This is a genomic window from Paenibacillus sp. P13VS (genome assembly GCF_015143645.1).
In the GTDB taxonomy this organism is placed as follows: domain Bacteria; phylum Bacillota; class Bacilli; order Paenibacillales; family Paenibacillaceae; genus Paenibacillus; species Paenibacillus xylanilyticus_A.
Window position 1 is genome coordinate 1 of sequence record NZ_WYEV01000013.1, and the last position, 57,671, is coordinate 57,671.

A 57,671-nucleotide genomic window follows, 5' to 3' on the forward strand; every position below is an offset into this window, starting at 1 on the left:
CTTTCCGATTTGCTTTGATATCTAATAACTGCATCCATTTTTTGTTCGTTTGTAAATTTAGCCATAGAAAAACTGCACCTCCAATTGTTGATAATGTCTAACAATTGGGGTGCAGTTCATAAATGCTCGTGTTTTCGTATAAGAGAGTAGACTCTGCAACTCTGTTTGTGAATCAGATTTAAGGCAGGATGTTGCCAGCAGCACGATAGATTTCGTACCACTCCTGGCGTGTAAGATGAACATCTCCGGCTTTCACACAGTCCTTCAGGCGTTCAATATTCGTTGTGCCCGTTACAGGCTGCATTTGAGCTGGGTGACGCAGCAACCAGGCAATCGCGATGGTGGTGTTGCTCACATCATATTTGGCTGCAATCTCATCGATCTTGGCGTTCAGTTCCGGGAACTTGTCGCTGCCCAGGAATACGCCCTCGAAGAAGCCATACTGGAACGGAGACCAAGGCTGGATCGTGATATCGTGCAAACGGCAATAATCCAAAATACTGCCATCACGGTTCACGGCTGCATCGTTCTCCATGTTCACGTTGATCCCGCTGGAGATCATTGTTGTGTTGGTAATACTCAGCTGAAGCTGGTTGGCTACCAGCGGCTGCTTCACGTACTTTTTCAACAGTTCAATCTGGTTCGGGTTCTGGTTGGATACGCCGAAATGACGCACTTTGCCTTCGCGCTCGAGCAGATCAAATGCCTCTGCCACTTCTTCAGGCTCCACGAGAGCATCCGGACGGTGCAGCAGCAAGACATCAAGATACTCGGTTTTCAGACGCTGCAGAATGCCATCCACTGAATTCAGGATATGCTCTTTGGAGAAATCAAACATGCCCTTGCGGATACCGCATTTGGATTGCAAAATCATATTTTCACGAACCTGGGGATTCATCTGTACCGCCTCTGCAAAAATCTCTTCACATGCCCCGTTTCCATAAATATCAGCATGGTCGAAGAAGTTCGCACCGACTTCCATGGCGGAATGAACAAATTGTTCTGCCTCTTTGTTGCTGAGTGAATTGATGCGCATGCAGCCTACGGCCACAACTGGTACTTCAAGTGAGCTGCTGCCAAGTTTTATTGTTCTCAAGGTGATTTCCCTCCATATTCGGATAGATTGTATATACTTGTCTTCCAGCTATGATTGTGACACAGATCTGCAATCGGTTTCAATGGATTTTTAGATATCTTATATGGAAAAATGGTCGTTTTTTCTCCATTTCTCGGCGGGCTTACGTTTCTTGAGGCACAATCACTTCAATATGTTGAGGCAGGACGCTGATCTGGATAGGTAGTGCAGGCCCTTCCTCCCCGTCCACATTGGTGCGAACCGATTCAGTGCAGCTTACCCGGATCTCTTTTGCCGTAAAATAATCCACATCCTTATGGTCCTTCAGATGCCCAAAAAATAAGGAGGTTCCCAGTGTCAGGCTGTTGAACACACTAATATTGCGGATTACAAAACAATGAATCAGTCCATCGTCCACTACTGCATCCGGAGACAGCTTCTCAAATCCACCAACCGAATTGGTTAGCGCAGCAAGAAACAACGGGGATTCACCCTCCCACGTCAGCCCATCGTATTCAATCTTCAAAGGATAGGCGGGCGAGGACACGAGGTCCTTCAATCCTTCCTTCAAATAAGCCAGGGAGCCCAGCTTCGACTTGTCTTCTGATGAGACAGAAGATAACGCCTCGGCCAAAGAACCGGCTGCTACGACATTGGCGAAGAGACGATCATTAATTTTCCCCAGATCCACCTTGCGTACCTGTTCGGAGCCAAGCTGCTTAATGGCTTCATCCGGATCGAGAGACAGATGGAGTGCACGGGCAAAATCATTCACGGTACCCAGTGGCACGATACCCAGCCTGGGACGATGCTTCTGATCCATCATGCCATTAATGGTCTCATGCAGTGTGCCGTCTCCCCCAATGGATATGACCAGATCACAGCCGCCTTTGCAGGCATCCAGACAGTAACTGGTTGCATCACCCACCCCGGCTGTCTCATTAATCATTACTTGATACTGCTGCGATTCCAGAATCGCCTGAACTTCAGACACGTACTGCTGCGCCTCTTCTTTTCCCGATGACGGATTGCTAATGATCATGGCTTGACGCATAAACGCCTCTCCCCTCCACCTGCACATATTTACTTCTTCTATACCCTTTCTCGGGGGAGAATGAATAAGGCTCGCAGTCCAAAAGATTTTTTTGGTAAAGTTCACCTGTAGGAGTACAGATCAAGGCTTGTTTCATATAGAATAGAAGTAGAGTTGTTACCTGTCCCCTGAAATTAATGTTCCTTTTCTCGGCTGACGGGTTAATAACTAGAGAAATATGAAGAATTACTCCTGTTGATCTGACTTTAACTTTGGAGATGGACTACATAAAAGCAGAGAATTTCAAGAATATCGGAGGGAATGCATGCAATGAAAAGATTGGCACTACTATGTCTAATATTCATTCTAAGTATCGGTGCGTCGGGGCAAGCCATGGCCTACGCAACGATGGACTCAGGCAAAGGCATCATAGAAGATCCTGCACTGGAAAACGGACTTAAACTGATCTTGAACAAACCGGTAGATTCACCGTTAACTTCCTCCGACCTAGAACAGCTTACCGTTGTTGATCTGAGTAATGCAGGGATACAGAGCCTGTCGGGACTGGAGTATGCGACCAACCTGACACATCTCCGCCTATATGGCAATGAGATTGAGGATCTGACCCCGCTGAAGCATCTGGACCAGCTCCGGGAAATCGACGTAAGCAATAATTATATTACCTCCATTGATCCACTCGCTGAGCTGAAGCAACTGGGACGGCTGTACATCAGCAATAACTCTATCTCTTCTATAGAAGTGGTTCGTGGCTTCACCCGCTTACATACGTTTTACGCGAGTGGCAATCAAATTTACAGCCTATCTGCCTTGTCTGAACTAGATCATCTGAAATGGCTGGAGATTTCCAACAATGAGATTACGGATCTGGCTCCACTGGTTCATCAATCTCGGCTGCAGCAGCTGAACGTAGCAAATAATCGGCTTCAATCACTGGCTCCACTGGCCGAAATGGACAATACATTATTTAGACTAAACGTGGCAGGCAATGCCATCTCGGACCTGACACCCTTGCAGCATATGACGCGTCTTCAGGGGCTCGACATCTCGAGTAACCACATTCAGCATCTCAAGGCACTTGAAGGATTGGTGCGGTTAACCGAGCTTAATGCGGAATCCAATCAGATCTATGATCTGGAGCCACTACGACAGCTCACCAAGCTGGAGGTACTGAAGCTTGCAAACAATCGTGTATGGGATCTGACGCCGATTGCCGATTTTACGTTTACACAGGCTGTTCCCGTGAATATGGTTCAGGACATTGGAGCCTCCTCCTCTGTATCTCCTAACGTACTGACCCCGATGACGGAAGCGGAATCCGCCGGATTGACTGTGCAAAATAACTACCTGGACGTATCGAGTGGCAGCAGTACCATGAGTCTCCTTAACCAGATGAATGTGCGGGAACAGAAACGCACACCGCAAGGCCGTTTCCAGCGTCTGATCGAAGGATCGACCACAGCCTATGTGGGTGATCGCACATACACCCTGGAAGCTGCACCTTTTATCCATGAAGGGCGTACGTATGTGCCACTGCGATTTGTGTCCGAACAACTGAATGCCCAGGTGGGTTGGGATCGAAACAAGCAGGAGGCCGTTATCACACAGGGTGAACAAACCATTCGCTGGACTGCCGGTAACAAACAGGTGGTTGTAGACGATTCGCTCCTGATGAATGATGCCCCCTTGTTGATTGAAAACGGCACGGCTTTTGTGCCCGTTCGCTTTGTTTCGGAGCAGCTTAATACGACAGTCGGATATATCGGGAGAAGCAAAACGATTCTGATTTTTGAGAATAAACAGGTGGACAACAGTATTGACTCTTAAATGTTACGATAAATAAGCCTATCGCAAGTTCTTGTATGAACTACATGCGATAGGCTTATTATTTATACAATCGGTTTAATCCTGTGGCACATCCCAGCTAGCCAGCATACCCCTCGCCATCTCCATGGTCGACTCTTCCCCAGTGATTAGAGCAAACTTAGCAACCAGTACCGGGTAAGCAGCCCAATGCTCCCGAATATGCTCAAACATCCGGGGCCATGTTTTTCCCCCTGCCTTTTCGTACCGCTTCAGCAGATCGCGCAATCCAGCATCCTGGAAAAGCCCATACAAGATCACAAAATCCTTCCCCGGATCGGCGATCTCCGCTTCCGTCCAGTCGATAAGCCCGGTAACCCGCTGTGTAGGATCGACGATAATATGCGGTGGATGCAGATCACCATGATTGAATGTGACGTGCTCAGGCCAGAAATGGTCTGTAGACACCCATTTTCCCCACCGCTCGGCGAGTCCCTTTGGTACCGTAAAGCTCTGCTTAATCTGCTCCATATTGGCGGCAAAATCCTGGCGCACTTCCCTAGGCGTCTTTTGCCGCACTCCGCCTTGTACCGCTTCATTGGCATTAATGCCATGCAATTGTACGAGTGCAGCAGCCAGCGAATCAAAAAATACATCCGACAGGTCTTCCTGCGGAAAGCGCCATGCATACCCTCCCCCAGCAGGATCGACCACAGCAATCGGTTCACCGTCCAGCAAGGGATAAGCAATCAGCTCCGGTGTACAAATTCGCCAATCCGGCACCTTTATAGACAAGTTATCCTGTACGACCCCCAATACCTTGCGCTCATTCTCGGCACGCTCCCATACGTCTCCACGCCTTGGCTGGCGCAGAACCCACTTTTGCCCACTCTCATCCGTAGCAAAGGCCACCCTGAAGTCCATCCCGGACTCATTGATTTCCATCGAATCTTTGCGGATTCGAAGCCCATTCTGTTCAGCAAGCAGCCATATCTCCTGTTGAAGCTTTACCTGTTCATTCGAAATTGGTCCTGTCATACCCTTTCCTCCTCTTTTCCTCAGAAAAATAAAAAAACACAGACATTCACGCCTGTGCCTTGATCTCGGATTAAGGGATAAACCTAAATATGAGCAGCCCGATAGTAGTACATCAAAGAACCACTCCTAGGCAAGAGTGTCCACTATCGATTACGGCATACGTGTAAATAGGCAAACCTCTCCCGATTATCTGCACACAGGCAGCAAACAGCACGCGTAAACAAACGTTTCGCTGCTATCTCAATCGGAAAAAATGTGCCACACGTATCCCTCCGTTCAGTAAGTTACCCCTATGCTAACATATTCCAATTCCTGGTTCCAGCATGAATTTCCTGATTTGCCCATGTACCTAGGTCAATTCCTCCACTGGCCTTCCTGCATATAGAGTATAATGAACAGGTATACGATATAGGTATGGTGCAATGCTTATAGTAAGCATCCTGCACGTCTCTGGTATGAGCACTTAAAACTAATGCAAAAGAGGTTAACAATGAGCAAGCAACAATTCAAAGATTATAAGCTTGGCGAAGAGATCGTCCGGGCACTGGATAGTCTGGGTTATGAAACGCCAACCGAGGTTCAGACTGAAGTCATCCCGGTCGCTTTGGAAAATAAAGACCTCGTGGTCAAATCCCAGACTGGCAGTGGTAAAACAGCTGCCTATGGTATTCCGATTTGTGAGCTGGTGGAATGGAATGAAAATAAACCGCAGGCTTTAATTCTCACGCCAACCCGTGAACTGGCCCTGCAGGTCAATGAAGACATCACCAATATTGGACGCTATAAGCGAATTAAAGCTACGGCACTCTATGGACAATCTCCTTTTTATATTCAAAAAGCAGAGCTAAAACAAAGAACACATGTCGCCGTAGGTACGCCGGGACGTGTGCTGGACCATATCGAACGCGGTACACTGCCGCTCGAGCGGATTGCCTATCTCGTCATTGACGAGGCGGATGAAATGCTGAACATGGGCTTTATCGAGACGGTACAAGCTATCATTCAGGCCTTGCCTAGCGAGCGCGTAACGATGTTATTCTCCGCTACATTCCCTGAGGACGTTGCCCGTCTCTCACGCAAGTATATGGATCATCCGGTAGAGATCGAGATCAAAGCAAGTGGTCTCACAACAGCTACAATAGAACACGAGGTTGTTCGGGTATCCGAAGTCAACAAGACTGCTGTGCTGGAGGATCTGTTTATCGTGGAAAATCCGGACAGCTGCATTGTATTCTGCCGAACACAGGAGAACGTGGATAAACTGTTCCGGGTGATGGCTGACCTGGACTACCCAGCAGACCGAATCCACGGAGGCATGGAGCAGGACGAGCGGATCGAAGTCATGAATGCATTCAGAAGAGGCCAATTCCGTTATTTGGTTGCGACCGATGTTGCGGCACGTGGAATCGATATCACGAATATCACTCATGTCATCAACTATGATATTCCGCTGGAAAAAGAGAGCTATGTGCACCGTACAGGCCGTACCGGACGTGCTGGTAAGACAGGCAAGGCCATCACGCTGGTTACGCCGAAGGATGGCAGACGCCTGGCCGAGATTGAATCCTATATCGGATTCGAGATCCCGGTCGTTCCGGCGCCATCTGAAGAAGCTGTCGATCGCCGCAGGGAAGAATTCGAGAAACGCCTGAAGATTGTACCTGAGCGCAAAAAAGACAAGCGTGAGCAGCTGAACCAGCAGATCATGAAGCTGAACTTCAACGGCGGCAAAAAGAAAAAACTGCGTGCCGTGGACTTTGTAGGTACCATCGCCAAACTGGAGGGGGTCACCGCAGATGATATCGGGATTATCACCATTCTCGATAATGTAACCGATGTGGAGATTCTAAACGGCAAAGGCCCGCTTGTACTGGAAATGATGCAAAACACAACGGTCAAGGGCAAGCAGCTGAAGGTCCGCAAAGGGAAGCATGTGTAAGCACATGATACGAATTTAATATATCTTAGAAGAGGGAGTGTCTTGAGGCACTCCTTCTTTGATTTATACAGGTTTTCAGCAAGCAGAAGAACATATCTTATACAAAAACCCCCCGCTCTCGCCGCTTTATATCGAAAAGCACTTTTTTGTTCAGCAATGGATGAATTGTTCACTTGAAACGAATGGAAGTCCAGCTAGAATATATGTGAAAGCGCTACACTTTGCTCATACCTTGGGGAGGTGCATGTAATGAGAAGCAGGAAGTATGCATGGATTCTGGTTCTGACTCTGACACTGACGATGTTTGGCTTCCATCCGGAACGAACGGACGCGGCAAGTGTGACCATTAGCAACGGCTCCGATTGGCTGGATACCGCAGGTAACCCCATTCATGCGAACAGCGGCAATATTCTGAAAGTGGGAAGCACGTATTATTGGTATGGTGAGCATGCGGTAAGTGGCAAGTTTGACAGTGTTAACGTCTATACTTCAACCGATCTGAAAAACTGGACATTCAGCAATGCCATCCTCACCAAGGATTCCGCAACAGAGCTTGCCTCCAGCAAGATTGAGCGCCCCAAAGTGATCTACAATCCCGCTACGCAGCAGTATGTGCTCTGGGCACATTATGAGAACGGAACGGATTATAATCTGGGACGTGTCGCCGTAGCGACCAGCAATACACCAAGTGGCAAATTCACGTATGAGGGCAGCTTCCGGCCACTGGACTATGAGTCCCGCGATATGACAGTGTTCGTGGATACCGATGGTACGGGCTATCTCATCAGTGCGTCACGCAAGAATGGCGGAGCGAACGATACGATGGCTATTTTCAAAATGAACGCAAGCTATACAGGCGTAGAATCCTTTGTTGGCTGGTTATTTGAGAACAGCTACCGAGAGGCCCCTGCCGTTGTGAAAAAGGGAAACCGCTATTACCTCTTCACCTCCCAGGCTGCTGGCTGGTATCCGAATCAGGGGGCTTATGCGACAGCCACATCCATGACTGGACCATGGTCTGCACTGACCCCTTCTGGCAATCCCTCTGCCTTTGGATCGCAGATTCATGATATTGCCACGATTACAGGCAGCAGCACCACGTCCTATATTTATATGGGAGACCGCTGGAATCCAATGAATCTGGGCGAGCACAAGCATATCTGGCTCCCTCTGACCCTGAACGATACCAACGGAACGGCATCACTGGAGTGGTATAAGGATTGGAGTATCGATGCTGCTGCAGGTACGGTAGCGCCGTCCTCTCTCGTCAATCACGCTCAAGGCAAGACAGCTACGGCCATTTCGACAGCCTCCGGTTCTTCCGCTGCCAATGTAAATGACGGTAACTACCAGACTTCGTGGGCGGCCTCTTCCAATACATGGCCTGCTTGGTGGCAGGTTGACTTCGGAGTGCCGAAGACCATTACCGAGATCGATATCTCCTGGTTTATGTATAAAGGATCGGAGGGGTATTACAAATACAAGATTGAGATCAGCAACGATGGTGTCAACTATTCCACACTGGATCGGACCAATAACCTGACCTACGGGTTTACCACAGATACAGTGCACTTTACGGCCCGCTATGTACGTATCCATATGGTAAATGCCGTGCTGTGGAACAACCCGGGTAATTGGTACACTCCAACACTGCATGAGGTTAAAATGCTGGGACCTGCTGCCCCGGAAGCGACAGGCTACAGCCAGTTCAGCTCACATAACTATCCGGACCGTTCTATCCGGCATTCCAATTTCACAGCTCGTATTGACGCGAATGTCTCACCTGCACTTGACTCCCAGTTCCGCGTTGTTCCTGGTCTCGCCAGCTCAACGGGCATTTCGCTGGAGTCCATCAACTTCCCGGGATACTTCCTGAAGCGAAACAGCAGCAACAAAATTGTGCTTGAAGCCTATGTAGACACAGCCGCTTATAAGGGAGATGCAACCTTTCTGAGCAGCCCCGGCTGGGCAGACAGCTCCAAAATATCACTCCAATCATACAGCCAGCCCGGGTATTACATCCGGCACTATGACTACGTACTGCAGCTCGATACCATTAACGCATCCAGCAGCTCTACCGTGAAAAGCGACGCTACGTTCGGGCGAACCAATTTCTAGTTTGACGTTGTGATGCTTTATCTGATCCGTAAGATCCCACTATCAAAAAGGCTGCATCTTAGAATCTGATCTAAGTGTGCAGCCTTTTGTTATCTTGTTCGGTTCATATCACGCTACTCTTTTACCTCATAAGCGATATTTTGCAAATCTTTGATATTATAGGTGTCGTCCTGAATGCGCCATTCGCCTTGGTCCTGTAAAAAAGTGATATCACCTGATAGTGGAATGTTCTTTAACTGTTTGCCTTCGCGATCCGTAAAGACCAGATTCAGTCTATATTCTACAAGGATCCAATCGTTCTTGCTCTCTTTGATCTCCACGAGTATATTTCCGGGATGGAGTAGAGCCTTCTCCTTGTCTGCCACCATTAGAGGTAACGTTGCATACCGATTAGCCATGTAGGACTCATAGTTCTTCTCCGTCAAAAATGGTTTTATGGTCTCCCCTTTGGCCAATAGACCCTCTACGGTTAGAGTATCTTCGTAATCTGCATAATCAACAGTTAATTCTGTTTTCTTATATTCCATGGACATATCCAGAGCCTTCTGTTCATCCTGCGCATCAGCCTTTTCGCTCGTTGGTATATTCTGCTGGTTGGTTGGAGGTGTTGTCTCTTGAACAGGATCGGTCGTCTTCGATTCCGTACATCCCATAATCATTCCTGAAAGGAATAAAGCACTCATTAGGCAGACTAACTTTCGCATCATTGATTCATCCTTTCGCGTCATCATTACCTTCAATTATCACCTTTATTTGGCTAAATTGTCCAGTGATTAGACGCATTCGGCTGAATTACCTTAGCGTTCATACGTAAACAACCTCCATATTCAATTTAGAAATCCTGTTGTACAGGGTGATTATTCCATTGTATGTTCTTTCGCTATTTATGAAGGTGTAACGAACATGTAATAACGAATCTTTACACAAAAAAAACCACATTAGATTTCTCTAATGTGGCTCTTCACCCTTATTTTTTGGAATACACAATTTTCTTAATACTGTCGATGGACAGGAAAAAACGTTCCGTCAGCTCGTGTACAGTTACACCTGCAGCGAATAGGCGCCGGATCTGCTCATTACGCTCTTTCACAACCGCCCTGCTGCCCGATTTTTCGCCCCACTTTTTGTGAGCTTCCTTGGGTTTTGGAATGTAAACCAGCCCACCCGGGATGTGCCTCTGGATCTCTTTTAATAATTCTTCCGGCAAGATGGCATCTGCATTGATATAATTCATGCTGCTCCGCTCCTTAAAATTAGTCTTTAAGGCAGCAGAGTCATACGACGTACACTTCTGAGTTCTATGTGGCGGAAAGGAAAGTCATGGCTCTATGCAAACAACCGCCGTTGTTCATCGCATGGACTCTGCATAGAGCGGATCGTGAAACCTCTTATGAATTGAATCATGGTAGCCCCCCCATTCGGCACCCATATGTAGGCGCTGTTTGACCCTCACATGAATCCATTCGATCCACGCACGGTGATATCCTCCTGATCAGCACCATTCCATCGCCTCCACATTAAGAATACTGGCTCCAACTCTTCTCCAGCATCTCCCGAACAGCCTGCTGCAATGGTTCTGGCGAGACCACTTTTACTTCAGGACCGTAGGCAAGCAGCTTCCGTGCAGTGAATGGGAATTCCTCCAGGGGAACCAGCCCTCGCCATTCATTGCCTTGAATCGACTGGAACAGCACATCCGAATGTGCGAGCCTTGTACCAAACTCGGTGAAATGCAGCACCACTTCCACGCCTTCCCTGTCGTCTTCGGATTTAAACCATGCTTGCAGGCTGGGAATGGACTCATCTATGGAATCAAGCACTCTCAATTGCTGCATGCGGTCCACGCGATATAACAACACGTGCTCCTTATGACGTGCAGGCATGTACCAAAATCCATTTTCATAGTAAATACCAATGGGATAGGCCTGTGTTTCTTTCCTCCCTTTTCGGGAATGATACGTAAATTCAATCTCTCTTTTATCTACGGCAGCATGAAGAATTTCGGTCGTTAACATTTCTGCGTGCTCACCCGGATGCTGTACAAACGTCACATGTTCTCTCATGCGTACAATCAGGTCCTGCACATCCGCCGGCAAGGTGGAGAAATACTGTTCCGCCAAATGCTCTCGCATGGATCCATACGGAAAATCCGGGACCTGCTGCAAATATTCGATCATCAGAAACAGACCAAGTGCCTCGTTCTGTGTCAGCTGCAGGGGCGGCAGAATTCGATTAGGCAAAACCCTGTAACCCCCATTCACGCCGACCTCCGTGTACAAAGGAAACCCCATCTCCTGCAGCGCATCCAAGTCACGCTGAATGGTACGGACGGATACACCGAATCGTTCCGCCAGTTCACGGGCGGTAAACTTTTTTCTTGAATCCATCAGTCTCATTATGGCTAGTTTTCGACCATTCATGATTGCACCACCTAACTGCGTCAATATTTGTCATAGTTAGAGTGTATCATATGAAACAGAAGGGAGCGATCTATTATGTCCAATAAAGTAGTGCTGTACATTGCGATGAGTCTGGATGGTTATATTGCAAGAAAGGACGGTTCGGTAGATTGGCTGTTTGACGTGGAAGGGGATGGCGGAGATAACGGGTATGCTGCATTTTATCAAACGATTGGGACAGTAGTCATGGGCCGAACCACGTACGAAGACGTGCTTAAGCTATCCGAAGATTTCCTATATGCAGACCGACCCACATATGTACTCTCCCGTTCGGAGCAGCCGCCTGCCCCTCATGTGCAGTTTACAACTGAGCCCGTGGAGAGCCTGATTCCCCGTTTACAGCAGGCATCCGATGCCGATCTATGGATTGTTGGCGGCGGCCAGCTGGTTCAGGCCGTTATGGAAAAACGACTGCTTCATGAAATTGAAGTGGCCATCATTCCGAAAATTCTCGGAGAAGGCATCCCCTTATTTCCCCAGGGAATTGTACCGAGTAATCTGAAGATGATGAGAACACAGACACTCGGTCAGATCGTATCCATCCTTTATCAGGTTCAGATATAACCCAACCAATACGAGAAAAAGACCACGCTCCCCCAAGAAGAAGTGTGGTCTTTGTTTTATTCAGCCAGCCCTAGTACGGCATTCCTCTTTAAGCCAAAATTCCTTGCAGATATTCCGTTAACGTCTCTGCTGCCCGGCGGTGGGATAACTCACCCGGATGAGTCCGAGCCCCAATCGTCTCTTCGGTTGTATCCGGGAGCTGCAGGACGGATACCCTTCGGTCGCCTGTCCGCTTCGTATAACGATCCACTGCACGATAGATGGCAGGCATCATGGGAAAACCAAGCATGCCATAGGCCCAGACAAGCTGTGCCTTCGGATTATTCTTGCGGAGTTTGACCAGAAACCGGTCTACCGCATTCTCAAAAGCGGTCAAGTCCTCTTCATGATAGCTCTCGTCTTCATTTAAACGCTGCTTATGTACCTTTCCAGTTACGGGATCTCTCCATTCCGGTGTCTGGAAGGCACCTCCATCGTTGCTTCCCAGGTTGATCACAACCACGTCCGGCTGCCAGGAATCAAAATCATGCAGGTCCCCGGCTCCGATTGCCTGGTTATTCTCACCCGTCAGCAACCCGCAGACTTGTTCATAATAATCAGGAATGTTATTGTTCGGGTTATTGTCCCAGCTTGTAAGTACACCCCAACCGCTCTGGGATATCACTCTGTAGTCTGCGTTCATTGCCTCCGCTGTCATGTACGTATAGTTATGTATCGCGCTGAACCACATTGGAATCCAGTCTTCTTCCGCTCTGGCCCCTATTGCACCTTCTCCAGATGTGATGCTATCCCCAATAAACTCAATCTTGTACGGCTTCTCTTCCACAGGCAGGAATGCACCATCCGACTTCAGGGCATAGAACTGCAATAAGCAGCCCGGGTCTGAGCTCATGGCCTGCACATCCTTGACGATGCGTACGTTCTTCACTGTACCTTCGCTCATGCCCCGGAAGATACAGATCCAATACCGTCCTGCTGTAACCATCTGCCTGCTTACAGGAACTCCATTGATCAGGATACTGATCCACGGTTCATGGATATCATAGTCCGACTCCACTTCCACCCAGAGCTCAGATCCTGTGACTTGGAGTTCAATTGCGCTACCTGTCCAAAATAACGTTAGCGGTGCCCGCTGCTCTGTTGTCCTGCCATGTACCTTCAGATTCTGTATCTCAGACAGAACGTGCACCTGTAACTTGTCACTCTCTTTCACCCTGTATTCCTCCTCTACGAATAATAATTAATCCAAGCCATGCAGGATATGAAGCGCTTCCTCTTTTGTTTTTACGAAGAACATATGCTTGCCATTATTGCACTCATAAATGAAATCCTTCAGACTTTTGCTGCTGTAGCCGTCAAAATCACCAACGATGGCAAGCTTCACCTGGTAATTAACGTACTTTTGCAAAATCTCACCGGCCAGCTTCGTTTTCAGATCGAAGAATTCTTCCGTAATGTTGGATTTGTCGATGATCAGCTTGTATGCCTCGTTCAGATAATTTACCGACACCATCAGATCCAGTGCATCTTGCACTTCGCTGATGACGATGTCGTTACTCTCAATAATAGCAACCTTGGAGTTGCCCTGTTGATCGATTGTAATATCCATTTCACGTGCTCCTTCCATATCTCATTTCCCTATACTATCTCGCATTTCCTTCGCAAAAAGCAATGTATATTTCACAGCAAAATGGAACTTTTCGCTCCCCCAACATTCCAGGGTTTGCTTCTTATTTGTAATCACTCACTGGAATTCCTCTGCTATAATGGATTTATTTCCTATAAGAATTATATTTCGAGATTTACCTAAGAAAGAGGGATGCTACCATGGACATGAAGTGGCTCGATTGGGCTAAACAGATTCAGGCTATTGCTCAGACCGGTTTAACTTATGGCAATGATGTATACGATATCGAACGCTACGAGGAATTAAGAAAGATTAGTGTGGATATCTTGGCTAACTACACTTCTGTAAACAAGGAGAAGATAGCACTCACTTTCGCGAGTGATTCTGGATACGCAACGCCCAAAGTCGATATTCGGGGTGTTGTTTTCAAGGATAACAAAATCCTTTTGGTACAGGAAAAAATCGATGGTGCCTGGGCCTTGCCAGGGGGCTGGAGCGACATCGGTCTCTCTCCATCGGAAGTAGCCGTGAAGGAAATCAAGGAAGAATCCGGCTTCGATGTCGTGCCCTTGCGCCTATTGGCTGTATTGGATAAGAAATTCCATGGCCATCCGCCCGAACCTTACCATATCTACAAGATGTTTATTCGGTGCGAGATTACAGGTGGTACAGCTGAAACCGGTGTGGAAACCAGTGCAGTCCAGTTCTTCGACAGGCATGATCTGCCTGAGCTTTCGCTTGAAAGAAATACAGCAGAGCAGGTAAAGACCATGTTTGAGTTTCTGGATCATCCCGCCAAAGAAGTCATTTTGGATTAAAGTTGAACACGCCAAATAGCGACTTTCCCGTGAGTAGGGTACAGTCGCTATCTTTCTGTTTATCACAGATTTTGATCTGGACGGATCGTGTTCTCAAGTTCCGTTCCTTTAATCAGGTTCCTTTTGGGAATCGACACATCAAAGGCAGTTCCTTGTCCACTTTTCTCAGCAAATTTGACCGTGATATGCCCCTCCATGGACCGCACAATATCTCGGACATGGGACAGACCGATTCCTGTTGCGGCAATACCTGCCTGATTGAATTTCGTCGTATAGCCAGGCTCGAAAATAATATTTCGCTTGGCTTCAGGTATTCCTTTGCCCGAATCGATGACTGCAAAATGTACATCCTCATCCTGTTCATATACCTGTATCCGAATAGTCCCTTCGAGCTCAATCGCTTCCACAGCATTGGCGATCAGATTGTTCATCACCGTTAAGAGTGGAATGTAAAAAGGCGACTCGCAATCATACTGCTGCTCCATTTGAATTTGTATTCTTTTATCCAGCATCTCAGCGTATTTAAGATTGCCCTTCACGGCAAAATTCAGAACCTCCGACAGGCTCATGTTGACTGCCTTCTCACTGTCATATAGTTTCAGTAGTCCGGCCAGGATGCGCTGCGAGTCTTTCTTCACCTCATGGATCTGCTGAGCAATCCCCAGTGTCCGCTGACTGTATTGATTCATCTCCTGTTCCCTAAGATCCCGATATAGGTCGTAGCTATCCGCCGTTATGTCTTCGATTGTCTTCATGGCCTTTTTCAGATAGAAGACCTCGCCGTAGAGACCGGAGTTTACATTGAGCATTTGCTCCATCCGCTTCTCCTGCTCGGCATGCATGAGCCTCATCTGTCTTACCGCGATACTGTTATACAAACCGCTAATAAAATAACTTCGCAGCCCACCCACAACGAGCAGATACAGCCATTCTCTCATATCGAAGATGCTGGTCCCATTCAATACACCGCGAGTGAAAAGCTCAATGAGATTGGAGGAAAAATCAACACATGTAATTATGCCACCCAGGAGCAGTGGCTGAATCTCGTGGAACCTGTTCTTGAACTTGCTAAGACCATAAGAGAAGGCAATATAATAAATGCCCGCTCCGATGTTGTCATGCAAACTTTCCAGGACCGACATCGAATTCACATCGTACAGTAAATCAATGGATTGCACGATAAAGCTCACGATCCCCGTCAGAATCCCCGTCTTCACATAAGACAGATGCGGCATGATCATAAGCAGGAACAATAGGATACTTACGCCCAAGCCGATTCGAAAATAGTCTTCCTGAAAAGGATTGATCTTAAATTGCGCACCAATGGCTGTAGCCAGGGCAACCGCCGTCATTTGTACATTCTCATTTTTAAGCCAATTACGCATATCTTTCTCCTACATGCCCGATTAGCGCTTGCAAATACCGTTCGGGCTTCTAATGCTGTATATAGTAACATACGCATTCATCTTTAGAAAATGAACGATGTAGCATAGCAGCATCCGAGTCTTTTTTTACTACATTTCCAAAGCCCGTGAACCTGCCTAACAGCCGAAATATTACTTTCAAGTGCGTATATGACTTCAAGGTGCGTACTTCACACCTTTCTTTTGCTGGCTCACAATAATGTACAGGAAAAGAAAGGAGCATGCCCATTGAAACCCAATCAACCTATTACACGCCACACTGCTCTCGTTATTGGTGCGGGCGGAGTCATTGGAAGTAACCTTATTGATTATCTGACGACACTTCCCGAATGGAATGTCATTGGGGTATCACGCCGCGGAGGGCAAAACTCTCCGAGACTTCGTTATATATCGGTGGATTTATTGAATGAAGCCGATACTCAGGCCAAGCTGAGTCCATTGACGACAGTCACTCATATTTTTTATGCTGCTTATCAGGATCGCCCTACATGGGCCGAATTGATACAACCCAACCTGGCAATGCTCGTTAATGTGGTCAATGCCATCGAGCCCATCGCCTCCAACCTCCAGCATATCAGTCTAAAGCAAGGTTATAAGGTATACGGTGCTCATCTGGGCCCGTTCAAAACACCTGCACGGGAAACGGATGCACACCATATGCCACCTGAATTCAATGTGGATCAGCAGCAGTTTCTTGAGAGAAGGCAGCCCGGAAGCGGCTGGACCTGGTCGGCCCTGCGTCCGTCTGTTGTGTGTGGTTTCGCACTCGGCAATCCAATGAATCTCGCCATGGTTATTGGAATATATGCGTCCATCTCCAAGGAACTTGGGCTCCCACTTCGCTTCCCCGGTAAGCCAGGTGCTTACCACTCCCTACTCGAAATGACCGATGCTGCCCTGCTGGCTCGCGCTACCATTTGGGCGGCAACCGACCCCCGCTGCGTCAATCAGGCATTTAATATTACCAACGGTGATTTATTTCGGTGGAATGAACTCTGGCCCAAAATCGCTGCCTTTTTTGAACTGGAAACGGCACCTCCACTGCCGCTCTCGCTCGCCACGGTGATGGCAGACAAAGAAAGTCTGTGGAAATCCATGATTGAGAAGTATGGCTTGATGGAAACCTCCTATGATGACGTCTCTTCCTGGGCCTTCGGCGACTTTGTATTCTCATGGGATTATGATTTCTTCGCAGATGGTTCCAAAGCCCGCCGCTTTGGCTTTCATGATTTTGTTGAAACCGAATCGATGTTTATGGATATATTCGCGAATTTGCGTGAGCGCAGAATCATTCCGTAACGGAATTGGAATATAAAGTGCAAAACAAGCGGATTCCCGAACATCGGGTATCTGCTTGTTTTCTATTTCCCGGTTAACCATCCGAGGTGGGAGGCTTAAACAGGATTTTCGCTCGATTACCGTATACTTTCTCAACATGGGTATCTCCCCATCTGCACATCGAGTGAAGAATCTCCTTAAGAGTCCACCCATATTCCGTTAGCTCATATTCAACCTTCGGTGGAATTTGATGATGGGAAATACGGGATATGATTCCCGCCTCCATAAGTTCACCAAGCTGCTGGGTCAATACTTTCTGAGCAATGGCAGGCATGAGCTTCATCAATTCACCATTACGTTTTTTGCCAAAAGTAAGATGGAACAGAATAACGGGCTTCCATTTGCCGCCAATCACTTCAAGTAAAGCTTCGACCGCAGTATTATATACTTTGATCGGTTCCTGCATATCTCTCCTGCCTCCCTCTATACCCATTTTCCCTTCTAGTCTACAATACAATCCTCTCTGCAATTTAATTATAGACCATGGTACATCGTTATCAGCCAATAAAAAAAGCAGCCCTCGGGGCCGCTGGATATTCTTCATTTCAAGCTCTGCAGAATGTTTTTCATTTTGTTGTAATGCCCGCTTACCCGGTCAACCATGTAGTTATACATGAGCTGGTTCTCCGACAGGTTCGCCATTTCGGCATCAATGTCCACATTATTGCCGTTGTTGTTCATCGTTGTTTCGTTGTTCTCCACAATCCGGTATGGAACGACAGAAGAATTGAGGTCTTTGGCAGGCAGATGCTTCGGATGTGTCCGGTGCATGTCCAGCTCTCTGGTTGTACCATTTTCAACGATACGTCTCAGCGCTTCTTCAAACTCCACCGATTTCTTTTTGTAATTGGGTGTGTCTGCATTGGCAATATTGTCAGTGGTGACCTTGTGCTGCACGTTCAGCACTTGCAAAAGAGATTCATTGCGTCTTGACGTGTTGGATTCAATCACGGCTCAGTCTCCTTCAGAGCATAATGGTGCAGTCCCACTTATCATAAGAAAAAAAGTTGCCCTATGTCAACATCCACTCAATTCTTACATATAAAACTTAACACAACATTACCGATTCAGCTTTTCAAAAATCTCCGCTAGTTTCTCCCGGTCCTGTGCTGTTAGCTTTTCAAATAACGCTCTGCGCAGCTTTTGCCCCTCCATGGATGCTCTGCTAAGAACTTCGGAGCCATCCTCGGTGATATCCAGGTAACTATTGCGGCGATCGGATTCATCAATGACTCTGACAGCCAGTTTCTTTCCGACGAGCTTGTCCGATAAATAACTGAGAGTTGGCGGGGTAAGCCCCAGTACTTTCGCAATATCCGAAGGTCGACTTTTTCCGTTTTGCTTCAAATGGGAAAGCACAAGCACATGAGATACGCCCAGGTCCTCATTAAATGATTTGTTCCACTGTATAATCAACTTGTTGGTGAAGGTATCCATATTGTGTATGATTTCAAAAATTGTTTTCTCTTCCATAACTGCCTCCTCATAAAAAAGACAGCCCCTAATGAAAATTAAGAGCTGTCATTATTCTACACACTATTGTGCGGAGTATCCACCATCAATAACCAGCTCGGAGCCGGTAATATAGGAGGAATCATCAGAAGCCAGGAACAGTGCCGCTTTGGCAATATCCATAGCTTGACCCAGACGCTGTAGAGGCGTTGCCTGAATCAGCCGACCAAGCAGTTCTTGGGACGTGCTAAGGGATTGGGTCATAGGCGTTTCGATAATCCCTGGGAAAAGAGCATTGACACGAATGCCCTGACGTCCGAATGTCGTAGCCGCTGCTTTGGACAACGCACGTACCGCGCCCTTCGACGCCGAGTAGTGATTGAACCCCTGTCCAATCATTGCAGTATACGAAGAAATATTAACGATGGAACCTTTCTTCTGAGCGGCCATATATGGAGTCACATGCTTCATACCCGCAAACGGGCCAAATCCGTTAATGGAAAGCATCTTCTCCCAGTCCTGTGCGTTGATCTCCTCAAATGGTTTTTCGGATGAGATACCTGCATTGTTGACCAAGATATCTATTTTACCAAATCGCTCGTTGACGACCTTCGCCAGTGCCTCCCAGTTCTCGTCTGACGCCACGTTTAATTTCATTCCATATACATTCTGCTTCTGGCTAGCTGTCTCCAGCGCTGCCTCATTAATATCTGCTGCAATCACGATGGCACCTTCCTGTGCAAAAAGATCCACCATGCACTCGCCAATGCCTGAAGCTCCGCCTGTAATAATAGCTACTTTACCTTCCAATTTTCCCATGTCAGTTGCTCCTCACTTTGTTTTGAATGTTTGTTTATAGGAATAAAGCCAGCAATGAAGGCTTATACGCTTTGCATAAATTGCTCAAAATCAGGAACCGTTGGATTAGCGATATAATGCCCGCCTTCCACCTGAATCGTCTGGCCGGTAATAAATTTGGATTCGTCGGAAGCCAGGAATAGGACGGTATGTCCAATATCATCCGGTTCTCCGTGATAAGGCAGTGCATTATATTTTGCAAACATATTCAACACGTCTTGTGGCATGTTATCCTGCGCTGCCGGTGTCAAAATCAGACCGGGTGCAACAGCATTACAACGAATGTTGTGTTTCCCGTATTGGGCTGCAATATACTTGGTAAGATTGACCACACCTGCTTTGGAAGCACCATAAGCCACACGAACGGCATCACCGGTAAAGCCTGCCATGGATGCTGTATTGATGATGGAACCCCCGCCAGCACGGATCATATGAGGAATGGCAAATCTGCAGCCCAGAAGTACACTCTTGAGGTTAACATTCATCAGTCGATCCCACTCATCCAGGTCTACATGGACCACATCCAAATCCTTCTTGAGGTTCGTCAAGCCCACATTGTTAAACAAGCATGTGAGTTTACCGTACCGCTGTGCCGTAAATTCAACCGCTTCTTGAATTGAGGTTTCTTTTGCAGCATCAACAAATATGCCTACGGCATCGCCTCCTCGGAGTTGAATGTTTTTGGCAGCTTCTATAGCCCCATTGACATTAAAATCGGCAATGACGACTTTAGCACCTTCCGCAGCCATCAAGTTGGCTGCGGATAAGCCGATGCCAGAAGCTCCTCCGGTAACTAGCACAACCTTGTCCTTCATTCTGTCCATATTCACCACGCTCCTTATATTTAAGAAACCTGTAATGGTTCTAAGATGATATTATTTAGATATATAACTATTAGATGTCTAAATAATAGCACCAGACTATCCAATATGCAATGGCATGGATACATTTAACTTATTTTGATTATCGCGAGAACTAAAATACCCTGTCCAACGCCCTCATTTGGAATGAAAGGGTCAAACAGGGTATGGATGTACTAACTTAAATAGAATCAGAAAGGTCAGGACGGCGGTTGTCTTCATTGATTAGACTACGGACAAAGGTATCAAAGTCGGGAGCAATCCAGGTGATCTTGTAGTTGTTCCCCTTATCCACATGAACAACCTCAGGCTCACCCGCATTATCCGATGCACGGTAATCCAGCATAATGATCTCAGCGTCCGATGGGCACTTACATAGAACCACACCAATCTCCGGATAGCCATTTTGCTCAATGATCCATCTGCTGCCTTCTTCACCGCACAGGGAATGCTTCTTCTCCTGGCCGATGCCCAGCATTCCCGAAATCTCAATGAGTCTCTTCTCTGCATCTCCCGCCTCGCTGACTGGAACATATCGATAACGAGGGATCCCACCATTATGTAATTTCATCATGTCGACATAAGCTCTAGGCAATTTGAAAACGAGCCGCTCCTCTACCGACTCAACCTGGTCGTCCGTAGGTGAAGGCAGAATCCAGTTCTGCAAAGCTTCGGCATTGTCATCCCAGAAATCCGTGGAATTCGGATCACTAACACTGGGCTGCTCCATGGAGATTGCCGCAACCGAGTGATCTGTCTCCTGAGCTGTCACTTGAGTTATTTCCTCAGCAGGCTTCTCGGCTGTCTTACTGCGAATCCATTCGAGAAACTCCTGTGTATCTTCATCTCCCGGATCCAGTCGGTCTGCTGTTTCAAAGGCCTCACGTGCCTTCTCATATTGCTCCAGGTAATAATATGCCAGACCAATGCGATAATGCCACAAGGGGTCGTCCTGACCCTCTTCGGCAACCGTCAGAAATTGTTCAACTGCCTCTTCGTAACGCTCCAGGTTGTTCAGCGCTCTACCCAAATGACCGATCAGCTCATAGTCGCGCTCTTCCACATCAATGGCTGTAATCGCATCCACAATCTCTTCGAATTCATCCTGTTCATGCCACTCTTCCAGCTGCTCCAATAACTCTTCTCTCATCCTTCGTACCTCCCTGATCATTCGCTCGATATCCCTTGCTGAAAATTATACCATTTATCAGATGGCCTTCTCCAGCAATGCCATTCCTGACCAGTATTCAAGTTGGCTTCATGCCATATTCAGCACGAGCGAATAGGTTGTGAAGATCCAGGAGTTTGCCAGATCGGCTGCTGCATCTCTACTAACCCGCACAGAGGGTTTTAGCTCCTGCACATCATCCGTTGAAGGCCCGCGCTCCGCGATAAGGAAAGCTGATTCCTTCGTTTTTTATAAAAAACCAGAGATCTTATCATCCAATTTCATCGTTATGGAGTATACAAAATGGGGGTGGTATTGGAGCTTTTCCTGTCCTGTAAAGACCTTTGAATTCCTCTGGTGTTACCAGAAACTTAAGCTTATAAAATCCACTGTGTTTCAAGCGATCCATGGTTACCACCCCCTAGTGTGATGTCATACTAATGAATGAATGTAATTCTTCCAGTGTTTATGAAACAGGTCGGTTACCCTTTCCACGCATCCGGCCTATTCTCCTGCTTCATCTTAGGAATACTAAACGTTGCTTCAGCTCTTCCGGATCGGAATCCATATCTCGCTTCTGTACTGCGGCAAGGTGACATCCTTGTGCTCATTCCACAGCATTTCCGGTCCTTCGCTAAGTTCATAATCGGACGAAGGAAACCACTCGGCGTAGATTCGTCCCCACACATCCTGAAGCGTACTCGGAAAGGGGCCAACTGCAGTAAACACAGCCCATGTCGATGCGGGTACTTCCAAGCATGCCAGGCCCTCGGGGGCCACTTGGGTCGTTGCTGCACCGATATAATGATCCAGTTCGCCCTTCTCCTCCATCCGCTCTTCGCTAAAATGAGCCGAAGCACTGATGATCCCCAGCGGCTGAACATTCGACACCCCTTTGATCGTCTCGATCAATTCCGGGGTGAGCTGCTGATACATCGCAGCAATATCGGGGTTTACCCCGTTGAACACGATCGGCACCCTTTTACTGATTCCCACAATCCGAAAGGCTTCCTTCTCTTCAATACGATAGTTCATTTCACTTCCTCCTTGAATGGTCAATTGAAATGTCATCCGGGGGAAGGCCTTGAGCGAAGAGCCATGATTCCTCGCTTCCGAGGGTGTGACCCCATGCATGCTCTGAAATGCCCTGGCGAAGGAATCAGGTGAGGTATATCCATATTTGAGCGCAACATCGATGACTTTGCTGTCATGACTGCTGAGCTCCATTGCTGCGAGCGTCAAGCGCCGGCGACGGATGTACTCCGATAAGGTAATACCACTAAGAAAGGAGAACATTCGTGTAAAATGGTATTCCGAGCAGCAAGCGATTCGCGCGACCTCTTTCATATCCAATGTCTCCGTCAGATTCTCCTCAATATAGGCCAAACCTTCGTTGAGCCTTGCCAGTGTATTTATCATCATTCCCTCCCCCATTGATCCAAGCATAACAAAGCTCTTCTTCCGGCATCCGACATTCCCTGCACCATTCTGCAGGCTGCAATTGATCAGCAGACGGCCAGCATAGACGGCGAATTCTCCATTTTATATCAAGGCCGTTCCTCTTACTTGTCATGTACATATTTTATAGAAAGATCGTTTTGAACCTCACGGATAAGGAGCGCGATCGAATGGGAGCCAGCCCCGGTACAGTCAAGACCAAACAAGGCGTGTCCATCATTGCCTGCACCAAGCGCCAGCATTATATCCATAATCTATTTAAAAATTACAGCCGACAGAAGCACTCCAGGAAAGAGTTGATCGTTATCGTCAATAACGATAATATCCCTCTTGCTCCTTATCAAAGCTTAGCCAAAAAGCTTCGGAACGTACACGTTTTTCGTCTGCCGGAACGTACCTCTCTCGGTGCTTGCCTCAATTATGCGGTCAAGAAAACAAAATACGGCTATATTGCCAAGTTTGATGATGACGATTACTATGCCCCCTACTATTTGACGGAAAGCCTGCAGACCTTCAAGAGAACGAATGCCGATGTCATTGGCAAGCGGGCACATTATCTATATTTAAGAGGATCCAGGAAGCTGCTCCTTCGTTTTCCCCAGGATGAACATCGCCCTGTAACCCTCCTCCCGGGTGCTACGCTTGTCTTTAAACGACATGTATTCAGCCATGTGCAGTTTCCGAATCGAAGCGTCGGTGAAGATGATCTGTTTTGCATAAGAAGTAAACGGAAGGGATACAAGGTATACTCGGGAGGCAGGCATAACTTTGTCGCGATCCGCAGGAAAAACTCTTCCGGCCACACTTGGATCATCAGTGATCGCGAGCTCCTCTCGCAGAGCAAGAAGATCCGAACAGCGAAGCATTATAAGCGATATGTACAGAAAAAACCGAAGGGCCAATTCTGATGGCAGCTGATCTACGCGCTTAATTTAAATTTTTCTTCCACATAGTTAAATTATTTGAAGCATAAGTGAGTCATCAGCTTATTATTTCATAACTCTGTACCGAGTCTACATCCACAAAAAAAGAAGAGCAGCGGAGCTGCCCTTCTTTTTTCGTAAATCATAATCGCTAATTTCAAGCCAGATACTCAGCCATAATCTGCTCGATGTCAAAAGGAGTAACCCCTTGCTCCACCGAATAGACTGTATCTGCCTGATCCAGCGTCTCTACCAGTTCGCCCCGGGCCTTTGCATGAAGCTTGAACAGATCGTACAGATCTGGCTTGCGCAATCCGGTCATGGCTTTGCCCATCAAGACCATTCCCTTTTCATTGCCCTCTACATTGTTGTAATAGTTTGGGTGGCTGGTTAGGGCAAGATCGGTCCAGATCACCGTGCGATCTACCAGATCAAGTATGACAGGAATCGTAATCTGTGTATCGGCTGTAATATCAATTTTGTTAGCCACCGTAGACGGTTCAAAAATCTCACCCGACCCTGGCTTCTTGCGCATCATCCACCCCACGAAGCATTCCGGAAGATCGCAATACGGATGACTCGTGAACGACAGCAATGAAGCAACGACATACCGCCCTCCATAATTAACGATCGACGGAATATGCAGGTCTATGAACTCGCATGCACCCTGCGGAGCCGATACGATATCTCCGCTGTGAACAGCCTTATACTTGGTGGAACGCAGATTCGTATAGGAGATGTGCTCGACATAATTCCAGTTCTCGTCATACATCACCGCAGACAGGTCAATATCAACGCGTCCTGTGTCCTGCCCGTTGACCATGCCTTCCTTCCACCAGTTGAAGAAACGAATCGTATCTCCTTCACCCATGGGTACCCGGCTGCCTCTCACGAGGGTACGCAGGGCCTTGCTCGCGGAACGTTGGGAAAACGGCACGAGATAGTCATGGAGCTGTTCATCGATATACGTCTTACCCAGCGGAGGAAGAGCAGCGAATCGTTCAATCAGAGCCTGCTCGCACAATTGCACAACTTCCCGGCACGTCGCCTCATCCAGCTCTGGCAGCTGATTCGGAACGCCGAATGCCTTTGCCACGTTGCCTTTTGGGAAAAAGACACGAAGATCCTGGGGTTCATTACGCTGGGCAAAATGTTGTCTCACCTGCAGCAGCACCGGCGTCGATACCTGTGCAGTTACCTCACTAAATGCCAACAGTACATAGGCTTCATCCTCGGTGATTCGCAGTAGATGATCCAGTCTTCTGGCAAACTCACCCGGACGCTGTGACAGCAGATCGATCAGGCTCCAGGTGTTGTGATACTGGAACGCCAGCTCCACGCTTCTATTAAAGGTCGCAAACGGCTTGTTATTGCGCAGAATATCAAAGGCTTCTTCGCAGCGAGGATACCGAAGCTTATATTCGGAGGGATGCAGAATCTCCCCCAGACGAACCCAGCGATCCTTATACCGGAGCATATCCTCGGTGATCTGTCCGCATTGCTCCAATAAACCTAGCAATAAACGTCTCTCACGGCGTTTGAAATTGCGGAAGCGTACAGGCGCAGCAAGACTAACATCACCGTTCGACCAGGCAGCAGCCAGACGCAGGACGTCGGTTGCTGTTTTGAAGTATGGGCCGATTCGTTCTAACCTCGCCATTTCATGTTTCAACAGCGAAGCCACCACGAAGCCCACATTCTCCTTGAACGGAATTTCAATAGGCAGTATCGCATCTACCTCATCCGGTTCCGCATGTTCCAGTACGGTATCGATGTCATTCTTGTCCGTCTCCGAAATCGAGCCCTTTGCTTCAATCAGCTGGCGGATGAGTGTTCTGAACCCTTCCTCACTTCCCAAGTGGATCACTTTCAGTTCTGTCTTGTCGGACAAAGGCTGTCTATCAACAGGTTCACGATCAGGATATACCAAGGTTAGGTAGTGAATGATGGCATTGAGATACAGCTCCGCTTCGTCTTCCTGCATGACCTGCATGGGAAATCCCGGATACATCGGTTTGTACTTCACATGTGCCCCGACCATCACTCTCAGATCCGCTACCAACTGAACAACCAAAGCTTCAAACTGTTCCTTGGATAGTCTTCGTACGGCTCGCATCAGTTCATCAGAGAACGTGTATCCCAGCGTTTCAATATTTTTAAGGGCAGTAGCCAGATAAGACTTGGGCAGTTGTTTCTCCCCTTGATGTTCGATAATCAGTTTGTTTGCTCGTCTTAAATAAATGGTGTTATGGTTCATGATAAAAGAGTCCAGGAAAGCTATATCCCTATATAACATGAAAGGTTAGCTTGAGAAGGAAGGAATATAATAGCCTGGACGCCTCCTCTCTTGAATAGAAATCCTTCAGGAGAGCTGCGACCCTATTCATCCAATTGAGTTAGAAGGAAGGATCGCAATAGCCTGAAGGCCAGAGGTCCGAAGTTCGTGACCCGAACCTTTGGTAGACCCATCATCTCAGATTCCACGATCTCCCAACAGGGTGAAAGTATTACGACTGCATCGATCATTTTCCAATATCACCCGTAATCCATACAGCTCGCTTGATGGAAGGCCGAATAGGAACAACCCCATTGGCGTCGAATACCACTATGTAAGACTTAGAATAGAACTACGCATGAATCGAGGTTAGGATAGATGGAGCTTCAATCGATATATAACGAGTATCTGAATATCAAATTCAAACGCGGATTACCGCCTGTACAGACGAATTCGTTCGAATATGGCCTGTATGAAGATGACAGTGCTGATCTGTTTCTACCAAATCACCAAGAGGTGACCTTTACGAATTGGATGTACGACTTGCAACCAAGGGATCCCCATTATGTATCCGAGCCAAACTGGCAGCCCGTTCTCGCAGATGTTTTTCAACAGATGGATATATATGATGAACAGGTCCTGTATCATCTTCTGTTCACCATAAACACCACACTGTCCGTTAACTCGCATAACGCGTATAGCACCATGAATGATTTCATGAAAAATTACAGCTTCCTACAGCTGTCTCACTTGAGCGAGATCACCCGTTTAAACGAGGAGCAGAAGCAGCAGCTACGAGACTTTTTCTTCTTTTTCTACCTCTATTCGCATCCGGTTAACGAGGAAACGCTCTATGCGTGTTCATTTGAAGGCCAGAACTTGGTACATACCAATACCGATATTTCATTGGAGCATTACTTCACGGCATTTCATGATTACTATAGTTCAAATATGAATGAGTACAGCGAGCGGATTGCCATTGCTCCACACGACATTCAGGCCTGCAAACACCTTACGTTGAAGCTTTTGCGGTGTATTGAAGGGAAATCGGTCAAGCTGAACATGCCCGAGGAGGAAGGGTTAGAAGCAGTGCTGCGGCTCATCAATGACGTGGATCAGATGCTGCAAATGCATGATGAAAATAAAAGCGCGTTGTTTGATATCATGAAAAATTTCCTGACGGATGCTCGTTCCACTCCCTATCGGGACCACTGTTTCACGACGCTCCTTCAGAACTATGCTTCATTTATCCTGTTTTTCAGGTTTGATGAGATTCATGCATTGGTGGAATTTTTCAAAGACACCCCTGTGTGGTGCAGAACGATTATCAATAAAATCTTTATGGACACCATCTTCATGGAGCGAATATTGCGACAGAAGCGCATCGATATAACGGCGTACCCGAATGTAACTCAGTTCTTTGAGGACGAGACAAAACGGATCTATCTGTAGCTCCGGAAGGAGTGCCGTGCACTAATCCAACATAGAACCTCAAAAAGCCTTCACCGACGTTAATGTCAGCAAAGGCTTTTTGACGTACTTTATTCTTATCCATTGTCATAATTAAAGTCAAAATGATGCAATGTTGTTCTATCTCTTTTACCTCTTTACACCGAAGCAGCCTTCTTCTCATCCGTCAGCCCAAGTGCCTTGGCTGTCGTTGTGTGCACCTTGCGAAGAAGCTCTGGATTCTCCACCAGCGACTCGCCGTAAGAAGGAATCATTTCCTTAATCTTCGGCTCCCATGAATCCATATGCTGCGGGAAGCATCGCTGCAGAATCTCCAGCATGACTTGCACCGCAGTGGAAGCCCCTGGTGATGCTCCGAGCAATGCGGCTACAGAGCCGTCGGCAGCAGTAACGACTTCTGTACCAAATTGAAGTGTGCCTTTGCCGCCTTGCACCGTATCCTTAATGACCTGCACGCGCTGACCTGCCAGAACCATATCCCAATCTTCGCTTTTGGCACTTGGAACAAAATCACGTAGCTCCTGCATACGCTGCTCTTTGGACAACATCAGCTGTTGAATTAGATATTTGGTCAGTGAGATCTCTTTGACCCCTGCAGCAAGCATGGTCAAGAGGTTATGTGTTTTGACAGACGTGATGAGGTCGGTATTCGAACCGGTCTTCAGGAATTTGGGTGAGAATCCGGCAAACGGGCCAAACAGCAGCGACTTCTGATTATCAATATAGCGGGTATCCAGATGCGGAACAGACATCGGCGGAGCACCCACCGAAGCTTTACCATACACCTTGGCATGATGCTGCTCCACAACCTCCTGATTTTTACACACCATGAAGAGTCCGCTGACCGGGAATCCGCCGATATGTTTACCTTCCGGAATACCGGTTTTTTGCAGCAAATGAAGGCTTCCGCCACCCGCACCGATAAAGACAAACTTGGCTGTATGGCGCTCTACTGCACCGCTGCTCAGATTCTTCACCGTTAATTCCCAAGCTCCGTCTTGCTTGCGTTTAATATTTTTCACACTATGTTGGTAGTGGATATCCACGTTTTGCTTCTTCAGGTGATCGAGCAGCATGCGCGTTAAAGCACCAAAGTTAACATCCGTACCGGAGTCGATTTTGGTAGCTGCGATCGGTTCTTTCCCCTTGCGGCCTTTCATCATCAGAGGAATCCATTTCCGCAATTTTGCCGGGTCGTCCGAGAATTCCATACCTTCAAATAAAGGGTGGTTCGATAAGGCTTCAAAACGTCTTTTCAAAAACAGGACATTGCTCTCTCCATGCACATAACTCAAATGAGGGAGCGGCATAATGAAGTCCCGCGGATTACGAATCAGATTGCTATTAACGAGATAGGACCAAAATTGTCTGGAGACTTGAAAATGCTCATTCACTTTTATGGCTTTGCTGATATCTACGGTTCCGTCCGGTCGTTCAACGGTATAGTTCAATTCGCAAAGTGCAGAGTGGCCCGTTCCGGCATTGTTCCATTCGTTGGAGCTTTCCTCTCCTGCACTGGCGAGCTTCTCATAAACCTTAATATTCCAATCTGGTGCCAATTCCTTCAGCAAGGTTCCCAATGTTGCACTCATAATTCCGGCACCAATCAAGATAACATCTGTACTCGTTTGTCCCTGGCTCATGTCTACCGTCCTTATATCCTATATTTGCCAAAAGGATGTAAGCGTTATCGATTTGGCATTTGCAGCGAGCCCGTTCTTGAACTGGCCCAAACCTCTTCTGAACGAAATTAAACCTTGGTCATAGTGTATCAATATTACGGTTAGATTGAAATATGCAATTTTAAGTTACTTGGTTTACCTGTTAGTATACTTTAGTTTCAACTTTACCGCTAACCCGCTTATAGGGGTGAAAGATTTATTTTTTCAAGATAATAGAAAACATGGCAAGCATAACGCCATTCTAGGTCAGGTTTCTATCAAAAAGCCACAATCAATTTTCATTGAAAGTGGCTTATTGTTAGGTATAACTTTATCCCCTACGTCTCGGGTTTACTCAGAAGATTGAGATGAGCTCCTTCGTATACGGATGACGTTCTTCTGCAAACAGTGCATCCGCAGCAAATCGATCGACAATTTGTCCTTCTCGCATGACGATAATACGCTGGCTCATACGGTGTACTGCGGCCAGATCATGAGAGATAAACAAATAGGAAAGCCCCAGTGAAATCCGTAGGTCGGTTAGCAATTGGAGAACAGCGCCTTGTGATATCACATCCAGGCTCGCTGTTGGTTCGTCCAGAACGATAACGTCTGGTTCGATGCCAATGGCACGTGCGATGGTTACACGCTGACGCTGCCCGCCGCTTAACTCATGCGGATAACGTCCAGCCAAATCACTTGGAAGCTCAACAGCTTCAAGCAGCTGCTTCACATAAGTGTCCTTCGATGTATAGGCAAAATGAGACAGCTTAACGTCTCTCCCAAACTGCTCATACGGATCAATCAGTGAATCAGCAATCTTCAGCTTAGGATTCAGCGCTGCAGCCGGATTCTGAAATACAATCTGGATCTTCCTACGGTGTGGACGCAGGCGTCGGCCGCTAAGCCGCGCAATGTCCTCACCACCAAGCAGGATCGAGCCGGAATCTGCATCTTCAATCCGCAGCAGACAGCGAGCGAGCGTACTCTTGCCACAGCCGCTCTCGCCAACCAGTCCGAGACACTCGCCTCGGTTTAAGGTGAAGGAGACGCCGTTAACAGCTGGACGCTCAGCGCCAGCATAGGTGCGGCTGAGATGTTCCACGCCCAGCACGGGTTGGGCAGACAGCTCGGATTGCTCCTTGTCCTGTTGGACAGATGGCTCAACCGGCAATGATTCCTTGTGGTACTCCATTTCGCTTGTCTTCATTGCGTTTCCGCCTCCTTCAGACCCGATTTCAACGAGCGGCTCAGGACAGGAGCTGCTTCAATCAGTTGACGTGTATACTCATGCTGCGGATGGTCAAGAATACGGTGTTTCCCACCCGATTCGACGATCTGTCCTTCCTTCATAACTGCTAGCCGATTGGCGTAGCGGCGCACATGACGCCAGTCGTGTGTAATGAACAGAATGGCGCAGCCCGTCTCTGCCTGCTTGCGCGCCAGCAGCTCCAGCACGCGGTGACCCGAGACGCTGTCGAGTGCCGTAGTTGCCTCATCGGCAATCAGCAGCCTTGGCGATAGCATCAGCGATGTCGCGATGGAAGCACGCTGAAGCTGGCCACCGCTCAACTGGAACGGATAGCGCCGAAGCAGCTCTGCGCCAAGTCCAACGGACTCCAGCGCCTCGATGGCGCGTTTATGCCGGACAGCAGAAGACTTTTCTCCATGGATTTTCTGGTATTCATCGAAATGTCCGCCAATACTTCGAAACGGCGTGAACGCTCCCTGATAATCCTGAAAAATATATGAGATGCGGCTTCCCCGCAGGGCGCGTATCTCCTTCGGTTTACGTTCGAGCAGGTTAATGCCTTCAAACATGATTCGCCCCGATGCGTGCAGGTTGGATGGAAGCAGTTGACCGATCGACTGTGAAAGAAGACTTTTGCCGCTGCCGCTCTGCCCGACCAGCGCCATGAATTCGCCTTCCCGAACGGCGAGAGAGACGCTGTCGACAATGGTACGCTCACGGCTGAAGATGCTTAATTTCTCAATGGAGAGAATCACGGCTGCACCTCCTTTTTCACGTCAAAACGGTCTCTCAGATAGTCGCCGAGCATATTCGCAAGCAGTACTACCACTACGATGGCTAGACCCGGATAGATCATAAGCTCTGGCCGTGACTGGAAGTATGGTCTGGAGTCATTCAGCATTGCTCCCCATTCAGGCGTTGGTGGCTGAGCCCCAAGTCCGATGTAGGATAACGAGGAAATGAGCAGGATGATTTTACCCAAATCGAGGCTTGCCAGTACGAGCACATGCCCGGCAATATGCGGGAGCAGATGCTTGGTCATAATGCGTGCATCTGACAATCCATTGGTACGTGCGATACGAATGTAGTCCTTTTGCGACTCGGACAGGACGGTACTGCGGACAAGGCGTGCATAGCTAACCCATTTGACGATTACGATCGCCAGCACCAGATTACCGATACCTGCCCCAAGCAGCCCACTCAGCACGATAGCAACAATCGTGTCAGGAAAGGCAAGGAAGCCATCAGCGATTCGCATAAAGAGCTTATCCACCCAACCACGCTTGTATCCCGCAATCAGGCCAAACGGAATTCCAATGAGCAGTGCCGCTCCGAGCGCCAGCAGACTGTAACCGAGCGTCTGGCCGCCTCCAAGCAGCAGCCTTGTCAGAACGTCTCGACCCAGATGGTCGGTGCCAAATGGATGGAGAGCACTTGCACCCTGCAGCCGTCCACGCAGGTCAGTTAGTGTAGGGTCATGCTTGAGATAAACAAAGGCATATATGGAAGCCCCGATGATCAGCAGCACAAATAGCAAGGCGATAATCGCCTGTAGGCTGTGTTTTTTCGATTTTTTAGCGGCCAGTGGACGCAGAAGCATCGTTTTCATCGGTGGGCCTCCCTTTCCTTGAGTTTCATTTCCGGATTCAAATATCGATAGGACAGATCAACTGTCGTATTTACGAAGAATACAACGACCGCCATGATCAGAATGTAACCCTGAATCAATGGATAGTCACGCTGGCGGATGGCATCAACGACGAGCTTGCCAATGCCCGGATAGGCAAACAGCACCTCAATGACGACAACCCCACCAATGAGGCTGCCTAGACTGACACCAAAGACCGTTATGACGGGTGGCAGACTGTGGCGGAAGGCATGCAAAAAGAAGATGCGGCCTTCAGATAACCCCCTCGCCCGAGCAGACCGAACGAACTCCTGACTCAAGGAATCCAGCAGGCTGGAACGCAAAAGACGCACATAAACGCTGGATATGGCAAGTCCCAGCGTCAGAGATGGCAAAATGAGTGATGCGAATCCGTCCCGCCCCATGGTCGGCAGACTGCCGAAGCGCACACCGAACAAGTCGATCAGAATCAGGCCCAGCCAGAAGCTGGGCACCGCCGCACCGACAATGGACAACAACCGGCTGCCCCGGTCAATCCAGCTGCCACGATGCAGTGCTGACAGTGATCCTAGTGGGATGGCCACAGCCAGCATGACCAGCAGAGCGCCAATCGTAAGTTCCGCTGTAGCCGGAAGCGCCCGCATGAGCGTCTGCATAACTGGCTGTCCTGTCGAGTACGATACACCGAAGTCCAGGCGGATGAAGTCCAGCAGCCAATTGCCAAATTGAACAGGCAGGGAATCATTGAAGCCCATTTCTTCACGCATAGCCTCAACCTGTTCCTGACTGACAGATAGCTCGTCCACATTTAGAATCGTGAGCACCGGGTCCCCTGGAGCCAGACGGATGAACAGGAAGCTCACAAACATAATGAATAATAGAAAAATAAAAACCTCGAGAAACTTGCGAAGCAAAATGCGAAACATTACATCACGTCCAGCTTATTGGTAATCATGTAATACTCACTGCGTGTGGTAACCCAGTTCTTAATCTTCTTGCCGTTGTAGGCAACGATCGTACCCGGATGCAGGACAAATGAATTCAGTACGTTGTCGTGCACGTAATTGGCTGCCTTTTCCGCAAGCTCTGCGCGTTTCTCCGGATCGACTGTGAGATTCAGCTCATCGATGATCGCCGTCAGCTCCGGATCCTCTGATCCACTGAAGTTGAGTGCGCCCTTCGGATGATACGTTGCATTCAGATAGTAACCCGCGTCACCTCGCGGTGCAGTCAGATTACTATAGGTTGCGATATCCCAATCCCGATTGGAAGCCATATAATCTTCCGGCGTGTCGATCTGGCGAATCTGCACATCGATGCCAATCTTCTTGGCGTCAGACTGGAAGACCTGAGCAATCAGTGGCAGGTCTGCACGTGCCGAGTATGTAAGCAGCGTCAGTTGCAGTGGCTTGCCATCTTTGGTCATAACGCCGTTTTGCAGCGTGTAGCCAGCTTCCTTCAGGTAATGAACCGCAGCTTCTTCATCTGATTGTGATGCTGCCTTGTCATATTTAGGTGCGAACGGCAGGGACGGCAGGAACGGCCCGATAGCCGACTCACCGTAGCCAAGCAGGATGGTATCAACGATCCCCTGGCGGTCAATTAACGCATCTAGTGCACGGCGCACGTTCAGGTCCTTGATGCTTTCACGCTGCATGTTCATCGTCATCTGGTGAACGCGGAACGTGGAGGTGGACTCCACAGTCATGCCATCGATTGCTTTAAGGGATTCCAGACTTTCTACTTCTGGACGGTATACGATATCGACTTGTCCGGATTGAAGTGCAAGTGTACGAGCATTGGCATCCTCGTTAAACGAGAACGTTATCGTGTCGAGCGGTGAAGCTCCATCCCAATATTCATCGTAGCGATCCAGTTCAAGCTTGCTGCCCGGAGTAAATGAAGTCAGCTTGAACGGCCCGGTGCCGATCGGCTTGTTTACGATGTCCGGCTCGCTCACGTCAATAATGGCCGTATTCGGGTTAACCAGTTCGGATGCGAATTCCGGGAACGGCTGTGTTGTTGTGATCTCCAGTTTGTCGCCCTCGGCTTCAATTGTGTCGATCTTAAGTGCGTTCTGAATGGCGGCACTTTCGGTCAATGCGCGCTCAAGCGATGCCTTAACGGATTCACCGGTCATCGGCTTGCCGTTCTGGAACGTTACATCATCGCGCAGGTCAATGGTCCAATGCTGGCCGTCTTCGCTTTCCCAGCTCTCAGCAAGCCATGGAGCAACGGTCAGATTGTCTTCGTCGAGACGAACCAGCGTTTCTGTAATGCCTGCACGAAGCGGAACGTAGCTGGAGTCGACATGGGGGTCAAGCGAGTTTGTGGAAAAGTTATATAGGAAGTGAACGTTTTTGTCGGTGGAAGGCTGCGCAGCGGGACTCGTTTCGGAAGATCCACAGGCGCTCAACAGTCCGGCGCTCAGGACCAGGGAGGTCAGCACCAGCAGCGGCGTCTTTTTATTCAAGGTAATGCCCCTCTCTCTTAATCGTAATTATTATCATTTAAACAATGAGTATTATCATATCGTAATGATTACGTTTTGACAAGAGATATATCATGTTGAAACACAAAAGAAACCCGATTCTCGGATGAGAGCGGGTTTCTAGTTAGATTGCTTATAGTTTTTTCATCTTAGATTACTTAAAGAAACTATCTGTCTACAGCAGGCAGAATACCCTATGGCTCTATCGTTGTAAATCTAGGCACTTAAATTAACCTAGTAATTGGGATCTAAAGAAAAAGACTAATATGATCGATGATGATCAGAGCATTCCATGCGAGTAATTATCCATTATCCTTCGTATCTACACGCTCTAAAGCAATATCGCTGATATCCTGTATAGGAATGTCTAAATCTCTCCAATACGTTAGTGGATATGCAGAACTACCTACTAGAAGCTCACCTTGTCTTATTGTGAAGCTCCCGCCCCTTTCCAAGAACTTTATTATCGGTTCGTAGAGATCAACATACCTTGTTGCGCTACTTACTCCCCGATCTGCTAATTCGGAAATTTCTAAATAGCAGTAGCAAATAGCCTTCATGTATGGATTTTGAATAAAATTAACTTTAGGACAAGCTTTATACACTTCTTCGTTTACTGATTCCCCGATGACTTTAGCGAAACTGAATATGGGATATCGATCTATAGAAACACCCATCTCGTTTAAAAATTGATTGGTTCGTCTAAAATACTCTCTTAGTAGAACATGAGATGACTCTCGTGAGTCTGTCCCTAGATCCTCGAATGGAATAGAAGATAAACGTTCAACGGCTTTATTCAATAATGGTCCCATATTATCCCCCGCTTATTTAAACATTTTATTAAAGAAGTATTCTTCGTAGCCCGGAAACGCAGTATTAGGTTGTTTCGGAGCATTCTCATGAGCACCCGGTGGAAAACCATCATATGTGCCCTTTTCGTGATTCCAAGATTCTAATGTCCTATACTTTTGTCCCTGAGACATAAATTTCCGTTCGGCCAGTTCATGCTCAGCCAATTGTTTGAACCACGCTTTTTGCTCGATGGTTAACTCACCCTTCTGTGCAGTTTTCCAAGCATAAGCGATTTCGTCATCAGCAATGAAACGTTCCATTTTATATTCTGTACCTCCAGGCTGAGGCACTTGATGTTTACCAAAGAATAAGTGCTTTTTCATTGTTCTAATCTCATCAGTACTCAACCCTGTGTTGGCTGCAACATCTTCTACATCTTTCATTTTCAATTGTCTTATCGATTCGTACTCTGCTTCTGCTGCCTTGTCGTAATCCCTCAATCCTGATCCTGTGAAACCATGACTGTTCTTTGTTCTTTCTATACTATCTCCACGGTTGTTTCCAGATTTATCTCTAGCAGCCTCAATATGCTTCTTTATCTTCGCCACAGCTGGGTTGGATGATGGCAAACGGAATGGACCTTTGCTACCCGGCATACTCCCTTTAACCATCGAAACGGCCATAAAAATCTGACTAAGCTTAAGCGACGTAACCATTGTTTGAGCATATTTATCTGAGACAGGCTCGCCTGTAAACGGATGTATCCCATTCTCAAATGCCCTGATCTGGAGTGCGAAGATATCCTCCCCTGGCGGGTCCATGTTCATAGGGCCTTGCATGCCTTTTACATCCAAATTCCCTTTATCCTTCTCATAAGCCTGGAGAGCCGCCTGATCTGTAACGCCTTTCTCATTCACAGGAAGCCATATTCCAAATGCTGAGTTATACGCCATCCGATAACCCTTATCTTCCAGGTTTCCATTACCCGTCAATCTTGTCGTCATCGCCATCGCACCAACAGCTCCAGTTGTACCTGCCAAACTGACCTGCTCAGCATCTGCTTCCTGAAAGCGGGTAGCGATATCCTTCAGATCCTTGGACGTGTTAACCATACTCTCTAATGCTTTCTCCAGTATAGGCTTGGATCGCTCAAACTCATAGTAAAAACGTTCCTGCGTTGCACCCATCCACATCGCCTGGATGAACATAATCTGCCTGGTCAGATCACTCCGGATGCCCTCCAATTGTTGTCTGGCCTGATCTACCTGATTGGATACGTGATGCAGTTGTTCAGGGGTAACTTTAATTGTACTCATATGTATCTCCGCTCATTTAATAAGATTAACCTATGTTAGCAGAAGTTTTGCACACATACATCCGGCTAACATCCTGATTTTCCCTATTTCATAATATTAGCTCCTGATACTATCAGTCCTATGGTCCTATATGCATATACCCAAGCTAAAGGCTAAAAAAACAAATGACACCAATCGGCTTGGTGTCATTTGTAAGACATATTATAGAAGTGATTCTCACCTCTTCAAGAAACGCCCCGCTCTAACTCCGCAAACTCAATCCGGTTCCGCCCATTCTGCTTCGCCTGATACAGTGCCTTGTCTACGGCTGCAAACAGCTGCGTCAGATACCCTTCCGCATTATCCGGTGCATCATCACATTCAAAATCCTCAATCGATAGAATCCCAATGCTGATCGTAATGGACACCTGCCCAACCTCATGATCTACTGCCATAAGGTTGGACTCCACGGACAGCCTCACGCGTTCCGCAATCTTTTGAGCTAACTGGCGTTCCGTATGCGGAAGGTAGATCATAAACTCTTCCCCGCCGTAGCGCGTTAAAATATCGGTCTCCCGGATGGACTGTTTCACAGCCTGAGCTGTACGATACAACACTTCATCCCCAATGACATGTCCATAGCGATCATTGATTGCCTTGAAGTAGTCGATATCCAGGAGAAGGAGTGAAAACGGCGTCTTATAGTGAACATTCGTAATGACCTCATGCGTCAGCTGCTGGGTCAGATAACGGCGATTGTAGCAGTGAGTCAGACTATCCGTAAGTGCCAGCTCCTCCAGCTTGAGATTAGCCTCGGATAACTCCTGCCGAATGCGGTCCAGGGCATGATTGCGTTCCTGAAGCATCTCATTCTGCCGATTCATTTCTTTCACATAGTAGCGCTCTTGCGACACATCCTGAAACGTCAGGAGATAACCAAGAGGCATCTGATAATGATCAATGATTGGAGAGGTTTGGAGGATAAAATGACGCTCTATGTCACTCTCCTCCACAATGACCTCAATCTGAGACAGCGTATTTTCCTTTTGCCGATACTGATCCAGAAATGACCCACTGTTGCCCTCTACACGAACTGATCCCAGAAATGCCTCCATATCAAAACAATCCCCAACATGCAGATCCATGAAGGATCTGGATGCCTTGTTTGCTTCAATAATCGTCTCATTCTCATCCAAAACCAGGATGCCATAGGGAATTGTATTAATCACATCCTCATGGGCGATGGAAACCAGATCGAAGACATTGTACCGCTTGATGACATAGACAAAAAATAAATCCGACAGAAAAATCCCCAGCGACGTCAGTCCGGGAATGATGAACGGTATCCATGCTCGCAAAACCACATTCAGAAGGGCATCGATGGCTGCAAATACAGCCAGGACGAATATGCCCCACAGCGTAATTTTCACCTGTTTTTTAATCGTTGGTGACTTATCGGAGGCGCGAAGTGCCCCGAACAAAATAAACAGGGAAGCTACAAAGTAGCTCACCAAAACAATCATGACCACCCAGAACCATGGGCCATAGGCCCGTTCGATATACCCACCCTCCAGCGGGGTTACAAACCAATGAGCCGGGTTGATAACCACACCTATGGCTGCAATAACAGCTGGTACGAACAGCAGCATAACTCTTTTTGTCCCTAATCGATCCGCATAACCGGTAATGAAGATGGTCAACAGCAGCCAGCCACTTCCAAGCAGTGAGACGGCGACGAATGACAGGGTCACATACCATAACTGCCAGCCCGGGTCATCCGACAACACAACCGCGAATTGACAGAAGGGCCAGAGCATCATCAACCCATGAAATAGAAAATACACCTTATGTAAGTTCGTGATTCTAGCGGTAACAAAAACATAAACGTATACACCTAACAACAGGACGAATAAAAAGAGATCATACCATACCAATGGGCTCACAAATCTTCTCCTTCTTGGTTGCGACTACTACGATATCATTGAGCTAGGCTATTTTCGTAAATCTAATCTAATTAATGCTATTGAAACTATAAAATGCTTTCCCTGACTAAAGTTTTGGTTAAATTAACCATATCTTATCACACACCCCTATGGGTGAGTAGGCCATACACTGGAAATACAGCCAAGCACTGTTTTATTTATGTATCTATTTTGCTGATTTGTGAGTGTTTTTGAACGTTTAGCTATTGAGAAAAAAGAACCATCTCCCGCCCGTTGCCGAGCGGTCTTCTGGTATGTCTACTCCTACTTCCTCGCCAGCGGCAGGTTATCCGAGAATAGATCCGGATTCGCCCTTAGCATCTCTGTGATAATCTCCTCCACCACGGCCGCATTACATACTCGTACAACAGCGTCGCCAAGCTTTCCTAGACGCATTGCGCCTTTGCGCTGTAACACCTCATCCACTTTCCAGAAATGCTCCGACCACGACAACCCGCAATGTCTACGCGAAGGTACTGAAATCTCTGTTCCATCTGGCAATACCGTGTAGAGCTGCTCATGCCCATCTGTTAAACGCCCCGGAATGTCCACCCATTCCTCTACGCCATGGATGAACGTGTTTCGTTTCAGGTCAACGCCAACAAGGAGAATGGTCGCTTTCCGATCAAGCAGCTTGCCCCATGCTGATCCCCTTGCACAAGGTGTGTCATATAGGTGATCGTCCTTCGTGAATGCCACCGCATCCTGACCGATTGCTGCAACCGAGTGAGTCGGGTGCCATGAACGTACTACACCTGGCCGTTTACGAAATAGCTCAGGTAGAATCCCGACGCAGCATGGTGATGATTCCACGTGGAACATTGGATCACTCGCATTGATGGTGGACCAGGTGTGAGTTGGCAGCACCAGCAGTCCATCCTTCATATAGTCTGTAAGTGCATCCAGCACAGTATCCGCCCCACCTTCGACCTCACCCATACTTTTCATGGAAGAGTGAACAAGCAGTGTACCTCGTCCGTCAATACCAAGCTCGTGGAGCTGATTAAGCAAGCTTTGTTGCGTATGCATAATGAATCGATAACCTCCTTTGGGCTATTATAGCAAAATGAAAAGAACTCTATGGTGCGTAAGGGCTCGCACTTCAGAAGACTGCACTACAGATTGTGACTGTGACTGTCTTGTCACTGCATCACCGCACGACAAAGGGCCGAGGGAATCCCTCGGCCGCCAGGCAATTATGGATATGAGTCCAATTACGATAAAAATATCTTATGTTTATTTAATAACGACATACTCCAGGTTAACCAGCTTCGCATACGTTACGATCTGATCTGTTGTCAGGTTCAAGGAAACCACGGTGTGGTGACCTCCGCCATTTTCGATCCAGGCTTTGACCCCATCCTGGAAGTTTGGCTTCACGTTCCACAATACACGTGCTACAGGCAGATTCGGTGCTGGTACCGTTGGCTCGAATGCAGACACTTCATTAATTAGCAGTTTGTAATGTGTGCCGAAGTCAGCCATGGATACAACAACGCCCTCGCCTGCTTTGCCATCGAATACCAGACGTGCAGGATCTTCACGATCGCCAATACCCAGTGGAGACACGATGATTCTCGGTTTGGTGCTGGCGAGAGTAGGATCTACTTCAAGCATGTGAGATTGAAGGATCGCTTCCTGTCCGGCAGCCATTTCATAGGTGTAATCTTCCATGAAGCCTGTGTTCTCGTTGTGGCTCATGATTTTCAGCAAACGATCAAGTGCAGCTGTTTTCCAGTCACCTTCGCCAGCAAATCCATACCCTTGGGCCATCAGGCGCTGAACAGCCAAACCTGGAAGCTGCTTCATGCCATGCAGATCTTCGAAGTTAGTGGTGAATGCAGTGTATCCGCCCTCGTCGAGGAAGCGTTTGATCGCAATTTCATAACTGGCTTGCACACGCACACTGGCTTCCCAAGCTTCCTTGCTGTTTGTACCATAATCGAATTCATACAGCTCTGCGTATTGGCCAATCAGGTCATCGATTTCCTGCTCCGTCACCGCATTCACAACCTGTACGAGGTCACCAATGCCAAAGTAGTCGACCGTCCAACCGAATTGGATTTGTGCCTCCACTTTATCCCCTTCAGTTACACCCACGTTGCGCATGTTGTCGCCAAAACGGGCCACTTTGATGTTGAAGCTCTCGTTATAGGCAACCGCCACGTCCATCCAATCGGCAACCTGCTGCTGCACTTCTGGGCGCTCCCAGTAACCAACGACAATTTTGTTTTGTTTTCTCAGACGAGCATTGATGAATCCATATTCACGGTCACCGTGTGCTGCCTGGTTCAAGTTCATAAAGTCCATATCGATGGTTGCCCAAGGAATGCTCTCATTGTATTGCGTAGCCAGATGAAGCAGCGGTTTTTGCAGCAATTTAGTACCCCGAATCCACATTTTCGCTGGAGAGAAGGTATGCATCCAAGTAATAACACCCGCTACTTCGTCGCGGTAGTTGACTTCTTTCATGATGCTTGTGATCTTATCCGCGCTTACCGCCAGATCCTGCAATACGAGTGGGTAGGGCAGAACGCCGCTTGCATTCAGGGCATCCGTAATCTTCTGTGCATTGGCTTTGACCTCGCCCAGTGCTTCTTCACCATAGAGATGCTGCGAACCAACGACAAACCAAAATTCTTTTGCTGCTGTTGCTGACATGTAATCATCCTCATTTCATTTTTATAGTTGAACATATGGATTTACACTTATCACTCCAATTGCAGTACCATCTTCCGATCGCTGGTTATCCCCGGATTTCTTTGATCAATTTTAATAAGGATGATATCCGGTTATAAAGGCGAGCGCTTCGCTTCTACAGATTGGTACTGCACTCTCCGTTATCGTGTAAAAGTTTGATACAACTTCATTGGTAGTAGTAACAAACAACTTATTCGCTTGAATTATTATCAACCGATCGCTACATAACCACATTACTTCTGTCCGTAATACGCGTCTTTCCCGTGTTTTCGCTGATAATGTTTATCAAGAATGCCTTGCGGCAGTTCTTTGGCAAAGTTGTTTAGCTGCCGCGCATACAGGTTCATTTTGCATACTTCCTCCAGCACAACACTGTTCACCACAGCCGCCTTCGCATCTTTTCCCCAGGTAAACGGTGCATGACCATGGAGCAGCACGGCCGGAACGGCCATAACATCAATCCCGCGCTCTTCAAACGTTTCAATAATGACGCGTCCTGTCTCCGCTTCGTATCCGCGATCAACCTCGTTCTGGTTCAGGAAACGCGCACAAGGTACCGCACCATAGAACGTATCCGCATGTGTCGTTCCCATAACAGGTACATCCAGTCCAGCTTGCGCCCAGATGGTTGCCCATGTGGAGTGCGTATGCACAATCCCGCCTATTTCAGAGTAATGCTTATATAAAACGGCGTGCGTTGCTGTATCCGAGGATGGTCTCATCTCGCCCTCCACCACGTTGCCATCCAGATCGACAACGACCATGTCGCTTGGCTTCATGGCATCGTAACTGACGCCGCTTGGTTTGATTACAAACAATCCGCTATCCCGATCAATGGCGCTGACGTTGCCCCAAGTGAACTTCACAAGACCATGCTTCGGCAGCTCCAGATTCGCCTCATAAACCTCTTGCTTCAATTGCTCTAACATCTTAGTCCCTCCCGTTCTCTACCAGATGATCAACAGCCGCCTGCTCAATGGCCAGACCTTTCCGGTAGCGTTCGATAAATGATTCAAATCCTTTGACATCCGATGGGTCCGGTGCTACTTCCTCTCCAGCGACATCGCTGAATACCTTTTGCTCCAGGAACACATCCAGACTCTCCTGCTCACCCTTATTGATCATGTACGAAGCGAGAAGCGCCATGCCCCAAGCCCCGCCTTCCCCCGCCGTGGACATGACCGATACAGGCACATTCATCGAGGCTGCAACAATCCGCTGTCCAACGACTGGCGTTTTGAACAATCCACCATGAGCCAAGATGCTGTCGATAGCGACGTTTTCTTTTTCCGTCAAAATATCCATCCCGATCTTCAATGCACCGAAGGCTGTGAACAGATGGGTACGCATGAAGTTGGCCAGATTAAACCGGCTTTCAGGTGAACGAACGAACAACGGACGGCCCTTGTCGATCCCCGTAATATTCTCGCCGGAATAGTATCCGTAGCTCAGCAGGCCGCCACCATCCGGGTCTGCTTCGAGTGCTTTGTTAAACAAGACGCTGAATAGCTTGCCGCTATCGGCTTCGTATCCCATGGCCTCAGAGAATTCACGGAACAATCCGATCCATGCATTGATGTCGCTGGAGCAGTTGTTGGCATGTACCATACCCACCGGGCTACCGTCTGGCGTTGTGACCATATCGATCTCGGGATACACTTTGGACAGTTCATTTTCCAGGACGATCATGGCAAAGACGGATGTGCCGACAGAGATATTGCCCGTGCGTTTTCTTACGCTGTTCGTCGCGACCATGCCTGTTCCCGCATCACCCTCCGGCGGACATAACGGAATGCCTGCTTGCAAGTCTCCAGCGGGATCGAGCAGCTTGGCTCCGGCATCCGTTAACGTTCCTGCATCCTCGCCCGCGAGATATACCTTGGGAAGAAGCTCTTCCAATGTCCATGGATAACCTCGGCCTGCGATCAGTTCGTCGAACTGCTTGATCATGGTTGGATGATAATTATGTGTGGACTCATCGATTGGGAAAATGCCTGAAGCATCACCAATTCCGATCGCTTTATTGCCGGTTAACAACCAGTGGATGTATCCAGCCAACGTAGTCAGGGCATCAATACGAGGAAGATGTTCCTCCTCGTTCAATATGGCCTGATACAAGTGTGCGATGCTCCAGCGTTCCGGGATGTTGAACTGAAGAAGATCCGTTAACTCCTTCGCTGCCACTCCAGTCGTTGCATTACGCCACGTCCGGAACGGTACCAGCAGTCCACCCGTACGATCCAGTGCAACATATCCGTGCATCATGGCGGAAAATCCGATGGAACCAATGGTTTGCAGCGTGATGCCATACTTCTGTTCCACATCCTGCTTCATCTCGCGGTACGCGGTTTGCATGCCCGTGATGATATCCTCCTGGTTATACGTCCAATATCCGTCTTTCAGGAGATTCTCCCATTCGTAACTTCCGGATGCGATGGTGTCGAAACGTTCGTTAATCAATACGGCCTTGATCCGCGTTGAACCGAACTCGATGCCAAGTGAAGTAGCTCCCTTCGCAATCGCCTCTTTCGTCTGCTCATGACTCATAACCATGGTTGTCCCCTCTCTGATCGCCGTTTTAATCGCTAGGATGGTATTTGCGTTAAAGGAGCAAAGCTGCTACGGCTTAGGATGAATTTATGAATTCGTATAAAATGTGTACTGCTGTTGCGAACACTTCTGGTGAATAAACAGCAGCAATCCTTATTTAAGAATGCGCTTTCCTTTTCTGACAGCCTTAGTATAATTTTTGTACGTACATCTGTCAATAATATATAACATTTATACTTACAAAGGACCCGTTATTACTGTTTATCATGTCTTTTTTTGCTTGCTTAAGGGTATGCTGTAGTGTACAGTTTCATGTAATTGAACCTGAATTGTACGGTTTATTTCGGGAAATATGCTGTTTTATTTTCATTAGACTAGAATCATGCTAAAATATGTACGTACAACTATTTGAACCATAACGTTTCTATAGATGAGTAATCATGAAAGAAGTGGATTGCGTGAAGCCAAAATACCAAGTCATTATTGATGATATAAAGAGCCATATCCTTTCGGGGACATATAACGTGGGCGAACAGATCCCAACCGAGTCTGCTCTGCAGGAGAGCTACAATGTGAGCCGCCAGACGGTGAGAAAGGCCATTTTGGAGCTGTCGAACGAAGGTTTTTTGCGAAGCGAGAAGGGCTCTGGAACCTATGTCAGCAACCAATACCGATCCAGATCCGGCGGAGCAACGATGAAGAAAACGATTGGTGTCATCACGACGTACATCTCTGATTACATCTTCCCCTCCATCATTCGCGGTATTGAAAGCCGATTGAACGAGGATAATTATTCATTGCTGTTAGCCAGCACCAATAATGATGTCGCCCAAGAGAAAAAAGCGCTGGAGATGATGCTCTCCTACGGAGTCGATGGCCTGATTGTGGAGCCGACCAAGAGCAATCTGTACAATCCCAACATTGCGTACTACCTTTCATTTAAGGAGCAGGATGTACCGTTTACGATGATCAATGCCTTTTACGAGGAGCTGGAGGTTCCCTTCTTCTGTCTGGATGACGTACAGTCCAGCTATCTGGCCACCCGGGAATTGATCGCCAACGGGCATACCCAGATTGGGCTTATTTCGAAAATGGATGATTTGCAAGGAAAGTACCGGATGAAGGGGTATATCAAAGCATTAGGCGAAGCCAAATTACGTTTCCATCCCGAGCAGGTGCTTTCGTTCGATACGGCCTCAAAACCGGATCTGTCCGCTAATCTGGAAACGTTTCTGAACGATAACAGGGAAGCTCTGACCGCCATCGTATGTTACAACGACGAGGTGGGGCTGGAAGTGGTGCATGCCTGCAGAAGGCTGGGCATATCCATTCCGGATGAGTTATCCATTATTGGACAGGACAATTCGTACATCGCCAAGAATGCCAATATTAAACTCACCACGCTAACCCATCCCCAGGAGCAAATGGGACGCGACGCTGCCGATTGGGTCATTAAGAAGCTGCAAGGCAAAAAGGATCTGCCCACCAACACCTATTACCAGCCTGTCCTGGTGGAGGGTGAGACAGTGAAGGAGATTGAAGTAGAATAAGATACTATCCATAGAAAAAGGCTGCCATCAGGGCAGCCTTTAACGTTTTTATGTTTTACCTATCTACTATCACTGGAAGAACCCTATCCAAGGAAAATCCTCGGGAGCCTTCTTCCCATTATCTTGTTATGCCGTTCCAAAATGTCATCTCTTCAATCGGAAGACGTGTGGTTGGATGTCCCGGTTGTGATGCTTTACCGATGGCTATGAGTATAGTGGGTACATAATGATTGGGAATATCAAATGCCTGGGTGAATTTCTCCTTGTCATACCCAGCCATGGCAACGGTATCGTAACCGCGCGCTCGTGCGGCTAGCATGAGCTGCATCGATACAAGACCACAATCGAATATTACACCCTCCTTAATATATTGAGGATCCATGGATGCCAGCATTCCCTTCATATTGGTAACCAGTGTTTCCTTGACTTCTTGGGTCATGTAACCAGCTTCTACGGAAGCGTCATAAACAGAGTCCACCTGTCTAATGTACTCCAGGTCACCAAGCACCGCGATGACGGCCGAGGCATTCACCACTTGCTGTTGGTTATTCGCAATGGGAAGCAGCTGTTCCTTCAAAGCCTGATCATTGAAGACAACGAATTTCCATGGCTGCATATTTGCACCTGACGGAGCAAGAGTAGCTTCAGTCAAAATATCTTTCAGTTCCTGCTCGGAAATATTGAAGGCAGGATCGTAATTCCGTACTGAACGTCTTTCTTTGACAACACCCATAAAACTTTGCTCTTGCTTTGTGCTCTCCATTCCGTTTAGCCTCCCATATTTATACTGTGTGTTATTTAGCACAGTTAAAAGCAAAAAAATAAACCACTTAACTGTGCTAATATAAGCACAGTATATATGCGGAATAGATCGTTGTCAATTATTCCGTTACAGGGTTCATTTTATTGGCCATATCGGCAATGGTGTATTTTTGTAAAATATTCAGAACGCTATTGTTAATTTCATCCGATATATCGCTGAACATATCATGCATCTGTAAGCCGAATGCGTGCTCACCTGTAGATTCAAGCATACCTTCACATAGAGATACATCGGTCTGGAGTGCTTGATATATATCAGCCAGTGTGACTGACTCCGGCGCTGCCTTCATCCAGTATCCCCCATCGCGACCTTCCCGGACTTCAAGAATATTTTCCTGAGCCAGCTTCGCCAATATCCGGCGGATCAACGTCGCTTCCGAACACAAGTGATCAGCAATATTGGTGCTTGGATAGCGATTTGGACTATCTGACATGAACACAAGAGCCTGCAGAGCCAACCCGAATGCCTTGCTGTTGGATGGACAGGTATGTTTGGCCTTTTTCATTATACAGTGCTCCCTTCTTCGTGATGTAATGTGTGCATTATAGCAAACCCTTAAGTCTCATTCAACAAGAGGAAAAGGAACCGTTCTACGCTGGCTGTTTACTTCTCATTTACAGCTAAGAAGCGAACAGTAACCGTGGTTCCATGTCCTTTCACACTATGATAATGAATTTCTCCACCATACTTTTCGACAATATTAAAGCAAATCATTAACCCTAGCCCTGTCCCATTACTTTTTAACGAATAAAAAGGAGTGCCTAGTGACTTCACCTCATCTTCTGACATTCCGCTTCCTTGATCGATAATTCTTATCTCAATATCATGACGACTTCTCCTTGCCGTGACAGAGACTGACATGCCCGCCTCCGACGCTTCCACTGCATTTTTGATTAAATTCATAAGCAGCTGCTTGAACTCAATCGTATTAATGAGAATCGTACAGTCTTCCTCAACGTCTATATCAATATGATTATCCGATAGCATGGCATATGAACTTAGCAGACTTGTAACACTATGAAGGACATCCTTCACATCGACTCTCTCCGGTTTCAGATCTCCGTTGGGCTTGGAGAGGGTTAGGAATTGAGAAGTGATGTGTTCCACCGTATTCAGTTCGTCGATCATTAATTTAAACTTGCTCTTGTCCGAAACGTCAAAAGTGGGGTCTTGCTGATATAACTGCAAAAAACCTCGAACAACAGTAACCGGGTTCCTAATTTCATGCGCTACAGCAGCGGTCAAATTAGCGATCATCTTCAAACGTTCTGCTTGTTGTACCTGCTCATAATAGAGCTGCTGCTTTTTCATCCGACTAAAGGATAAATGAAATATGAGAAACAGCATCACTTGGCTGGCTATGATATTGATTAAATTGCCTACAAGATCGTAATGGAAGTATGTATACACCTGTCCCTGGTCAATTAAAGTAATGTAAACGAAAGTCATCAGAATAAGTATTCCATTTAAAACCATGGAGAAGTAAAACAATTTCATATCAAAAAACAAAATCGCAAGAGAAGGAATGAGGCATATCAGAATATAGGTGGTCCAGGTATCCGGGTACAAAAAGAACAGCGTATAGAAATAGGCGAACCCCATCATAATGATGATCGTTCTGAAAACATAGGTCTCATACTTCGGATAGATCAGCAAACACACCGATATAATTGCTACACACGTAAAATGAATACCATATCCTATCGTAATCCCCTTTAACTCAGACGTCGATAGGATAAGTCCCCACACCATAAGCACTATGATCGTTAACATGGATATGTAATATGTTCTTCGGTTTACCTGACTGTATAATTCCTTCATGAACCCACCATTTCAATTCAAATTTAATATCTTCGAATATCTTCAACACGATATAACCTTGTGCGCGGGCAAACCTAAAGGCACCCGCCTGGATGCCTATTCTACATCTCATTGTATCTTATTTGACTAAAGACTTAATATAAAATTCTGTTGTTTTACGTAAAATATAGTATAGCCGTACAGTTTACGAGCCCGTACGGCTATACTAAAGTTTATGCTGCTATCGTAATCCTGATAGATTAGCTTAATTGGATGTTGATTTTGAGTATAAATAGAGATCACTCGCTGCTTCTTCTGCGCCCTTATCTTGATTAACGATTCCTTCATACGTGAAACCAAGCTTTTGCAAGAGCTTTATGGAATTCAGGTTTTCAGATTCTACCTTTGCTTCGATTCGTTTCAGCTTCCATGATGAAAAAGCATACTCGACCAAACTCGAAACCGCCTCTGAAGCATAACCTTTTCCCCAGTACGATTTGGCTAGGTCATAACCAATTTCCGCTGTTCCATTAACAAAATTAAAGGCGTTAAACCCACATGATCCTATAATTTCGCCCGATTCTTTGTGTATGATGGAGAAACGAATGGCCTTATTGTCCTGTGATAGATCATCCAGAAGCCGAATCATGTCTATTGCTTGATTTTCAGCCGTGAAACAACGAATATTCATAAATCGAGTAACCTCCGGATCAGACCAGATTTTAAATAAACCCGGTGAATCTGATACCTGCATTTTCCTCAGCTGCAGCCGCTCTGTCTGTAATTCTGTAATCAATACTTTCACCTCCATTGTTTTTAGAATAGGGTAGGTTCAAGATATTGATATCTGCGCATAGTTCAGTCCCTTCCATGTTGAATTCACTCTATTATATCAGATGGTTAAAAAATCCATATACCTACCATTCCACCATGCAAATTGGACATCACAGAACCAGGCGGTGTCCCAAGCCGAACCTCGTTGAGCACCGTGAGTTGAACGAGCATTATCCCAAATATAGACGAATGGCCGCTTATGCTAACCATCACTTTACCTTAGAATGACTGTAAACGAATGGAAAAGGCTGTGATTCCGATTGTAATGAAAAGAGACAAATGGACTCAGTATCGCATCCTCCGTAAGGGCCCTTCTCTTGCCAAACGTCTGCCTAAGACGCGGCTGCTTCGAAAGAACAATTTAACGAAGATGCTGCATCAATATCAAAGCGTTGTTGTGAAGCCTCGCGACGGGCGTTACGGAAGAGATATCCTGTTCATTCATCGAAATGGTGCAAAATCCATACGTATTCAACATGAGGACCATGTGACTACCATGAAAGACACGAATCAGTTACTTCAATTATTCCATAACAAAAACAAGGATCATGGATATGTCGTCCAAAGACGTTTGCAGCTTGCCCAGGTTCAAGACCGCCCCTTCGATATCCGCATTATGGTTCAACGCCAAAAAAGTCCTTCATCCTCCTGGAACGTGACAGGCTCATACGCAAAAGTTGCAGAGCAAGGATACTGCGTCACGAATGTGACCAGCCGCACCATCCCCGTGCTAAAAGCATTAAAATTAGCTCATATTGGAGGCCGAAGCTTACTTGTTAAGGCGGAACGAATTGCCCTGCTGGCTGCCAAACGACTGGGAGAGCACTACCCCAAGCTTAGACAGGTGGGTTTCGATATAGGCATCGACAGAAAGCGGCGGATTTGGATCATTGAAGGCAATTATAAACCAGATCTGTGCCCTTTCCAGCATCTACAAGATTCTTCGATGTATCGCAGAATATTATGGTATAAGGAGCATTGAAGCAAAAACAAAGGCGAACTGCCTTGTAGCTTGGGCAGGTCGCCTCTTTATATTTGGTGCTATTCCCGAACTATAATTGGTTTCGGTTATTTCTTGCGGCGTTTAGCAGCACCTATTACACGTGTCACTTGAAATCTATTAGCCCCGACTTGTATAATAGCGAACTGGCTGTATGAAGTACCCGAAGAAGTATACGGTTCGGCTTCAACATTTCCACTCGGTGTTCTAACCGTTGCCGTTATTCTAGTCACCAGGCAGGCCCCGCGACTAGGCGCTCTCCACGTCTCATCACGCTGAACACTATAATTGTCATCAGCACAAAAGATGGATGCATACTCTACTCTCCCAACCGCATTATACGGGGTGGAGTTAACGATTTGAACAAGATCATAGCCAGCTCCAGGTCTTCTATTTCCCATTCTCAAAACCTCCTTATTATTGATAGTTTTATTAAATGCAATAGGATTGCTTTTAGTGAGGTATAAAAGTGGACAAGACACAAAAAGTACGTTTGTCCGATCGTCACCGCATGGACATGGCAGCTTACTAGATTGATTAAAATAAAAAGAACCACCCGTAATTAACAGGTGGTTCGAGGACTATAGATTTAATATAGCAATTCATTTTGAAACATTTATCTGACATGCAAACCTTCTATTAACAAATACTTTTCTATGCTTTGCGAGGCTTATATGGTTTGAATACGTTCTATATTATGAAGCTTTTGCTGCCACTGCTTTTTGAATGAGAGCTTTGGCATCGTTATTGGAGAGGCCTTGTTTTGGCTCGAGTGAATTGTTCTCTGCCGCTTCAAGAATACCTTGCTCAATCAATTGTGCCAAGGATTTAACTGCATAGGCAGATACGGATTTACCATCTTTGTAACCAGCAATAATGGCAGTAGCCTCTTTATCCAAGGCTGGATTTTTCAACAATTTAGCAAGAATAGTAGCTGCTTCTTCACGAGTAATATTACGGTCAGGATTGAAGTTGCCGCCAAAGCCTTGAATGAATCCAGCGTGAGCAGCTTCAGCGATGGCATCTGCATATGCCGCGTCAGCAGCCACATCCTTGAATGCAGGTGCTGTAGCAACTTCGTTTAGTTTCAACATGTCTACTAGCGCACTTACAAATTCAGCACGTGAAATGAATTCTATTGTTACCGGTGTTTCTGGTTGCTCTGCAGGTGCAGCGATGTTCGTAATGCGTCCTTCTGTTTTCGCTTGAATCGCGCCGCCTTTATATGCATCTACAATATATTGATAGAATACATCCAGATCGATAGGACCGGCCAGGGATGATTTAGCATCCACCAGTACTTTATAGTTATCTCCACCTGCTGCCATAAAGTTGTTCACTACAGCTGTATATGTTTTGGCAGGATCAATAGCAGTACCATCTTCAAGGCTAAGACTAGTTACACGTTCTTCAACTGGCTTATTGAAATCTGCTGTATATTTTAAACCAGAGATTTGTAGTGTTTTGGTGTTTGGCGTACCATCCGCATTGGTTCCCCATTGTTGTTCCAACAAGGTTTGAATTTGCTCACCTGTCAGCTCCAGTTTTACTAGAGTATTGCCAAACGGTTGGATTTTAGCAAGATCAGCAAAAGTCACATCGCCTTCTGGCAGATCTGCACGAATACCACCTGGGTTCATAAATGCAAAGTCAGCTTCGCTTGCGTTATCCCCGAAGTCGGCTTGACGCATTGCATCCGCAATGAGGTTCCCCAGAGGTGCTTCGTTATTGTAGGCATCTGTGCGAGTGATAGAACCATCTGTTGTACCCACTGGCTTGGTTAGCTCAGGATGCTTGTCCAATGATTTTTTTATAATTGCCAAAGATTCAGGGTCTTCTTTTACACCCTCTTGGAAAGTTGTTGTCACTGTAGCTGATTTTTCAGTTACATCCCCAGTCGTCGGGTCGATCATCAACTTAATATCTTCAAATGCTGTACCATAAGAATACGCTTGAACAATCAATTTTCCATTCACTTCACCGTTAGCCAAAGCGTGATTGTCACCTGCAACGATGACGTCAACAGGAGAGTCTGCTGGCAGAGCTTTTGCCAAATCAGCTGCTTCTCCAGTAGTTACGCCTTCTTTGGTTGTTGCTGGGTCATGCGCCAGAACGATGATCGTTTCAACACCTTGATCTTGCAATTCTTTAGAATATTTATTAACCGCTTCCACTTCTTCTTCAGCACTTAAGAAACGCACGCCTGCTGTACCCGATGGGGAAACTTTAGCCGGTGTAGATTTCGTCACCAATCCGATAAATCCGATTTTGACGCCGCCTACTTCTTTAATCACATATGGTTTAATTAACGTTTTGCCCGTGGCAGTCTCGATGACATTTGCATTTACATAATCAAATTTTGCTCCAGCATGAGTCACTTTGCCTTCTTTTGGATCAAGGCCACCAAAGATTTGTGCTTTTAATGCAGCAATCCCTTGGTCGAACTCATGGTTGCCAAGAGAACCTACATCGAAGCCCATCATGTTCATCCATTCCATCGTAGGCTCATCACGATCCAAAGAAGAAACTGGCGCTGATGCACCAACAGAGTCTCCATTATGGAAGAGTAGGGAGTTTTCATATTTGGCTTGAGCTTCTTTCAGATATGTAGCTAGAATTGGAGCTGTTCCTGCCTTTTTATCACCAACCATTGATGTGGTATCGAGCTGACCATGCAGGTCATTAATTCCGATCAAGTGTACTTCTACATCTGTGCCTGCAGCAGAGACAGGACCTACCGCACCGAATAGTTGAGAAAGTAATAGTGCAGTCGTTGCCACACGAATGGTGCTTTTCCCCAAAACTTTTTTCCATGACATGAGTTAAAAAACCCCTCTCCAATTTCTGATCCTGAGATATTTTAACATAAACCAAGTCATAAAAATCGCGAATACTATCAAATGGATGTAAAAATTTTGAAAGATAGAGAACAGACCTATGACTTTGACTAATGTTAGTATTTGAGTTTTTGATCTAAAAAAAGAGGATCCTACGCACAGAAAACGCGGGTTTATGAGGTTATGGACGGGAAAAGAGAAGGATTTGATTTTTCTCGGCATACACCCCGAATATAGCAGTAACTCCTTTAAGAAGATAAGCACTTTACACTACTAACAGTTGTCCTCAAGGAAAAAACCGCCATATAGGCGGCGTTATATTCTAGGATTAGCGACTTGGTAGAATGTACGTGCATGAATAAGAAGCGATAAGAGTCAGACGAACTTTCTGTCTAATTTGTTACGTTAAAGCCTTTGTATGTGTGTATTAGTAAATGAAGCATCTTGATATTTCAACCCAGCACCTATTGCTCTATCCATACATATATGAGCGATCCATATGAGCGATCCTATTAATAGATAATCGTTTGGAAAATATAAGTAACCTAATGCAAAAAGCAGAGGGAAAATAAAGGTGTGTCCCAAATTATAAACAATTGCACCTATTTTCTTATTCATGGTGTACCCAAGCATTGTAAGATCAGGAACGAATAAAAGAACAACGAACAACCATATGGGAAAGTGCAGCTGCATGTAAATAAGAAAGGAAAGTGCAAAGGCAAATGCATATTCAATATGAACGATTTGTTTATTCGTCATCATCTCTCTCCTTATAAATCCTTTTGAAATAAACTAAGCACTAGTCTTTCCATATCCTCTATATTCTCTAAATACTTCACTTCACTCGCAAGTTCTTTAATGGTCTGCACGACTTTCAATGCTTGTTGGTAAAACCGGATTCTCTCCTCAAGTTTCATTATTTTTTGATTCAATAATGATACGGTTGTATCCTTACATTCCGTTGATAGAGATGGATCTTCACGTAGTATAAGTAATTGCTGAATCTCTTTTATTGTAAAACCTACTTGCTTTAATACGATGATAAGTTGTATCTGCTTCTCACATTCTTCATCAAATTCCCGATAACCGTTCTCTCGTCTTATTGGATTCAATAAGTTTTCTTTCTCATAATAACGAATGGTATCGGTTTGAATTTGATATTTATTCGCAAAATCCTTGATTTTCATTGTCGGCCTCCCTTCCAGTAAAATCATAACATTGGAGTAAACTCCAGAGTCAACTATTCATTCGGCGGCAGAAAACAGACAGTGCCAATTAACATATTTTTCCCTTATAATTGATTCACTGGATGCACTGGTGCTGGTTTATTTTTACTGGAAAAGTGGGATGAGGATATGAAAAAAATATCATCTTTCATGGAATGGGGCCTATTTGCTCTTCGTTCGTATCACTATATTTTGCTGGCGTCCCGTCTACTGCAAGAAAGTGAATTTTCGATCCTGACGGTAGTGAATATCTTTTGGCTGATTCTGGCGCTTGTCGTCCCTATGCTGTTCTGGTTCCCTGGGCGTAGAAATAACAAGACTTGGTTCTGCATCCTGGAGCTGCTGCTGGGTGGTTCTTATTATGTAAATTCCGCTATTCACCCAGATCTGACCTCAAGGGCGGACTATTTGCTGCTCAGTCTTATCATGGGATACTTAATGACGAAGAAGACGATTTGGGTTATTCCTGTGGTGGCTTTCATTCCTTTTTTATCGCAGACTTACTTGCATTTGCCTTGGGAGCAGGCGTTTAGCTTCGCAGCAGACAATTTGCTGTTCTGCTTCATCGGTATATGGGCGAGCTCTGTAGCCACAGCATATGAAGAGAAGAATAAGCTAGCACTAGAAGTGGAGCGGCAAAATAAGCTGCTAACCCTCTACACTGCGGAAATCGAGACCATGACGCTTCAGGAAGAGCGCAACCGTATGTCGAAGGAGCTTCATGATACATTGGGGCACTCCTTTATCGCAATGATTATGAGCCTGGATGCTTCGATTGCCCTTCTGGATCGGAAGCCTGAAGAGGTCAAAGACCGTTTAATCCGCTTAAGGGCACTTGCTGAACAAAATTTGGACGACATGCGAAACATTGTGCATGAGATGGGAGAAGAAGAGGGGTTGAGTCTTACACAGCAGGTGGAGAACCTTGTCATCCGCTTCCAAGAGCACACGGGAACTGTACTCACTGTCAATCTGCTCGGTACAGAGCCCAGGCTGCATTTTGAAGTACGGCAAGCGGTCCTCCGTGTCATTCAAGAAGCTTTTACGAATGCGCTAAAACATGGAAAAGCATCTCAATTGTACTTAGAGCTGGAGTTTTCCGTGAGCACACTGCAATTAATGGTCCGAAATAACGGCATACCGATTAAAAAAGTAGATTATGGCTTCGGCTTGACCACGATGAAGCATCGAATCGAGCGATTGGGAGGCAGCTTGTCCGTGGATTCTAAGGAGGAAGCTGAGGCGATTACCGAAGTCAGATGTGAAATTCCGCTGAAGGGAGTGCTGCTGCATGCCGAACATTAAGGTACTGATTGCTGATGATCAAGAATTAATCCTGGAAAGCTTACATATCGTGCTGTCGATGGAGGAAGATATCGAAGTAGCTGCGTTGGCAAGAAATGGGGAGGAAGCCATTACTGGCTGCGAGCAGTTTCAGCCCGACATTGTGCTGATGGATATCAACATGCCTGTCATGGACGGCGTGGCTGCAACGGCCCTGATTAAGAAGCGATTACCGGACATCAAGATTATTATGCTGACCTCTTATAAGGAAGTGGAGTATGTACTTGCGGCGTTAGGTCATGGCGCAGAAGGTTATCTACTCAAGGCTATCCATCCCAAGGATCTGGCTGCAGGTATACGCGTAGTTCATGCGGGAGGCACCCTAATCACACAAGAGATGGCGGGCAAAATGATTAAAAACATGAACATGAACCATTCCTCCGCCGTAAAAAGTAATGAATACGGGCTCAGCGTCCGTGAACTTGAAGTGCTGCATAAGCTGGCTCTCGGCCTGCGCAATCAAGATATTGCTGAGGCGCTTTTTCTTAGTGAAGGGACCGTTAAGAATTACATCTCAACGATTTATTCGAAGCTTCATGTCAAGGGAAGGCGAGAAGCAGCCCGCATAGCCCGAGATTCGGGCATACTGGATCACAAGTAACCATGTCATGACCAAAGCGCACTGTGTCTTTATGACTTTTTCAGCATAAACTCATAACTACCAAACGTTATAGGAGCTGATGAAAGACATGAAGAAAACAAGGCCCAACAACATAGAGAGGCTGCTTCGCTTTCCAATAACCTGGATGCTTGTGGGTGCGGCCGCTATTATTCTTGTACAGGGTTTAATGCTTGTGCTGACCGAGCGAGTAGAAGGGGTCGGTTCCTTACTCTTAACACTCCTGTTGAGCTTAGCAGCCATCCTAGTGTATAAGCTTATTATGAAATCCGTGGCTCAGCGGCCCATTCCAGAGCTGTCCGGGCAGCACGCAGGGGTGGAAGCTGTCCGGGGCATAATCACGGGAGCCATATTTATCGCAGTGTCTACGCTTATTATTGTTCTGCTCGGCGGCTACTCCTTCCAATGGGCGGTTGCTGCAGATCCGGTTTCTATTCTCATGACGTCCATTGAAACTGCGCTGAGCGCAGCCATCATCGAGGAACTGGTGTTTCGTGGATTGATGCTTCAAGCTATACAGAAATTAGGGGGCAGCTGGATTGCACTCGCGATCACCTCGCTTACCTTTGGGGCCTTCCATCTTGGCAATCCAGGAGCAACAATATGGAGCGCATTTGCCATCACCCTAGAAGCAGGGGTTCTGCTCGGAGCTGCATTCTTGTGGCGGCGTAATTTGTGGTTCGCCATGGGGCTGCATTTTGCTTGGAATGCACTCGAAGCTGCGCTTGGCATTCCTGTATCCGGACTCCCCTCGGCCGGGTTGTTTACTGTGAAGGCAAACGGTGCAGCATGGCTCACGGGGGGAGAGTTTGGGCTGGAGGGCTCTATTGTTACCGTGATCCTAGGACTTGTGATTGCCATTCCGATGCTGATCCGTGCTGCTCGGAAACGGCCATGATTTGAATCCAAAGAGAAAGAACTACTCGCGAAACTAAACTGAATTCGATTGAATTTAATTTGAAAGAAGGAGCACATTTTTTTTCGCTCCTTCTTTAGCTTTTTAGATAAATAGTATAACGTAGATAACATTTCCCGCAGCGATTAAAAAATTTGCGTCATTTATGATACGGTTCACCCCGATTGATCTTCACCGCGCGATAAATCTGCTCCACCAGCACCAGCCGCATCAACTGATGCGGCAGGGTCATGCGCCCGAAGCTCAGTCGCTGCTTCGCGCGGCGCAGCACCTCATCGGAGAGCCCGTGGCTTCCTCCGATGACAAACACGACATGGCTCGTCCCATACGTGCCGAGCTTGTCGATTTCCGCTGCCAGCTCCTCGGAACTCCAGAGCTGGCCGTCCAATGCGAGCGCAACGACATGCGCCTCGCTCTTCACATGCGCGAGGATGCGTTCGCCCTCGCGCTCCTTCACCGCCCGCACCTCAGCTTCGCTTAGGGTGTCGGGCGCCTTCTCGTCTGCGACCTCGATCATCTGAAACTTGATGTACGGGGCAAGACGCTTGGCATATTCCTGAATGCCGAGCGTCAGATACTTTTCCTTCAATTTGCCTACGCCAATAATCTGAATGAACATAAAACCATTTCCTCCTCATGATCCAATCCCGTATG

General features: G+C 46.9%; 52 protein-coding genes. 13 read left to right on the plus strand and 39 right to left on the minus strand.

Going from position 1 to position 57,671, the window contains the following annotated elements; translation table 11 throughout:
* Positions 1 to 178 precede the first annotated feature (178 nt).
* On the minus strand, positions 179 to 1,096 hold the full coding sequence (locus tag GUA98_RS24585; protein WP_153980434.1) for an aldo/keto reductase: 918 nt from the start codon (positions 1,094 to 1,096) through the stop codon (positions 179 to 181).
* Positions 1,097 to 1,238: 142 nt separating this feature from the next.
* The gene (locus GUA98_RS24590) at positions 1,239 to 2,129 is read right to left on the minus strand and encodes a diacylglycerol/lipid kinase family protein (protein ID WP_227780092.1); all 891 of its coding nucleotides are present in this window, start codon (positions 2,127 to 2,129) and stop codon (positions 1,239 to 1,241) included.
* 309 nt (positions 2,130 to 2,438) lie between these two features.
* On the opposite strand from GUA98_RS24590, the gene GUA98_RS24595 reads away from it, so the two are divergent.
* Positions 2,439 to 3,953 (plus strand): leucine-rich repeat domain-containing protein, encoded by a 1,515-nt coding sequence (locus GUA98_RS24595; RefSeq protein WP_193724695.1) that lies wholly within the window; start codon positions 2,439 to 2,441, stop codon positions 3,951 to 3,953.
* A gap of 75 nt (positions 3,954 to 4,028) precedes the next feature.
* Here the strand turns inward: GUA98_RS24595 and GUA98_RS24600 are convergent, their stop codons facing one another.
* Complete coding sequence (locus GUA98_RS24600; protein ID WP_193724696.1) at positions 4,029 to 4,967, minus strand: macrolide 2'-phosphotransferase; 939 nt, start codon at positions 4,965 to 4,967, stop codon at positions 4,029 to 4,031.
* Positions 4,968 to 5,457: 490 nt separating this feature from the next.
* Between GUA98_RS24600 and GUA98_RS24605 the strand changes: the two genes are divergently transcribed.
* Complete coding sequence (locus tag GUA98_RS24605; RefSeq protein WP_193724697.1) at positions 5,458 to 6,906, plus strand: DEAD/DEAH box helicase; 1,449 nt, start codon at positions 5,458 to 5,460, stop codon at positions 6,904 to 6,906.
* 300 nt (positions 6,907 to 7,206) lie between these two features.
* The gene (locus GUA98_RS24610) at positions 7,207 to 9,024 is read left to right on the plus strand and encodes an AbfB domain-containing protein (protein WP_227780110.1); all 1,818 of its coding nucleotides are present in this window, start codon (positions 7,207 to 7,209) and stop codon (positions 9,022 to 9,024) included.
* A 113-nt stretch (positions 9,025 to 9,137) separates the two neighbouring features.
* Here GUA98_RS24610 and GUA98_RS24615 read toward each other — a convergent pair whose 3' ends face one another.
* The 3 genes from GUA98_RS24615 to GUA98_RS24625 all read right to left on the minus strand — a co-directional run bounded on the left by GUA98_RS24615 (position 9,138) and on the right by GUA98_RS24625 (position 11,444).
* Positions 9,138 to 9,707, minus strand: a complete 570-nt coding sequence (locus GUA98_RS24615) for a hypothetical protein (protein WP_227780094.1) — start codon at positions 9,705 to 9,707, stop codon at positions 9,138 to 9,140.
* Between the two features lie 284 nt (positions 9,708 to 9,991).
* The gene (locus tag GUA98_RS24620) at positions 9,992 to 10,258 is read right to left on the minus strand and encodes a CD3324 family protein (protein WP_153980440.1); all 267 of its coding nucleotides are present in this window, start codon (positions 10,256 to 10,258) and stop codon (positions 9,992 to 9,994) included.
* A 283-nt stretch (positions 10,259 to 10,541) separates the two neighbouring features.
* Entirely contained in the window at positions 10,542 to 11,444 is a 903-nt protein-coding gene (locus tag GUA98_RS24625) for a helix-turn-helix transcriptional regulator (protein ID WP_193724700.1), read from the minus strand.
* Between the two features lie 75 nt (positions 11,445 to 11,519).
* Here GUA98_RS24625 and GUA98_RS24630 point away from each other — a divergent pair, with 75 nt between their 5' ends.
* Positions 11,520 to 12,047: a dihydrofolate reductase family protein gene (locus tag GUA98_RS24630; RefSeq protein ID WP_153980442.1), complete on the plus strand. Its 528-nt coding sequence runs from the start codon at positions 11,520 to 11,522 to the stop codon at positions 12,045 to 12,047.
* Positions 12,048 to 12,135: 88 nt separating this feature from the next.
* On the opposite strand, the gene GUA98_RS24635 is transcribed toward GUA98_RS24630, so the two are convergent.
* Together GUA98_RS24635 and GUA98_RS24640 are read right to left on the minus strand one after the other, a co-directional pair.
* A complete protein-coding gene (locus GUA98_RS24635) occupies positions 12,136 to 13,260 on the minus strand; it encodes an SGNH/GDSL hydrolase family protein (protein WP_193724701.1) in 1,125 nt (374 codons plus the stop codon).
* Between the two features lie 27 nt (positions 13,261 to 13,287).
* On the minus strand, positions 13,288 to 13,656 hold the full coding sequence (locus GUA98_RS24640; protein WP_193724702.1) for a DUF4180 domain-containing protein: 369 nt from the start codon (positions 13,654 to 13,656) through the stop codon (positions 13,288 to 13,290).
* Between the two features lie 218 nt (positions 13,657 to 13,874).
* Between GUA98_RS24640 and GUA98_RS24645 the strand changes: the two genes are divergently transcribed.
* On the plus strand, positions 13,875 to 14,492 hold the full coding sequence (locus tag GUA98_RS24645) for an NUDIX hydrolase (protein ID WP_193724703.1): 618 nt from the start codon (positions 13,875 to 13,877) through the stop codon (positions 14,490 to 14,492).
* A gap of 62 nt (positions 14,493 to 14,554) precedes the next feature.
* Here GUA98_RS24645 and GUA98_RS24650 read toward each other — a convergent pair whose 3' ends face one another.
* Entirely contained in the window at positions 14,555 to 15,877 is a 1,323-nt protein-coding gene (locus GUA98_RS24650; RefSeq protein WP_193724704.1) for an ATP-binding protein, read from the minus strand.
* Between the two features lie 267 nt (positions 15,878 to 16,144).
* Here GUA98_RS24650 and GUA98_RS24655 point away from each other — a divergent pair, with 267 nt between their 5' ends.
* Positions 16,145 to 17,215 (plus strand): SDR family oxidoreductase, encoded by a 1,071-nt coding sequence (locus GUA98_RS24655; protein ID WP_227780095.1) that lies wholly within the window; start codon positions 16,145 to 16,147, stop codon positions 17,213 to 17,215.
* Positions 17,216 to 17,288: 73 nt separating this feature from the next.
* Here GUA98_RS24655 and GUA98_RS24660 read toward each other — a convergent pair whose 3' ends face one another.
* The 7 genes from GUA98_RS24660 to GUA98_RS24690 form a co-directional block, all read right to left on the minus strand.
* Positions 17,289 to 17,660 (minus strand): winged helix-turn-helix transcriptional regulator, encoded by a 372-nt coding sequence (locus tag GUA98_RS24660; RefSeq protein ID WP_183523119.1) that lies wholly within the window; start codon positions 17,658 to 17,660, stop codon positions 17,289 to 17,291.
* Between the two features lie 134 nt (positions 17,661 to 17,794).
* Positions 17,795 to 18,205 (minus strand): flagellar basal body rod protein FlgB, encoded by a 411-nt coding sequence (flgB, locus tag GUA98_RS24665; RefSeq protein ID WP_193724706.1) that lies wholly within the window; start codon positions 18,203 to 18,205, stop codon positions 17,795 to 17,797.
* 108 nt (positions 18,206 to 18,313) lie between these two features.
* On the minus strand, positions 18,314 to 18,727 hold the full coding sequence (locus tag GUA98_RS24670) for a MarR family winged helix-turn-helix transcriptional regulator (protein WP_193724707.1): 414 nt from the start codon (positions 18,725 to 18,727) through the stop codon (positions 18,314 to 18,316).
* 63 nt (positions 18,728 to 18,790) lie between these two features.
* Positions 18,791 to 19,525, minus strand: coding sequence for an SDR family NAD(P)-dependent oxidoreductase (locus GUA98_RS24675; protein ID WP_127537550.1), 735 nt, complete (start codon positions 19,523 to 19,525; stop codon positions 18,791 to 18,793).
* Positions 19,526 to 19,587: 62 nt separating this feature from the next.
* Complete coding sequence (locus GUA98_RS24680; protein ID WP_193724708.1) at positions 19,588 to 20,388, minus strand: SDR family NAD(P)-dependent oxidoreductase; 801 nt, start codon at positions 20,386 to 20,388, stop codon at positions 19,588 to 19,590.
* Between the two features lie 217 nt (positions 20,389 to 20,605).
* Positions 20,606 to 21,574: an SMI1/KNR4 family protein gene (locus tag GUA98_RS24685; protein WP_193724709.1), complete on the minus strand. Its 969-nt coding sequence runs from the start codon at positions 21,572 to 21,574 to the stop codon at positions 20,606 to 20,608.
* A gap of 561 nt (positions 21,575 to 22,135) precedes the next feature.
* Positions 22,136 to 23,011, minus strand: a complete 876-nt coding sequence (locus GUA98_RS24690; RefSeq protein WP_415753059.1) for an AraC family transcriptional regulator — start codon at positions 23,009 to 23,011, stop codon at positions 22,136 to 22,138.
* Between the two features lie 209 nt (positions 23,012 to 23,220).
* Between GUA98_RS24690 and GUA98_RS24695 the strand changes: the two genes are divergently transcribed.
* Positions 23,221 to 23,958, plus strand: a complete 738-nt coding sequence (locus GUA98_RS24695; RefSeq protein WP_193724710.1) for a glycosyltransferase — start codon at positions 23,221 to 23,223, stop codon at positions 23,956 to 23,958.
* A gap of 172 nt (positions 23,959 to 24,130) precedes the next feature.
* On the opposite strand, the gene GUA98_RS24700 is transcribed toward GUA98_RS24695, so the two are convergent.
* Positions 24,131 to 26,230: a TerD family protein gene (locus tag GUA98_RS24700; protein WP_193724711.1), complete on the minus strand. Its 2,100-nt coding sequence runs from the start codon at positions 26,228 to 26,230 to the stop codon at positions 24,131 to 24,133.
* Between the two features lie 396 nt (positions 26,231 to 26,626).
* On the opposite strand from GUA98_RS24700, the gene GUA98_RS24705 reads away from it, so the two are divergent.
* Positions 26,627 to 27,700 carry a hypothetical protein gene (locus GUA98_RS24705; protein ID WP_193724712.1) on the plus strand — a complete coding sequence of 358 codons (1,074 nt, stop codon included), beginning with the start codon at positions 26,627 to 26,629 and terminating at the stop codon, positions 27,698 to 27,700.
* Between the two features lie 155 nt (positions 27,701 to 27,855).
* Here the strand turns inward: GUA98_RS24705 and GUA98_RS24710 are convergent, their stop codons facing one another.
* The 13 genes from GUA98_RS24710 to GUA98_RS24770 all read right to left on the minus strand — a co-directional run bounded on the left by GUA98_RS24710 (position 27,856) and on the right by GUA98_RS24770 (position 44,065).
* Positions 27,856 to 29,361, minus strand: a complete 1,506-nt coding sequence (locus GUA98_RS24710; protein WP_193724713.1) for a malate:quinone oxidoreductase — start codon at positions 29,359 to 29,361, stop codon at positions 27,856 to 27,858.
* Positions 29,362 to 29,734: 373 nt separating this feature from the next.
* On the minus strand, positions 29,735 to 30,589 hold the full coding sequence (locus GUA98_RS24715; RefSeq protein WP_227780099.1) for an ABC transporter ATP-binding protein: 855 nt from the start codon (positions 30,587 to 30,589) through the stop codon (positions 29,735 to 29,737).
* Complete coding sequence (locus GUA98_RS24720) at positions 30,586 to 31,386, minus strand: ABC transporter ATP-binding protein (RefSeq protein ID WP_193724714.1); 801 nt, start codon at positions 31,384 to 31,386, stop codon at positions 30,586 to 30,588. Before GUA98_RS24720 ends, GUA98_RS24715 begins: the two co-directional genes overlap by 4 nt.
* Positions 31,383 to 32,240: a nickel transporter permease gene (gene nikC, locus GUA98_RS24725; protein ID WP_193724715.1), complete on the minus strand. Its 858-nt coding sequence runs from the start codon at positions 32,238 to 32,240 to the stop codon at positions 31,383 to 31,385. The genes GUA98_RS24720 and nikC overlap by 4 nt, the downstream gene beginning before the upstream one ends.
* The gene (gene nikB, locus GUA98_RS24730; RefSeq protein WP_193724716.1) at positions 32,237 to 33,184 is read right to left on the minus strand and encodes a nickel ABC transporter permease; all 948 of its coding nucleotides are present in this window, start codon (positions 33,182 to 33,184) and stop codon (positions 32,237 to 32,239) included. Before nikB ends, nikC begins: the two co-directional genes overlap by 4 nt.
* Positions 33,184 to 34,731 carry a nickel ABC transporter substrate-binding protein gene (gene nikA / locus GUA98_RS24735; protein WP_193724717.1) on the minus strand — a complete coding sequence of 516 codons (1,548 nt, stop codon included), beginning with the start codon at positions 34,729 to 34,731 and terminating at the stop codon, positions 33,184 to 33,186. Before nikA ends, nikB begins: the two co-directional genes overlap by 1 nt.
* Positions 34,732 to 35,051: 320 nt before the next feature.
* Positions 35,052 to 35,561, minus strand: coding sequence for a hypothetical protein (locus tag GUA98_RS24740; protein WP_193724718.1), 510 nt, complete (start codon positions 35,559 to 35,561; stop codon positions 35,052 to 35,054).
* 12 nt (positions 35,562 to 35,573) lie between these two features.
* The gene (locus GUA98_RS24745) at positions 35,574 to 36,857 is read right to left on the minus strand and encodes a WXG100 family type VII secretion target (protein WP_193724719.1); all 1,284 of its coding nucleotides are present in this window, start codon (positions 36,855 to 36,857) and stop codon (positions 35,574 to 35,576) included.
* Positions 36,858 to 37,081: 224 nt separating this feature from the next.
* On the minus strand, positions 37,082 to 38,779 hold the full coding sequence (locus GUA98_RS24750) for a diguanylate cyclase (RefSeq protein ID WP_193724720.1): 1,698 nt from the start codon (positions 38,777 to 38,779) through the stop codon (positions 37,082 to 37,084).
* A gap of 303 nt (positions 38,780 to 39,082) precedes the next feature.
* Positions 39,083 to 39,847 (minus strand): AAC(3) family N-acetyltransferase, encoded by a 765-nt coding sequence (locus GUA98_RS24755; protein WP_193724721.1) that lies wholly within the window; start codon positions 39,845 to 39,847, stop codon positions 39,083 to 39,085.
* A 207-nt stretch (positions 39,848 to 40,054) separates the two neighbouring features.
* Positions 40,055 to 41,479 (minus strand): L-arabinose isomerase, encoded by a 1,425-nt coding sequence (araA, locus tag GUA98_RS24760; RefSeq protein WP_095290619.1) that lies wholly within the window; start codon positions 41,477 to 41,479, stop codon positions 40,055 to 40,057.
* A gap of 272 nt (positions 41,480 to 41,751) precedes the next feature.
* Positions 41,752 to 42,447, minus strand: coding sequence for an L-ribulose-5-phosphate 4-epimerase (locus GUA98_RS24765; protein ID WP_193724722.1), 696 nt, complete (start codon positions 42,445 to 42,447; stop codon positions 41,752 to 41,754).
* 1 nt (position 42,448) lies between these two features.
* Complete coding sequence (locus tag GUA98_RS24770) at positions 42,449 to 44,065, minus strand: xylulokinase (RefSeq protein WP_193724723.1); 1,617 nt, start codon at positions 44,063 to 44,065, stop codon at positions 42,449 to 42,451.
* A gap of 461 nt (positions 44,066 to 44,526) precedes the next feature.
* Between GUA98_RS24770 and GUA98_RS24775 the strand changes: the two genes are divergently transcribed.
* The gene (locus GUA98_RS24775) at positions 44,527 to 45,618 is read left to right on the plus strand and encodes a GntR family transcriptional regulator (protein WP_193724724.1); all 1,092 of its coding nucleotides are present in this window, start codon (positions 44,527 to 44,529) and stop codon (positions 45,616 to 45,618) included.
* 118 nt (positions 45,619 to 45,736) lie between these two features.
* Here GUA98_RS24775 and GUA98_RS24780 read toward each other — a convergent pair whose 3' ends face one another.
* The 4 genes from GUA98_RS24780 to GUA98_RS24795 all read right to left on the minus strand — a co-directional run bounded on the left by GUA98_RS24780 (position 45,737) and on the right by GUA98_RS24795 (position 49,037).
* On the minus strand, positions 45,737 to 46,381 hold the full coding sequence (locus GUA98_RS24780; protein WP_193724725.1) for a nitroreductase family protein: 645 nt from the start codon (positions 46,379 to 46,381) through the stop codon (positions 45,737 to 45,739).
* Positions 46,382 to 46,499: 118 nt separating this feature from the next.
* Positions 46,500 to 46,946, minus strand: coding sequence for an RrF2 family transcriptional regulator (locus GUA98_RS24785; protein WP_153980467.1), 447 nt, complete (start codon positions 46,944 to 46,946; stop codon positions 46,500 to 46,502).
* A 98-nt stretch (positions 46,947 to 47,044) separates the two neighbouring features.
* Positions 47,045 to 48,214 carry a sensor histidine kinase gene (locus tag GUA98_RS24790; protein ID WP_227780102.1) on the minus strand — a complete coding sequence of 390 codons (1,170 nt, stop codon included), beginning with the start codon at positions 48,212 to 48,214 and terminating at the stop codon, positions 47,045 to 47,047.
* 292 nt (positions 48,215 to 48,506) lie between these two features.
* The gene (locus GUA98_RS24795) at positions 48,507 to 49,037 is read right to left on the minus strand and encodes a GNAT family N-acetyltransferase (protein ID WP_193724727.1); all 531 of its coding nucleotides are present in this window, start codon (positions 49,035 to 49,037) and stop codon (positions 48,507 to 48,509) included.
* Positions 49,038 to 49,340: 303 nt separating this feature from the next.
* On the opposite strand from GUA98_RS24795, the gene GUA98_RS24800 reads away from it, so the two are divergent.
* Entirely contained in the window at positions 49,341 to 50,057 is a 717-nt protein-coding gene (locus GUA98_RS24800) for a YheC/YheD family protein (protein WP_227780103.1), read from the plus strand.
* 86 nt (positions 50,058 to 50,143) lie between these two features.
* Here GUA98_RS24800 and GUA98_RS24805 read toward each other — a convergent pair whose 3' ends face one another.
* The 4 genes from GUA98_RS24805 to GUA98_RS24820 form a co-directional block, all read right to left on the minus strand.
* Positions 50,144 to 50,476: a hypothetical protein gene (locus tag GUA98_RS24805; protein ID WP_193724729.1), complete on the minus strand. Its 333-nt coding sequence runs from the start codon at positions 50,474 to 50,476 to the stop codon at positions 50,144 to 50,146.
* 294 nt (positions 50,477 to 50,770) lie between these two features.
* Positions 50,771 to 52,894: a bifunctional metallophosphatase/5'-nucleotidase gene (locus GUA98_RS24810; RefSeq protein WP_153980471.1), complete on the minus strand. Its 2,124-nt coding sequence runs from the start codon at positions 52,892 to 52,894 to the stop codon at positions 50,771 to 50,773.
* A gap of 423 nt (positions 52,895 to 53,317) precedes the next feature.
* Positions 53,318 to 53,671, minus strand: a complete 354-nt coding sequence (locus GUA98_RS24815) for a DUF4260 domain-containing protein (RefSeq protein ID WP_193724730.1) — start codon at positions 53,669 to 53,671, stop codon at positions 53,318 to 53,320.
* Between the two features lie 11 nt (positions 53,672 to 53,682).
* The gene (locus GUA98_RS24820; protein WP_193724731.1) at positions 53,683 to 54,099 is read right to left on the minus strand and encodes a MerR family transcriptional regulator; all 417 of its coding nucleotides are present in this window, start codon (positions 54,097 to 54,099) and stop codon (positions 53,683 to 53,685) included.
* Between the two features lie 168 nt (positions 54,100 to 54,267).
* Here GUA98_RS24820 and GUA98_RS24825 point away from each other — a divergent pair, with 168 nt between their 5' ends.
* The 3 genes from GUA98_RS24825 (at position 54,268) to GUA98_RS24835 (ending at position 56,999) form a co-directional block, all read left to right on the plus strand.
* The gene (locus tag GUA98_RS24825) at positions 54,268 to 55,443 is read left to right on the plus strand and encodes a sensor histidine kinase (RefSeq protein ID WP_193724732.1); all 1,176 of its coding nucleotides are present in this window, start codon (positions 54,268 to 54,270) and stop codon (positions 55,441 to 55,443) included.
* Positions 55,430 to 56,083 carry a response regulator transcription factor gene (locus tag GUA98_RS24830; RefSeq protein WP_193724733.1) on the plus strand — a complete coding sequence of 218 codons (654 nt, stop codon included), beginning with the start codon at positions 55,430 to 55,432 and terminating at the stop codon, positions 56,081 to 56,083. Before GUA98_RS24825 ends, GUA98_RS24830 begins: the two co-directional genes overlap by 14 nt.
* An 88-nt stretch (positions 56,084 to 56,171) precedes the next feature.
* Positions 56,172 to 56,999 (plus strand): CPBP family intramembrane glutamic endopeptidase, encoded by an 828-nt coding sequence (locus tag GUA98_RS24835; protein WP_193724734.1) that lies wholly within the window; start codon positions 56,172 to 56,174, stop codon positions 56,997 to 56,999.
* Between the two features lie 157 nt (positions 57,000 to 57,156).
* On the opposite strand, the gene rlmH is transcribed toward GUA98_RS24835, so the two are convergent.
* Positions 57,157 to 57,636 (minus strand): 23S rRNA (pseudouridine(1915)-N(3))-methyltransferase RlmH, encoded by a 480-nt coding sequence (gene rlmH, locus GUA98_RS24840; RefSeq protein WP_193724735.1) that lies wholly within the window; start codon positions 57,634 to 57,636, stop codon positions 57,157 to 57,159.
* Between the last annotated feature and the right edge of the window lie 35 nt (positions 57,637 to 57,671).

Excerpts from the sequence above, each read along its gene's own strand:
- GUA98_RS24590 (WP_227780092.1), bottom strand. The coding sequence starts at position 2,129 with ATGCGTCAAGCCATGATCATTAGCAATCCGTCATCGGGAAAAGAAGAG.
- GUA98_RS24595 (WP_193724695.1), top strand. The coding sequence starts at position 2,439 with ATGAAAAGATTGGCACTACTATGTCTAATATTCATTCTAAGTATCGGT.
- GUA98_RS24600 (WP_193724696.1), bottom strand. The coding sequence starts at position 4,967 with ATGACAGGACCAATTTCGAATGAACAGGTAAAGCTTCAACAGGAGATA.
- GUA98_RS24605 (WP_193724697.1), top strand. The coding sequence starts at position 5,458 with ATGAGCAAGCAACAATTCAAAGATTATAAGCTTGGCGAAGAGATCGTC.
- GUA98_RS24610 (WP_227780110.1), top strand. The coding sequence starts at position 7,207 with ATGTTTGGCTTCCATCCGGAACGAACGGACGCGGCAAGTGTGACCATT.
- GUA98_RS24615 (WP_227780094.1), bottom strand. The coding sequence starts at position 9,707 with ATGAGTGCTTTATTCCTTTCAGGAATGATTATGGGATGTACGGAATCG.
- GUA98_RS24620 (WP_153980440.1), bottom strand. The coding sequence starts at position 10,258 with ATGAATTATATCAATGCAGATGCCATCTTGCCGGAAGAATTATTAAAA.
- GUA98_RS24625 (WP_193724700.1), bottom strand. The coding sequence starts at position 11,444 with ATGAATGGTCGAAAACTAGCCATAATGAGACTGATGGATTCAAGAAAA.
- GUA98_RS24630 (WP_153980442.1), top strand. The coding sequence starts at position 11,520 with ATGTCCAATAAAGTAGTGCTGTACATTGCGATGAGTCTGGATGGTTAT.
- GUA98_RS24640 (WP_193724702.1), bottom strand. The coding sequence starts at position 13,656 with ATGGATATTACAATCGATCAACAGGGCAACTCCAAGGTTGCTATTATT.
- GUA98_RS24645 (WP_193724703.1), top strand. The coding sequence starts at position 13,875 with ATGGACATGAAGTGGCTCGATTGGGCTAAACAGATTCAGGCTATTGCT.
- GUA98_RS24650 (WP_193724704.1), bottom strand. The coding sequence starts at position 15,877 with ATGCGTAATTGGCTTAAAAATGAGAATGTACAAATGACGGCGGTTGCC.
- GUA98_RS24660 (WP_183523119.1), bottom strand. The coding sequence starts at position 17,660 with ATGCAGGAACCGATCAAAGTATATAATACTGCGGTCGAAGCTTTACTT.
- GUA98_RS24670 (WP_193724707.1), bottom strand. The coding sequence starts at position 18,727 with ATGGAAGAGAAAACAATTTTTGAAATCATACACAATATGGATACCTTC.
- GUA98_RS24675 (WP_127537550.1), bottom strand. The coding sequence starts at position 19,525 with ATGGGAAAATTGGAAGGTAAAGTAGCTATTATTACAGGCGGAGCTTCA.
- GUA98_RS24680 (WP_193724708.1), bottom strand. The coding sequence starts at position 20,388 with ATGGACAGAATGAAGGACAAGGTTGTGCTAGTTACCGGAGGAGCTTCT.
- GUA98_RS24685 (WP_193724709.1), bottom strand. The coding sequence starts at position 21,574 with ATGAGAGAAGAGTTATTGGAGCAGCTGGAAGAGTGGCATGAACAGGAT.
- GUA98_RS24690 (WP_415753059.1), bottom strand. The coding sequence starts at position 23,011 with ATGATAAATACACTGGCAAGGCTCAACGAAGGTTTGGCCTATATTGAG.
- GUA98_RS24695 (WP_193724710.1), top strand. The coding sequence starts at position 23,221 with ATGGGAGCCAGCCCCGGTACAGTCAAGACCAAACAAGGCGTGTCCATC.
- GUA98_RS24700 (WP_193724711.1), bottom strand. The coding sequence starts at position 26,230 with ATGAACCATAACACCATTTATTTAAGACGAGCAAACAAACTGATTATC.
- GUA98_RS24705 (WP_193724712.1), top strand. The coding sequence starts at position 26,627 with ATGGAGCTTCAATCGATATATAACGAGTATCTGAATATCAAATTCAAA.
- GUA98_RS24710 (WP_193724713.1), bottom strand. The coding sequence starts at position 29,361 with ATGAGCCAGGGACAAACGAGTACAGATGTTATCTTGATTGGTGCCGGA.
- GUA98_RS24715 (WP_227780099.1), bottom strand. The coding sequence starts at position 30,589 with ATGAAGACAAGCGAAATGGAGTACCACAAGGAATCATTGCCGGTTGAG.
- nikC (WP_193724715.1), bottom strand. The coding sequence starts at position 32,240 with ATGAAAACGATGCTTCTGCGTCCACTGGCCGCTAAAAAATCGAAAAAA.
- nikB (WP_193724716.1), bottom strand. The coding sequence starts at position 33,184 with ATGTTTCGCATTTTGCTTCGCAAGTTTCTCGAGGTTTTTATTTTTCTA.
- GUA98_RS24740 (WP_193724718.1), bottom strand. The coding sequence starts at position 35,561 with ATGGGACCATTATTGAATAAAGCCGTTGAACGTTTATCTTCTATTCCA.
- GUA98_RS24745 (WP_193724719.1), bottom strand. The coding sequence starts at position 36,857 with ATGAGTACAATTAAAGTTACCCCTGAACAACTGCATCACGTATCCAAT.
- GUA98_RS24755 (WP_193724721.1), bottom strand. The coding sequence starts at position 39,847 with ATGCATACGCAACAAAGCTTGCTTAATCAGCTCCACGAGCTTGGTATT.
- araA (WP_095290619.1), bottom strand. The coding sequence starts at position 41,479 with ATGTCAGCAACAGCAGCAAAAGAATTTTGGTTTGTCGTTGGTTCGCAG.
- GUA98_RS24765 (WP_193724722.1), bottom strand. The coding sequence starts at position 42,447 with ATGTTAGAGCAATTGAAGCAAGAGGTTTATGAGGCGAATCTGGAGCTG.
- GUA98_RS24770 (WP_193724723.1), bottom strand. The coding sequence starts at position 44,065 with ATGAGTCATGAGCAGACGAAAGAGGCGATTGCGAAGGGAGCTACTTCA.
- GUA98_RS24780 (WP_193724725.1), bottom strand. The coding sequence starts at position 46,381 with ATGGAGAGCACAAAGCAAGAGCAAAGTTTTATGGGTGTTGTCAAAGAA.
- GUA98_RS24785 (WP_153980467.1), bottom strand. The coding sequence starts at position 46,946 with ATGAAAAAGGCCAAACATACCTGTCCATCCAACAGCAAGGCATTCGGG.
- GUA98_RS24790 (WP_227780102.1), bottom strand. The coding sequence starts at position 48,214 with ATGTTAACGATCATAGTGCTTATGGTGTGGGGACTTATCCTATCGACG.
- GUA98_RS24800 (WP_227780103.1), top strand. The coding sequence starts at position 49,341 with ATGAAAAGAGACAAATGGACTCAGTATCGCATCCTCCGTAAGGGCCCT.
- GUA98_RS24805 (WP_193724729.1), bottom strand. The coding sequence starts at position 50,476 with ATGGGAAATAGAAGACCTGGAGCTGGCTATGATCTTGTTCAAATCGTT.
- GUA98_RS24810 (WP_153980471.1), bottom strand. The coding sequence starts at position 52,894 with ATGTCATGGAAAAAAGTTTTGGGGAAAAGCACCATTCGTGTGGCAACG.
- GUA98_RS24815 (WP_193724730.1), bottom strand. The coding sequence starts at position 53,671 with ATGACGAATAAACAAATCGTTCATATTGAATATGCATTTGCCTTTGCA.
- GUA98_RS24820 (WP_193724731.1), bottom strand. The coding sequence starts at position 54,099 with ATGAAAATCAAGGATTTTGCGAATAAATATCAAATTCAAACCGATACC.
- GUA98_RS24825 (WP_193724732.1), top strand. The coding sequence starts at position 54,268 with ATGAAAAAAATATCATCTTTCATGGAATGGGGCCTATTTGCTCTTCGT.
- GUA98_RS24830 (WP_193724733.1), top strand. The coding sequence starts at position 55,430 with ATGCCGAACATTAAGGTACTGATTGCTGATGATCAAGAATTAATCCTG.
- GUA98_RS24835 (WP_193724734.1), top strand. The coding sequence starts at position 56,172 with ATGAAGAAAACAAGGCCCAACAACATAGAGAGGCTGCTTCGCTTTCCA.
- rlmH (WP_193724735.1), bottom strand. The coding sequence starts at position 57,636 with ATGTTCATTCAGATTATTGGCGTAGGCAAATTGAAGGAAAAGTATCTG.